Raw genomic sequence first — 51,962 nt, 5'->3', positions numbered from 1 at the left:
CACTTGCTGCCTTGGAATATCGAGCTCACACGCTAGCGTCAATTATCTCGGCCGGTCGAATGGCCAACAAAACTGATCCACCTTAGAATAAAACCACGGTCAACGTGTGCTACTAACGACGCTTACGCTCAACAGACCCTCGATGACGGATATATTGGTGTTGGTGTATATCGGTATGCCGGTTCCAGTGAGCCACTAGTCATCGCGAATGTCCGAGTAGGTGAAAAGTTCAGTCTTGAGGGGTCGGCGACGACGGCTTTTGATTACATTTTAAGGGCAAACGCTTTTTATCACGTAACACCAGCGATAAAGCTAGGTCTTGGGGTGATAGACTACAAAAGCGGAGATTTTAGCGAGACTGGGACACGTCTCTCCGCAGGGTATCAGATAGTCGGAACTGATCAATGGCGTGTTAACGTGTTGGCAGGGCGAGAATTCATTTTTGATGATAAGAACTTTGTTGAGGTCCAGGTGCGCTATGAGTTCACGGATCGGTTCAGTGTATTCTATCACTTGCAGAATAATTCAGGCTGGATGCGAAACGAAGGGTATTTAGGTCTTGGATATCGTTTCTGACGAAATGTTGATATCTCCCGAGAACAAAAAGCCCCGCTAGAATTAGCGGGGCTTTTCAAATAATGGTGCCCAGAGGCGGAATCGAACCACCGACACGGGGATTTTCAATCCCCTGCTCTACCAACTGAGCTATCTGGGCATGCCGAGCATCATGTGATGCGGGCGGTATTAGACTCGTTTTCGCAAGCTCTGTCAACCGCCAAGGGTTTAAGTGGTGAAAAAATCCACCACGTCCTTTCAATGCTCAACTCGCTTCAAGTTAAGGACGAACTTGCCCTGTCCCTGTGACTACAAACTTCTCGGTGGTCAATGACTGCAAACCCATTGGGCCATATGCATGGAGCTTTGATGTGGAGATTCCAATTTCAGCACCAAGACCGAGTTGACCGCCATCGGAGAACCGTGATGAGGTATTCCACATGGTCACCGCAGAATCGATGTCTGCGATAAAGCGACGCGCTGTCGCTTCATTTTCGGTACAAATGACGTCGGTGTGGCCACTTGAAAAGGTTTGCAAGTGCTCAATTGCCTGATCATAGTCACGAACGGTCCGCACGGCAATTTCAAGCGCAAGGTACTCTTCACCAAAAGCATCGTCTGCGATCGGATGGGCGCCATCAAAATGTTCGATCGAGCGCTGACACGCGTGCACCTTGACTTGCTTTTCAGCCAAAGCAGCGGCAGCTTTGGAGAGAAACTCGTTGGCAACGCTTTCGTGCACCAGTAACCCTTCAAGGGCATTACATACACCTGTCCGTTGGGTTTTGCCGTTCAGGAGCAGCTGCAACGCTTTTTCCAAATCAGCATCCTTATCTACATATAAATGACACACGCCTTTGTAGTGCTGGATAACGGGAATCTTACTGTTGTCACTGACATAGTGAATGAGGCCTTCACCACCCCGTGGAATGACGAGATCGATGGTGTCTCGTTGTTTAAGAAGTTCTGCCATTAAATCACGATCGGGTGTAGGAACCACGGTCACGACATCTTTTGGCAAGCCACTTGCGGCAATCGCTTCGTGCATTGCATCAGCGATGACTTTGCTAGTACCGATGGCTTCACGACCACAACGCAAAATGACGGCATTCCCAGATTTAAAGCAAAGTGCTCCGGCGTCGGCTGTCACGTTAGGACGCGCCTCGTAAATCATACAAATGACACCGAGCGGGATTCGCATTTTATCAACGCGCATGCCGTTCGGGCGCTCCTCAAGTAAGTAACTCTCACCGACTGGATCGGGCAGGGCAATAATCTCCTCAATTGCACTGGCCATATCTTCGACGCGTGTTGCATCGAGGGCAAGTCGATCCATCATGGCGTCATCAAGACCTTTTGCTTTGCCGGCTTCCAGATCTTTTTTGTTCGCTTCTAAAATAGCCGGGGTGTGCGTTCGAATGGCGTCTGCCATCTGCTGCAGGACTTTATTTTTTGCATCCGTTGATAAGGTTGCAATGGCGCGTGCAGCTTTGGCTGCGCGCTCACCAATGGTTTTGGCTAATTCAGTATTCGTTTGTGCTGAGTGATTCATTTTTTACTCCATAACATTAAATCGTCGCGGTGAATGACTTCGCTGATTGGGCTATAGCCGTATGCTTCAGCGATGGCGCTGCCGGATTGTCCTTTGATATGAATAAGCTCATGGGAGCTGTATCGGCAGATGCCTTTTGCGATCGTTTCCATGTTTTCTGCACTGCGGATGAGTACTGCATCGCCGCGATCGAAGTTTCCTTGTATATCGACGATACCCGAGCTCAACAACGACGCACCATCTGCACGCAATGCGCTGACGGCACCGGAGTCTACCAAGACCTCGCCTTGGGCGATGAGGGTATGGCGTAACCAATGCTTCTTGTTGCTCAACGGGTTTTCTTTGGCTTTAAACAGCGTTCCTGGGTTTTCGTTACGTAGCAAGACTTCAAACTTGCTGCCTTTCCGGCCGTTTAAAATATAGGTATCAATACCGTGTGCCGTGGCTTTCTCTGCGGCCTCGACTTTGGTGCGCATACCTCCGGTACCGACAGCACTTGCAGAACCACCTGCAAGTGCGTAAATGCTTTCGTCGATTTCCTCGACAACAGGCATCAGAGTTGCGTCTTTGTGCTTTTTTGGATCTTTATCGAACAATCCATCAATGTCGCTACAGATAAAGAGGGCGTCGGCATCGACGACGGTTGCAACCATGGCTGCTAGATTGTCGTTGTCACCCACTTTCAGGTCATCGGTCGCGAGTGCATCATTTTCATTGGCGATTGGCATGATGCCATGCTCAAGCAAAGTATTGACGGAATTCCGGATGCTAATGTAACGCTCACGATCTCGGAGATCATCGTGCGTCATCAATACCTGAGCACAGGGGAAATCAAAGAAGCGTTGCCAGCTCTCCATAACGTGAGTTTGACCCACCGCGGCCATTGCTTTTTTGAGAACGACGGGCACATTGTTGTGCTCGAATTCGAAATGATGTCGGCCTGCTGCAACGGATCCAGAAGACACCAGGACAATTTCTTGTCCGCGCTCACGGCATTCATTAATGAAGCGAGCGATGGCGAGAAGATATTTTGAACTGCACCCGTTTCCATCTGGCGCGATAAGAGCACTGCCGACCTTGATGACTGCTCTCCGCCAGGCTGGGATTTTCATAGAGACTCCCTGTTAGTCAATCGAGGCGCGCAGTCTAGCACAGGGAGTCTTTTTTAACCACCGAGCAGCGAGTTAAATGGCTGTAAATGGCATTTTCATTCTCTATACGTACAATTCATCACATTTTTATAAGTGATGTCGCTGTATCCCTTATTTTTCAGGAGGTACATACCCTTCTATTTCTACATCTTTGCCTTCGAATAAAAATGCAATCATTTCCTTTTCTAGAAACTTCCGAGCTTCCGGATCCATTAGATTCAAGCGCTTTTCGTTGATAAGCATGGTTTGCTTAGCTTGCCATTGAGCCCAGGCTTCTTTCGAAATATTTGCATAAATACGCGCTCCGAGCTCCCCGGGATACATTTGAAAATCTAAACCCTCAGATTCTTTCTTAAGTCTTTGACAATAAACAGTTCTTGTCATGTTTAACCTCTGTAGTTCATATGTTTTCTTCAAAGCGCGAAAAAACCGGCGATCACGTCACGTGTGATTTGGGATTTGACGTTGAGCCTGAATAAATTTTCGAATGGGCGCCGGCAATCCGAAAGCGCTCAGTTCATTGTAACTGACGTGTGTACCTTCCTGCGATTCATTTACTTGCTGCGTTTTTTCGCGCCACACCTTTGCAATGAGTTTATAGTGGCTAAATGTATGCTCAAACTCACCCACTAATGTCGCATCTGTGGGAGGGGATTGGACCTCAGGTAGGCACCATAGTGACGCCCAGATTCCGCGTTCAGGGCGTTTTTGTAAGAAAATGGAATGTTGATTGCCTGACCAGAGAAAATGCCCAGGACGCACGGGTGTCACTTGCTTTTGTTTGGGAGTCGGCAATTGATCGATCTGCTGTGTTTTCAGCGCATAACAGGATTCGTGCAGCGGACATTCTTTACAGTTAGGAGCGCGCGGGGTGCAGCATGTCGCACCCAAATCCAGAAGCCCTTGGGCAAAACGACGATTGTCCGTCGCAGGCGTATAATCTTCTGCAAGTTGCCAGAGCTGATTATTTACAGCGGCCGTTGATGGAATGCCTTCTATACCAAAAAAGCGGCAAAATAACCGTCGGACGTTACCATCAACAATGGGGCCATAAGCATCAAATGCGAAGGACCGAATGGCCCCTGCGGTATATCGTCCCACTCCCGGAATCTTCTGGATGTCGGCGAGCTCCGTTGGAAACTTTCCTTGATACTCGCCAATGATAAAACGAGCGGCTTTGTGCAAGTTGCGGGCTCTCGAGTAATATCCTAACCCCTGCCATAGCGCCATAACCTCATCTTCAGTAGCGTTTGCTAAGTGTTCAAGGGTCGGGAAACGCGCCATCCATCGTTCAAAGTAGGGGATAACCGTGCTTACTTGCGTTTGCTGGAGCATAATCTCGGAGACCAGCACCCGGTAGGGTGTCGGGGGATTTTGCCAAGGCAAATCGTGGCGGCCATGGTGTTTTTGCCAAGTGAGGACACGCGTGGCGAAGATTTTCGGGGCAATTTTGGACATTTGCTTGTTTTTCCGCCGCCAGATTGCATAATGGCGACCCTTAATTCCATCATTACTGAATTGCTAGTTTAGCCAGTGTAACAGGTTCACCGTCAATGACAGAGCACAAATCAGCACCTGACGCGCCACGCGCCGATGTATATATCCGAAAAATTCGTAGTTTTGTTCGCCGAGAGGGCCGTTTGACCAAAGGTCAGGCGGGGGCGCTGGAACGTCAATGGCCAACGATGGGCATCGATTTTGATGGGCAATCGATTCATTTCAATGAAATCTTTGGGAATGACCAACCTGTCGTGCTTGAGATTGGTTTTGGGATGGGGCACTCATTGGTTGCTATGGCGAAAGCCGCGCCGGAAGAAAACTATGTTGGGATTGAGGTTCACCGCCCGGGCGTGGGGGCGTGTTTGCTCGAGGCCGAATCTCAAAACGTGAAAAACTTGCGCGTCATGGAGCATGACGCGGTGGAAGTGCTCGAACAAAGTATCTTGGATGGAAGTTTAAGCCGCGTTCAAATTTTTTTCCCGGATCCCTGGCATAAAAAGCGTCACCACAAACGCCGTCTAATTCAACCAGAACTTGTGGCGTTACTGCGTCGCAAATTAAAATTGGGCGGAGTACTGCACCTCGCAACCGATTGGGAAAACTACGCAGAACATATGCTCGAGGTAATGCGAGAGGCTCCCGGGTATGAAAACCAATCAGTTGACGGAACCTTTATTCCGCGTCCCGAAGAGCGCCCATTAACCAAGTTTGAAAAACGCGGGCATCGGCTCGGACATGGTGTTTGGGATCTTAAATTCACCGCGATCTAATCGGTTTCAAGTAACTCCGTCAATACATGGTTCAGGTACAACCGCCCTTGGGCGGTTGTTTGCCACGTTGTGCCCTGATCGTCTAAGTAGCCTCCGACGATGGCTCGCTCAAGCGCTCGTTCAGCAACCCCAATTGATAAACCCGTCCGCTCTGAAAACTCGTGCTTTGGTACGGGCTCAAGCAACCGAAGTCGATTCATAAAATATTCAAAGGTCCGGTCACTCTCGGTTACCGTCCAACGTTTGAAGGTCATGTCACGGGTCAAATCCAAATAACCCCGAGGATGTTTTACCTTTTCAGTACGGATTATATCTTGCTCTTCAGGACGCGTAATCTTGCCGTGCGCTCCACAACCGATGCCTAAGTAATCGCCAAACTGCCAATAGTTGATATTGTGTCGACCGCGGTGCCCTGGTTTTCCGTAGGCGCTGACTTCATATTGCTCATAGCCTGCTGCGGCAAGGCGCTGATGGCCCTGCTCATAAATTGCCCACAGCGTATCGTCGTCAGGCAATACGGGGGGCTTGCTAGCAAACAATGTGTTCGGCTCAATGGTGAGCTGGTACCACGAAATATGAGGTGGGGAGAGTGCAATGATGCCATCAAGATCACCCATCGCAGAGGTTAGCGTTTGATCCGGCAATCCGTGCATAAGGTCGAGATTGAATGAGTGGAGTGGGATTTTTGCAGCGTGATGCGCCGCCGTCTTCGCTTGGATTGGGTCATGAATTCTTCCCAATCGCTGTAATTGATGCGCTTGCAAGGATTGCACCCCAATCGACAAACGATTGACACCCGCGTCCACAAATCCGGAAAAGCGTTCGGTTTCGAAGGTGCCAGGGTTTGCCTCAAGGGTTATCTCGATGTCCTCAGCAAAGGGAATACGCGCTTTTACTTGCGCAAGGAGCTTTGCAATGCCCTCTGCGGAAAATAAGCTTGGGGTGCCGCCTCCAATAAAGATCGAGGTGAGCGAGCGGTCTTGAACGTAGTGCAAGTCGGCTTCGAGATCGTCAATTAACCGTGCGATATAGGCCTGCTCCGGAATGACATCCGGTTGGGCGTGTGAGTTAAAGTCGCAATACGGACATTTCTGCACACACCAAGGAATATGAATATACAGACTGAGTGGTGGGAGTAAGAGAGGATGCGAGCCACTCATGCCGTACGCTCGCCCAACTGGTTTGCCAACAGTCGCAAAGCCTTTCCTCGATGAGACAGTTCGCGCTTCTGGGCTTTGCTTAATTCTGCGGCCGTGGTATTTGTCTCATTCGCGATAAAGATGGGATCGTAGCCGAAGCCACCAGTGCCAGATGCCGCATGTGCGATTTTTCCAGCCCAACGGCCATGACAAATCAGCGGTGTGGGATCATCGGCGCTTCGCATCCAGACTAATACACAATGGAATTCAGCCGTGCGCTCCCCATCAGGGACATCAGTCATCGCCGCAAGCAGTTTCTCAACATTATCGGCATCTGTGGCGTTCGGACCTGCATAACGCGCAGAATAAATCCCTGGAGCGCCTCCGAGGGCATGAACGGCCAAGCCTGAGTCATCAGCCAGCGCCGGGAGTCCAGTCACCATACAAGCATTTCGTGCCTTAATGATGGCGTTCTCAACAAAGGTTAACCCGGTTTCGTCCGCATCGGAAACACCAAGCTCCGTCTGCGGTGTGACGTGCCAGCCAAAGGGTGCGAGAAGATCGGACAGCTCGGTAACTTTTCCAGGATTGCCCGTGGCCAGGACGAGCGTGTGCTTTGGCGAACTCATAAGGTTTCCTGCTTAATATCAATAATTTGCCCTTGGGTGTATGGGAGCCAGAAACGGGCAATTAAAATCAGGACGCCATTATAGCGCAGTTGCGCGCCTGTGTTATTATCGAAACTCGATTCAGGACTCATCGCCCACACGATGACATCATGAGGATGCATATACCGTCATGGATGCCGTTAATCTAATGATCTTTATTGCTGGAGCCCTGCTATTTGTGAGTATTCTCGCAGTGCAGTTCTCCGTGCGTGTGGGCGCGCCTCTGCTTCTTGTGTTCCTCTCCTTTGGTATGTTAGCGGGTGAGGATGGGCTGCTCGGATTGCAATTCGACAATCCTGACCTTGCATTACTCATCGGTTCGGTCGCCCTCGTAATTATTTTGTTCGATGGGGGTTTACGAACGCATCCAGAACGCTTTCGCGTGGCACTGGCGCCCGCCGCCATGTTGTCGTCTGTTGGTGTGGTGATTACCTGTTTAATTACTGGGGTAGGAGCCGCCTACCTATTCGGCTTTTCCTGGGTTGAAGGGTTATTGCTTGGTGCAATCTTGGGATCGACCGATGCTGCCGCGGTATTCTCGATTTTTCAATCCCAACGATTACGCATTAAAGAACGGGTTGCTGCGACCTTAGAGATCGAATCGGGCAGTAACGATCCGATGGCGGTTATGTTGACCGTTACTTTGGTCAGCGTACTCGCCATGCCGGATACTCCCATGGATGCGTCGGTCGTACTGGTCTTTTTACAGCAAGCTTTGGTGGGCGCAGCAGTCGGTTTTGCTGCGGGTAAAGCCTTTGTCATGTTGTGTAAACGATTGTCGCTACACGTATCATTCTTTCCACTATTGGCGGTTGCCGGAAGCGTGCTGGCTTTTGGATTGACCGCGCAGCTTGGGGGAAGCGGTTTTTTAGCGGTCTACCTGATGGGCTATCTTGTTGGAAATGCGCGACTTCCCCAAGTTATGCATATCCTGCGGGTTCATGATGGTCTGGCATGGCTCTCGCAAATTGTCATGTTCTTGATGCTGGGTATCTTGATGACCCCATCATCTATTCTAGATATCGCCGTGCCAGCCTTGGCACTGGCTCTGATTCTTATTTTTGTTGCGCGACCACTTGCTGTCTTTATCAGTCTCGCTCCATTTCGCTTCCCTTGGCGCGATCAATTCTTTATTAGTTGGGTTGGGCTGCGCGGTGCTGTGCCGATTGTTTTGGCACTTTTCCCTTGGATTGCGGGGTTGGAAAACCAGCAACTGTATTTTGAAATCGCTTTTGTGGTCGTATTGGTTTCTCTCGTGGTCCAAGGTTGGAGCATCGCCTTTGTGGCGCGCAAAATGGGATTGGAGATTCCTGCTGAGCCGGAACCGGATTATCGAACACCGCTGGATGCAGTCCATGCGAGTGAAGTGCTGGAAGTTGCGGTTTTTAATATTACCGATGACAGTGCGGCGGCTGACCATCACTGGGATGAGATTAACTTACCTCGAGAGGCCGACTTTATTGGTCTGATTCGGGAAGACGCGTGGATCCGTAGCGCGGTCAATCCAATGCTCAAACCCGGAGACGCATTGATGATTCTTGCCCGCACACAGGATATGAGCAAGATTTCCGAAGTATTGGGTAGTACCGGTACTAATTCGCGCATTAATAAGAAGAGTTTCTTCGGTGACTTTGTTCTGAATGGGCAAATTACATTGGCGGATTTGGCAGGCTTTTATGTATTACCCGACGACGGAGGCGAAGACCTGAGTACGTCGATCAATGACATCTTCAAGAAGCGCTTCCACCGTCGTGTGGTCGTAGGTGATCATATCAAGCTTGGCAACCTGATGTTTACGGCCCGTGAAGTCGACGACGATGGGCGCATTCTAAAAGTCGGTGTGAAACCGGTTGAACTTTGATTAATTTCGGTAGAACGTCTGACTAAAACGTAACTCTTCCGTTCGATCTCCGTGCTGAATGGTAATAAAGAACCGCAAGCGATCCTCATTTCCATGAGACGTTTCCGCAATGTAGTAAATCGCAGCGTCTTCAATAAAACGACTGAACGTTAGGTTCTGTCTTTGCCCTAAGCTGTTTAGAGCGTATCCACTCAAGTTGACCCGTTGACCCGGCTTCCCTTCGGTTTCTGCATCAAGGACCGAGATATTGATCAACGCCCGAGAGTTGCTGCGTCGAATGTTGTAGAGCTGTGCGATCTCCGCCGAGAGCATAGTGCTTGGGAAGGCAATGTAGTGCACTTCCCAATTTCCAAATCGCTCAAACTGACCTCCTTGGGCGTCAGCTTGTGCTTTCCAAGAAAAGAGAGCGAGTGCAAGAAGGGTGACAACCCAAGCAATTCGAGTGAGTATACAGTGCCATGAGGTGCGCATAGTTCACCGCCTTAGCTGATAGAAATACGAACAAATTGCACAATAATTATGAGCACAAGCACCGATAAGTCCAGACCGCCGATCGGTGGAATGATTCGACGAATCGGCGCAAGCATCGGTTCGGTGAGCTGCGCAAAAACAAATTCGATCGGATTGCGCCCTTGGCTGAACCAACTCAGAATGGCCCGGATAATCAAGATCCAGAACATGAGCTGTAGCGTCAGCGTGAGGACATTGCGCACCGAGGCAATCAACAAATCAATGATCGAGTATGGGAACTGACCCAGCTGCATGTGCACGAGAATGAAGAACTTAAGAGCCATCAGTGCAAGCGCAAGGAAGGCGGCAGCGATATCGAAGCGCCCGATCGAAGGGAAAAGTCGACGCAAAGGGTTGAGCACTGGCCCGGTAATTTTCACGATAAATTGTGAAAACGGATTGTAGTAATCGACTCGTGCCAGTTGCATCCAAATACGCAAAATAACTGCCATGATGTATAAATCAAAGAGCGTTTGGATGAGAAAAGTTGCCCCATTATTCATGCCTGTAATCCTTAAAAAAGTTTTGCCATTTCTTGGTTTCGTGCCACGGCAGCTTCAACTGCCCGTTTCGAAATATCGGTGAGCTCCGCATTCTGATAGACTTCAATTCCCTTCGCTGTTGAACCACCTTTGCTCGTGACTTGCTTACGCAGTTCGATGAGTGATAAATCACTTTCACAGGCCATTTTGGCGGCCCCGAGTGCGGTTTGTTGCACCATGGCGCGGGCTTGTTCTGCGTCAAAGCCTAATTCTTCTGCGGCACGTTGCAAGCCATGCATAAACTCAAAAAAGTATGCAGGCCCGCTTCCAGCGACAGCGCCTAACACATCAATTGCGTCTTCCTCATCGAGCCAAATGGTGAGGCCAACATAGTCGAACACTTGGGTGACAAAGTCTTTATCCGCGGTTGTTGCTTTCCCATCCGCGACGAGACCCGAGACGCCGGCACCGACCAATGAAGGCGTATTCGGCATGCAGCGAATGAGCGTGATGTCATCCCCCAAGAATTCGTAGTAGCGAGCAAATCGAAGTCCTGCGGCAATGGAGACAATTAGTTTTTTGTCTAAATCGGGCACGTGTGCCGCGAGATCCTCACACACTTCTCGCATAAGCTGTGGCTTTACACTCAGTACAATGACGTCCGCTTTGCGCGCGATTTCATGATTATCTTGGCTGGTGTAAATACCATATTTTTCCTCGAGCAAATCAAGCTTTGGTCGGCTTGGATTGCTCGCGAGAACGTGTTTCGCAGGGTACCCACCTTTGATCATGCCGCCAAGAATACTCTGTGGCATGTTTCCTGCGCCGATAAATCCGATGGTTCGTACTTCTTTTGCGCTCATCGTCTTTCCTTTTAGTTTGTTGCTCTCGTGATTGTACTGAACTGTAGTTTAGTTCTGTTCAGTCCGTGCGCCAAAAATTGCGGTGCCAACGCGTACCAAGGTCGATCCATGCGCTATCGCTGCATCAAGATCGTTGCTCATTCCCATTGATAATGTGTCAACGTTTGGGTGCGTTGTCTTTAATTCTTGAAAGGCTTTATAAAGCGCAGCGAACGAACTTTTTTGCTGGCTCTCCGAAGCATCTGCCGCAGGTATTGCCATGATTCCGCGTAACCGAAGATTCGAGCATTTTGAAATGAACGTGGCCAAGGCCTTGAGTTCACTCAATGCGATACCCGCTTTGCTTTGCTCATCATCAATATTGATTTGAATTAAAACATTCAGTGGTCCGCTTTCGCGCGGACGCTGCTCATCTAGCCGCCGCGCAATTTTTTCTCGGTCAATGCTGTGTACCCAATGAAAGTGCTGGGCGATATCTTTGGTTTTGTTGGACTGAATAGGACCGATGAAGTGCCATTCAATATCACCCAAGTCCGTCGCCTCGTTGATCTTCTGCACGCCTTCTTGCACGTAATTTTCGCCAAAGCTCCGTTGGCCGCTCAAATAAGCCTCACGAATCATAGTCATCGGCTTTGTTTTGCTGACAGCGAGCAGTGTAATGTCCTTTGGATCTCGGTTAACTTGCTGAGCAGCATTGATAATTTGTTGTCTGACGGCCTGCAGTCTATAGTCAATGGAGCCTCTGTCAGTTGTCATATAGTAAAGACCTCTGGGCAAAAAAGAGCTAGATTACATGCAAGGGAATTTTTGCGTGTCCCACATTCACGCACCTGCCATTTACATTTGATAAAAGAAGAATCGAAATTATGGATATCAATGAACTTCTCAAGTACGCAGTAACGCACGATGCATCTGACGTTCACATCTCTTCCGGCTCACCCGCAGTTATCCGCGTTGATGGCGACCTCATCAAGCTTAACACAGCGCCCCTTGCTTCTCACACTGTCCAAGAGATGGTTTTTTCGATTATGAACGAACGCCAAATGCGCGAGTTCAAGGAGAAGTTAGAGGTTGATTTTTCATTTGAGATCACTGGGTTGGCGCGCTTTCGTGCGAACGTTTACATGCAGCAATATGGGCCCGCCGCTGCGTTCCGGACCATCCCTGACCATGTGATGAACTTGGAAGAACTGAAGGCTCCCTCAATTCTTCAAAAAATTGCTGAATTCCCACGGGGGTTAGTATTGGTCACAGGGCCGACGGGTTCGGGTAAGTCGACCACCTTAGCTGCAATGGTGGATTACATTAATGACAACTTTCCTTATCACATTTTAACCGTCGAAGATCCGATCGAATTTGTGCATAAAAATAAACGGTCATTGATTAACCAACGTGAGGTTCACCGGGATACTCACAGTTTTAATGCGGCTTTACGCGTGGCGCTCCGGGAGGATCCGGACGTTATTTTGGTGGGGGAGCTACGGGATTTGGAAACCATTCGGTTGGCACTGACAGCGGCTGAAACAGGCCACTTGGTGTTTGCAACCCTGCACACTACCTCGGCGCCAAAATCAATTGACCGGATTATTGATGTATTCCCGGGGGATGAGAAGGCCATGGTGCGTTCGATGTTGTCTGAGTCGCTCCGGGCGGTCATTGCGCAGTTACTCCTGAAGAAGCAAGGAGGAGGACGAATTGCATCTTATGAGATTATGCTGGCAACCCACGCGATAAAGAATTTGATTCGGGAAGACAAAGTTGCCCAGATGTATTCCGCGATTCAAACCGGTGGTGCGCTTGGAATGCAGACCATGGAGCAATCGCTTACAAAACTGCGCGATGCCGGCCATATTTCCGCTGCACAAGTCCGTTCAAAACTGGGCATGATTGGCGAGTAACGGAATTACTTCTTCCACTGCGGGGACTTTGATAAACTTGCGCGCTGCGGGTTTACCAAAGTCCCCGTATTTTTTGTCGGTTAAAATCTGAAGACGCCTTGGGAAGAGAAGTAAAGCGCATGCGTGTATTGGGAATTGAAACGAGTTGTGATGAAACGGGGATTGCGATCTATGACACTGAGCATGGACTTCTCGCCAATACATTGTACAGCCAAGTGAAATTGCATGCAGATTACGGGGGCGTGGTTCCAGAACTCGCTTCACGGGATCACGTTCGTAAAACGCTCCCTTTGATTGAACAGGCGTTGCAAGATGCTAATTTACTTGCCACCGATATTGATGGCGTGGCTTACACAGCCGGCCCAGGGTTGATTGGTGCTTTATTGGTGGGTGCGACCATTGGGCGCAGTCTCGCTTTTGGTTGGCAGGTGCCTGCTGTGGGAGTCCATCACATGGAAGGGCATCTTTTGGCCCCGATGCTGGAAGAAAAGCGCCCTGACTTCCCTTTTATTGCGCTGTTGGTATCCGGTGGGCATACCCAGTTGGTTCGTGTGGATGGGATTGGTCACTACGAATTGTTGGGCGAATCTGTTGATGATGCAGCGGGAGAAGCTTTCGACAAGACAGCAAAGTTGTTAGGGCTTGATTATCCAGGTGGTCCGCGCTTGGCTAAGTTGGCAACGACAGGAAACCCGGATCGCTTTCAATTTCCCCGTCCGATGACTGATAAACCGGGTTTGAATTTTTCGTTTAGCGGATTGAAAACGGCAGCAGCGCAAGCCATTGCAAAATATGGTAATGACCCGAGCTGTCATGCGGATATTGCTCGTGCATTCGAGGATGCGGTGGTTGATACCCTTCTGATTAAGTGCCGGCGCGCACTGGAACAGACTGGCCTAAAGCGGCTGGTCATGGCCGGTGGTGTCAGTGCAAACGTGCGTTTACGGGAAGCTTTGGCGCAATCCATGCAAGAGATAGGTGGAGAGGTGTTCTATCCGCGTCCCGAGTTTTGTACTGACAATGGAGCGATGATTGCCCTTGCTGGAGCGATCCGTTTGAAGGCTGGCGCCCAAGAGGGGCTGGGTGTCCGCGTCAGACCCCGGTGGCCCCTGGTTGAACTCCCACAGCTCTGATTATTTTTTTCGGTTTTTAGTCGATGTGCGAAAGCTCACTTCGGTGCCGAGCCAAAGGCGCTTGATGTTGGTTCGATGACGCCAAATAATCAGAGCCGCAAGCATAATTGCGGGAATCGTATATTGCGGTTTAATAAGCCATGCGTACAAGGGGGAGAGCGCGACGGTGACCAGCGCTGCGAGAGACGACACTCGACTCATCCAGAACACGAGCCCCCACGTCACAATAAGTAGTAGGGCCATCTCCGTGGCGACTGGGAACATGGCACCAAGCGCAGTCGCCACAGCCTTTCCGCCCTGAAACTTAAAAAACAGTGGATAGATATGCCCCAAGCACGCAGCAATCGCGACTAAACCCAAAATAATGGGGGGCAGACCAAGTAAGTAACCGCTCCAGACCGGTATCATCCCCTTCAATACGTCAAATAGCAGGGTCATCCCAGCTGGAATAGGTCCCCCGAGACGATAAACATTCGTTGCGCCCGGATTTCCAGAGCCACGTAAGCGAGGGTCGTCCAAACCGAAAATTTTGCACATGATCACAGCGCTGCTGATGGAACCTAGCAGATAGGCAAAAACGATCATGAGAATGGCCAATGCAGACATGGGGTAGGGCAAGTCCTAGTTGCGTTACTCTTGTTGCGCAAAAGGCTGCGCGTTAAGATGCGCCAACTAATGCGGATTTGCGGTCAAGGATACGAGGTTTATTGTACAAAAGCTATCCGACCTGTTGGATTGGCTTCGAACCTTGGCATAAAAACTGTAACATTTTGTGACACGTCACGTGCCTAGCGTGTGAGACGCTCCGAGACGATATTTTAATCCACCATCAGAAGCATGAGACAAACCATGGAATACAACGAAATGCCGGATAGCGCCAATGATTTCAATTGTCTATTGAATAGCGATCACATTGCAATTGAAGGATTGGAAGTGGCTGCGGTGATTGGTGTGTTTGATTGGGAAAAGGAGATCAAACAGCCCTTGTTTATTGATCTGATGATGGCTTGGCCCAATCGCGTCCCCGCGGCGTCTGGCGAACTGACAGATGCACTTGACTATGATCGTGTTAGTCGGGCCGTCACGCAATGGATTCAAGCAAGGCCCTATGGATTGATTGAAGAAGTGGCAGAAATGATCGCAGAGCAGGTCTGCCGGGAATTCGGGGTTGCGCTATTGCGGGTAAAGGTGGCTAAGCCCACGGCCATCGAGTCGGCTCGTAGCGTGTCGGTGACGATTACACGCAGGGCAGGAGACAGTGCGTCGTGATGAGCACGGGAAGTTCAGATGACGTTCTAGTTTTCTTTGGGATCGGAAGCAACCTTCAACGCGAGAAACATGTTCAAGCTGCGGTCCGAGAGCTTGCTGCGCTGTTCCATGAGACGCCGATGACCTGTTCGAGCGTCTATGAAAGTGAAGCCCTTGGCTTTGAAGGTCCGCCTTTTTACAATTTGGTCACACGGGTGAAAACGTCGATGTGCTTAGCTGACGTACAAGCTAAGATTCGAATGATTGAATCGCGCTATGGACGACCGCCGGATGCAGAGAAATTTAGCTCTCGTACTTTGGATATCGATATTCTGACCTACGGGGATTGCGTGCAATCGCATCGGGGCGATTTGGAGCCTGCCTTGCCCCGCGCAGAAATTCTCACAAGCCCGTTTGTTTTGAAGCCACTGAGCGAGTTAGCACCGCATGGGAAACATCCTGTGTGCGGTGACACGTACGCTGAACTATGGCGTCGTTTTGCAGCGCGCCATAGCGGAGTCAATATACAAAAAGTTACTCATGTGAGCCTTGTGCCGCTTCATGATCAATAAGAGCGGAAGCAAGGATCTGGGTGCGGCGGCGGTCCAACTCTTGGCCGATCGCTTGATGTTGATAGCCTTCGGCAATCACATCTTTGACCTTGAGTGAATTGAGAAGCACGAGGGCATTTGAGAACACAACGAGGTCTGCCCGATTTTCCCAGTCTCGTTGTGAGGAAATAAAGATCAATGCTTCACGAACGTACTCCCAACGCTCGGGGCGTCGAAAAGCATCCAATCCGTGCAGGGCGTTCAATAGTGCTTCGGCCGAGAGTGTGCTTTTGGCGAATGCATCACACAACTGACTTCCGGCGATTGCGAGTTCCTCATGAAGTTTTGGTGGCCGCATCTTCTGGGTAAGCGAAAAACGTTTTTGACTTGTTTCGTCCTGCCACTGATTCAGATCAGCTTGCGCAACGATAAACCGCACGACTGGAGCAGCACCTTGCTTATGGGTTGCACGCAATGCGGGCATAAACCGTGAGTGTTGGTGGGTTGTTCTTGTTCCGGAATGAAACTCGGGGAAAAGCGCATCGAATGCTTTGCATTCCTTAAGAACCTCAAAATAAACAGCCGGTGCATCGGTCGTGAGGGCCTTTTCGGTCTCCATCCAAACACGTTCTGGGGTTAGGCTCGTGAGTTCACCACTGCCCGCAAGCATTTTCATAAGAGCCAAGGTATCATCCGCAATGGTAAAGCCCAGATGGGCGAAGCGCGCGGCGAAGCGGGCTACCCGCAGGACCCGCAAAGGGTCTTCAACGAAGGCTTCAGATACGTGACGGAGCGTGCGCGTTTCAAGGTCCTTCAGACCGTTGAAGGGATCGATCAGCTGACCGTTCTTGTCTTGAGCGATAGCATTAATGGTGAGATCCCGCCGCAAGAGATCCTCTTCAAGTGTGACATCTTCAGATGCATCACAAACAAATCCTGTGTATCCACGCCCCGACTTTCGTTCGGTGCGAGCCAAGGCATATTCTTCTTTTGAAATAGGATGCAAAAAGACCGGAAAATCCTGCCCGACCGGGACGAAGCCACGCGTTAAGAGCGCATTCGGGGTGCTTCCAACGACGACATAGTCGCGCTCAATCACTGGGAGGTTGAGCAAAGCATCGCGCACTGCACCACCGACAAGATAATAGGTAATCCCGCGTAAGGGGTCTTGCTTATCCATATTTGAATCTTCCATCGGGTTCTAAACGCCTGTTAGGAAACGCTTCTTCAAGCCCCGCACAATGCTTATCGGAATGTTTTATCATAGGTTCTATTTGATGATCGGGGAACTTCTGCTGCAATGCAAGGGCCGTATTGCAAGGATTCACAAGGACTGTTACTTTGAAGTATTCGCGCCCATTGAGTTTCGGTATGTATCACGATTATTTCGGCTTTGAACAAGTCCCGTTTTCAATCGCCCCAGATCCCGACTTTTTATTTCTGGGCCCTCGCCACCAAGAGGGTCTCGAACATTTGCGCAATGGGCTGCTCGGTAGTGGTGGGTTTCTGTTACTCACGGGCGAAGTCGGAACCGGAAAGACAACGCTGTCTCGGGCGGTACTTGAAGAGCTCGGTGAACAAGTCGATGTGGCGTTCGTACTCAATCCCATGCTCAGTGAACGCGAGCTGCTCGCGACGATTTGTGACCAGTTTGGAATCCCTGGGCGGCATGAAAAAGCTTCGTTGAAGCGGCTGACAGACCATCTAAGTCGGTTTCTGCAAGAAGCCAGCGCGAAAGGCCGGAATCCGGTTGTGCTGATTGACGAAGCGCAACATCTACTCCCGTCGGTTCTGGAGCAACTTCGTTTGCTGACCAATCTCGAGACGAATTCGCGCAAGCTCCTGAGTGTTGTCTTGATTGGCCAGCCGGAGCTGCAGGAGCTTCTTCAGCGGCGCGAGCTTCGCCAAGTGGCTCAGCGGATTGTCGCGCGGTACCACCTTTTGCCACTCACCGAACGTGAAACCGAAGCCTACATCCAGCATCGCCTAAAATGTGTGGGCGGTCGTCCCGATATCTTTGAGTCTGCAGCGATTAAGCGAGCATTTCAATTTAGTCAGGGCACACCGCGACTGATCAATTTAGTGTGCGATCGTGCCTTACAGATGGCTGCGCGTCAGGAAACCCGAAAGGTCACTAAAGCGATCGTCTCTGCTGCTGCCGAGTCGTTAAGTTTTGTGCCTATGAGCCACACAACGACCAATCCATCGTCACGGACTCGCAAAAAATTCCTACTGCCTGCGGGCGGGGTGATAGCAGTTGCTCTTCTCGGGTTGTTTGTGTGGCTTCTGTGGCCGGCCTCGACGCCAGACGAAATACAACGTGCTCGTATAGCCGAACAACAAGCCCGGTTAGAAGCGCAGCAACAAGAGCTCGAGAAATCTGAAATCCGAGATTTCCGCCTGCGCGGCCTGCCTGCGGGCGCAATGCTCAAGATGTTAGCGGATCGTTGGCAAGTCGCTAGCTACATTTCAGGGCCGCGCGCCTGTGAAGAATTAGAATCCCTCAATCTTGCTTGTGTGCGGGCGAATTTTACTCTTGATCAACTTGTCCAGCTTGATTTCCCCGCGCTTCTCGAAACAGAATCTCCCGACCTGTGGCTCTTACTTAACGGCGTGGTCACTCAAGATAATGGGATGCAGTATTTTGAGGTGGTCGATATTCGTGGAACGCACCAGCTCACGGCGAGCGAGTTGCGCAGATTCTGGAGTGGTCGAGCTCTGGTATTTTGGCAACTTCCCGACGATCAAAACTTCCGGCAATGGCTCCGCGAGGGCGTCCAAGAGTATCTACCGTTTTCGCTTCGAAACGCATCTCTTGAACAACAGCTGAGTTGGCTGCGCGCCAGTCTTGGTCGCACGGTGACAGCAAGGATGCATGAGGAGGACGAGAGCTATTTGACGGATGTTGAGCTGGCCTACTTAAGTGCAGGTTTCTATGCGAGCCGACCGACTTTGGCTCGGCCAAGCCCGGTCTTTGTGCCCACCACACTGACTGAAGAAGGGGCGCTTACCGCCCGGATGGAAACCCTCGTTATTCCCCTTCAGCGACGCGCGATTCCGAGTGCGAGTGGTTCGACAACCTCCTCAACGACCACTTCAATGAACGCAGCGACCGCTCGAGAGGAACCGCACTCGAATCGTTTGGCTTCTAGTGAGTCAACGCAAACAACGCAGACCGAAGATGAGGTACCTGCGCATATACGAAATCTCTTTGATAACGCCGTAGCAGAAGTGGGAATTGATGATGTGTTGCGTCCGCCTCAACAGCAGGCGGTCACCCAAAGCTTGCCGTTCGCTAAGGACTTGCCACGGGACCAGTTGCGACAATTACCTCGTTTCAGTTACGACTCCCATATGTACAGTGGAAGAACCCGTGATCGGTGGATTCGTCTTAATGACCGGATGCTGCGTGAAGGTGAGCGAATGGGTGAGTTGCGTGTCATCGCAATTGAACCATCTCACACGGTGTTTGGCTTCCAAGATATCCTCTTTCGTCTCGAAGCCCTCGAGGATTTGAATCACTAAAGCGCTTGCGAACTGGTTCGACCTTTGCGATGATGAGAGCAAGTTAAACGCTTGTTTGAAATTCGTTTGTGCCGCCGTGCGGCAAAGAAAAGGTACCGGAGTGACGCATGACTGATTATCGCGCTGCAGTGCAGGACATGAACTTCCTGCTCCATGATGTTTTTCAAGTCAGCCAAGATTGGGCCACTATGCCTGAGCTGGCCGAGATGATGGATGCGGATACAGCCCGCGCTATTTTGGATGAAGCTGCGAAGCTCACGGAAACGTTGATTGCGCCGAATGCGCGTCAAGCAGATGAGCAGGGTATCTCTTTTAAAGATGGTGAAGTGACGACGCCAGATGGCTATAAAGAGCAATTCGCTCAATTAGCTCAAGGTGGATGGGTTGGGGTCACCGCAAATCCTGAGTTTGGAGGCATGGGTTTACCGAAAACTTTGTCCGCTCAGTATGAAGAAATGATGTGCGCAGCAGATATCTCTTTTAGTTTGTATTCGGGATTGACAGCTGGTGCCATCATGACCTTGGACTTGCACGCAAGCCAAGAGCTTAAAGAGACTTATTTACCACGGATGGCGGCCGGAGAATGGACCGGAACCATGTGTTTAACCGAGCCTCATTGCGGCACGGATTTGGGAATTTTGCGGACCAAGGCAGAACCGCAAGCCGATGGTTCATTTGCGCTGACCGGAACGAAGATATTCATTACCGGTGGTGAACATGACTTAGTTGATAACATTGTGCATCTTGTACTTGCAAAACTTCCCGATGCGCCGGCGGGCACAAAGGGGATCTCGTTGTTCTTGGTGCCAAAATTCTTGGTTAATGAAGATGGATCGCTCGGTGAGCGGAATCCAGTCGTTGCAGGTTCAGTCGAACACAAAATGGGGATTCACGCGTCCGCGACCTGTGTTTTAAATTTTGACGGTGCAAAGGGCTGGTTGGTGGGTGAACCAAACCGTGGTTTGGCCGCAATGTTCACCATGATGAATTACGAACGTCTTGGGGTCGGAATTCAAGGTCTCGGTGCGGCGGCCCGCTCCTATGGGACGGCCCTTGAATACGCATTGGATCGCCGTCAAGGGCGTGGCGCGAAAGCGACTCAAGAGCCTCAAGCTGAAGCGGATCCTTTGATTGTGCACGGTGATATTCGCCGTATGCTGTTGACCATGAAAGCGTTTGTCGAAGGTGGACGTGCATTCTCAACCTACGTTGGTCAGCAGCTTGACCGAGCGAAATATGCAGCAACTGAACAAGATCGCGCAGATGCAGAAGCGCTCGTCCAACTTCTTACCCCGGTGGCGAAAGCCTTTATGACCGATACTGGATTGGAAGCAACCATTGCTGGGCAACAGATTCTCGGTGGCCATGGTTATGTCCGCGAGTGGGGACAAGAACAGTGGGTACGTGATTGTCGAATTGCACAAATCTATGAGGGAACCAACGGTATTCAGGCGCTTGACTTGCTCGGCCGGAAAGTGGCTGGTTCGCGAGGTGAGCTGTTAAAACCGCTGTTGCGCGAAATGACGGAGTTTCTGCAAGCGGATGCCGGTCAGTGGTCAGCTGAATATCAACAACTCGCCGATGCGGTGAAGTCACTGACCGAGGTGACTGAAGCAGTTCTTGCGCAAGTCCCAAGTGATGAAAACATCATCAATAGCGTAGCGGTCGAGTATTTGAACCTTGTCGGATATGTGGTGTACGGCTATCTGTGGCTGAGAATTGCGCGCGTGGCCGAAGCGCAGGATGCGCTGGGCGAGTTTGCATCGTCCAAGGTGAAAACTGCGAAGTTCTACTTTGCAAAGTTACTTCCGCGGATTCACAGTCTTCGTCCGAGTATCGAAGCTGGTTCAAAAGAGCTATTCTCGCACGAACTCAATGAGTTTTAAGTGCAAAAAATCGCAAGAAAGCCCCGCTCTGAAGTGACCCCATAAAGTTGGACACATTTCTAAGCGGCTACCAAGGCCTGATTTCGATATTCAATCGGAGTCAGGCTTTTTTGTTTTATCAACGAACTGAGGGCTGTTTTTGTAATTCACACTTTTCAATGGTTCGGGCATCACGTATGTTTGTTTGAGAATAAGTGAGAACTAAAAAAATATGCAAACACTGGACGAACAGACTGAAGCGCATCCTGAAGAAGTAAACCTCGAAAGTATCGGCAATATGGGTTGGCTGCGGGCCGTGGGAATCTTCCTTGGCTTTATCCTGTTGTGGCGAGCCTCAGGCATACTCGAGTATGCACCCCACGCAAGCATCTGGTTTCCACCCGCAGGATGGAGCCTCGCGGCTTTCCTCGTGTTCGGCGTGCGCGCGTTGTTCCCGATTGCCGCCGCGATCCTCATCACAACGATGTGGTCAAACGCCATGTATGGCGTGCAGATGGGACTTCTTGAACTTCTTATCTACTGGTTGATATTTGTATTTTGTCATTGCCTTCCATACGGCCTTGGGGCGGCATTGTTGCGGCAATTTGTCCGGTTCGGCGTTGTTCGGCAGCTTCCTGCCATGATTATGGCATTTCTTGCGCTCGGGGTTTTAACGTCGCTACTTGCCTCGTTCTTGGGGACCCAGGTGGTGTTGCTGAGCAGTGCGGTCAACATTATGGATGTCTACACCATCTGGCTTGCTCGCTGGATCGGAGACATGACGGGTGTCATGGTACTCACGCCAATCTTTATGGCCCTAATGCTCTGGAAGCAGCCTGTGATCGGAAGCCTCCTGCGAACATTGCGCCTTGGCGCTGAACCCAGTCCGCTCTATCACTTTGGATTAAAAGTTACCATCCTCATTTCTTGTGCGTATTTCTGCATTCTCGCAAACTGGTGGTTTGAGCACCGGGACGTCGCCTTCGCTGTATTCTTTTTAATTATTCCGCAGATGTGGATTGCTTACACAGAAAACCCACTTCGCGCTGCGGCAAGCTTGGGACTATTCAGTTTTTCTCTGGCAATCGGTATTAGTGTTTTTGATCTTGGAGAATCGGCGATTATCTATCAGTTTGCCATCACTGTGATTGCAAGCAGTGTCTATTTTGGAGTTGCCGTCCCCGTGCTGCTGGCGCAGAACCAGCAGCTCCAATATCAAGCGCAAACGGATTATCTTACTGGGTTGAGTAACCGTCGCCACTTTATGGAATCGGCGGAAGAAGAAACACTCCGCGCACGCCAATATGGATATCCCTTAACGCTAGCAATGATGAATATTGAGCACTTTACACGGATTAATGACACCTATGGATACGAAATTGGTGACCGTGTGCTGTTGGCAGTCAGTCAATCCGTGGCTGAACAGCTGCGCCCAGCGGATTTGTTTGCACGCTTCGGGGGCGATGAATTTTTTGTATTAATGGCTGGCGTATCTAGGCTGAGTGCCCACCGCATACTGGATCGCGCTCGCGAGTCAATGCGGTACATTGTCGTGGAAGGTGTCGATGAGCCGATAGCTGCGCGGTTTGTTATCGTCCAGTTGGAGCCGGAACAGTCAATTGATGAGGCAATCCAAATCGCATCAAGGGAGATGCTTAATGCTCCTCGCAGTGGGCTGAACGGCAAGGATTAAGCGAGGGGTTATCCCTTGAGTGAAACGTTGTGGCGTGAGCCTTGTACCACGAGTGCTTCGAAATCGCGCCGTGCAACGGGTTTTGAGAACAGATAGCCTTGGAATCGCTCACAACCCAGTTCACGCAGAAAATCATACTGGCTCACTTCCGAAACTCCCTCCGCGATGACTTCAAGCTTCAGAACTTTTGCAAGACTGAAAACAAGCTCTGCGATTGCCGCATCCTCCTTGCTTTGCAACATATCTTGGACAAATCGCATATCGAGTTTAATTTCGTGAATTGGAAAGAGCTTCAAATAGGAAAGTGAGGAGTAGCCGGTTCCGAAATCGTCAAGTGAAAACCGGAAGCCCATGGAAATCAGAGCACGCATGCGTTGAACGACGGTTTCGGTGTCTTGAATCATTGCGCTTTCGGTGATTTCGAGTTTCAACATATGAGGTTCAATTGCCATGCTTTTTGTTAAGTTGGCGACGGAATCGACAAAGTCTTCTTGCAGGATATGATTTGCACTGATATTCACGGCGACTGGAAGGGAATAACCAAGCTTCTCTAGCTTTTTAATCTCCAAACATGCTTTTTCTAAGACGAGCATGCCGATTTGTCCAATCAGGCCTGTTTCTTCTGCAAATTGAATAAAGTACGCAGGCGAAAGCAGGCCACGTTGGGGGTGGTTCCAACGAACCAGCGCTTCGGCTCCGATCACTTCTTTGGCGGCATTGACCTGGGCTTGGTAATACACTTCAAACTGCCGATCTGCGATAGCAGCTCGGAGATCCGTATAAAGTTGTGCACGATCCAGTGCTTGTTTTTGCATTTCAGGGTCGTAGAACTGAAAGCTATTGCGCCCTTGTGCCTTGGCACGGTACATCGCAAGTTCGGCCTTCTTAAGTAGAGAGCTCGGCGTCTCTTCCGGATTCAGATGTACAATTCCTAGACTTGCCGAACCATGAAATGTCTGACCCTTTAATCGGAACGGGCGGACCATTTCCATCCGGACGGTTTCGGCGATGTTGCGAATGCGAAGCAAGGATTCATCACCCCAGATACCGTCACTTTCGACTAAAATCGCGAATTGATCGCCCCCGACGCGAGCAAGAACATCCCCCTCGGAAATAACCTTTCGTAAACGCTTACTAATCTCGAGAAGCAGCAGATCGCCGGCTTCGCGACCGACACTGTCATTGATTCGCTTGAAGTGATCGAAGTCCAAGAAAAGCAAGGCACAACAGTTCGGTTGGTCTGCTGAAAGTTGCACCGCTCGCTCGATTCTGGAACTCAATAAACTCCGATTTGGTAGTTCCGTGAGTTCATCATAATACGCCAAGAACTCCACTTTCTGTTCCGTGGTTTTACGCACAAAAGTGCCCGCAATGAGATCGGTGACTAGTTGGAGTGAGTCACGAATATCGGCTTGCTCAAAGCTCCTTCGTGATTCATGCGTGGCAATGAGAACGCCGAGTTCCTGATTCGAGTGACGGAGTAATATCACGAGGGCGGGTTGATCTGATGGCGTCTCCATCCCTAGCTCATGAGTAGTTGATAACAGATGATTGTGTCGTCTTAATCTAGCTAACAAAGCCCGCCGTTCGGCTTTGAGGGAACGAGGGACCGGGCGGATAACGTCGATTGATGTTAATCGGAGAAACTGTCGGATTTGTGTTAGGGCTGAGCGGACCGTGTCATCAACCTGTGACGTTGGTAGGTTGATGAAGTTTACTGCAATGCGTGAGATTAATTGGCGTAAACGGAAAAATTCATCCGCACGTTTGCGTTGAATGGCACTAGCAATAATTTCGCCAATGACTTGCAATAATGCAATATGTTCCTCCTTCCAATCAAATGGAGCGTCCATAATATCAAAGCCAAATATACCTTGGAGGTCCTCTTCACCTGGAAGGGGGACCATAATCACTGAACGCATTCCTTGCGGCTCTAATAGGGCACGCTCAGGCGAATCAGCGGGTAATTCCAGCACATCGCGCACCGGAATTGAAATGCCTTTGCGCCATTGGTGGATCCACTCTCCGTACATGGCCATCGGTAAGTTTTTGAGGTTTTCGATTTCGGCAGGAACATTTGGAGCACACCATTCGAAGGTGTTGTCGGCGATTTGATGATTGTCACTGAATTCAAAAATGTAACTGCGGTCAGCACCAAAGAATGCGCCAATATCGGCGAGCGCTTGTTGTATTGTTGCATCGATGTTTTCTACCCGTGCGGCGACGAATCGCGCTGATATTGTCGCGATCATTTGATAGAAAGACAGGCGCTTATTGCCGGTGATGCTTTGCAAACATAACCCCAATTAAAAATGACAATGATTATGATCTTAAGTCTAGAAGATAAACCATTGTTTGCGAGATAACACTAAGGTTTTGTTTGATTTAACAACCGTTAAACGCTTAATTGCCATCTATCAGTTTAAGATATCCGATATGCCCGTGCCGTGGCATGAAAATCAGTCCCCTAGCGCCGCTCGAATAGAACCATACATTCTGCATGTGCAGTCTGTGGGAACATGTCGAGCATTCCCCATTTCGAGAGCGCGTAACCTTGCCGTTCAAGAATCTGCGTGTCCCGGGCTAAGGTGGCGGGATTGCACGACACGTATAAAATGCGTTTAGGGTTGATTAGAGATATTTGTTCACAGACTTTCTCTGCACCGGTTCTTGGTGGATCGAGCAAGACTACGTCCATTGGATGGGGCGGAAGAGCGACTTTCGCGAGGGGTTCTTCGAGGTTTGCGGTCATGAACGTGAGGTTGTTTATCCCGTTGTGAGCGGCATTTTCAGTGCCTCGATTTACTTGCTGTTGACTCACCTCGATTGCGGTGACCGACCCTGCATGCAAGGCAAGTGGGAGAGAAAAATTTCCAAATCCGCAGAATAGTTCCAATACATGTTCGTGTTTCTCAAGCTGGAGCCACGCCAAGGCTTGTTCCACCATCTTCTGGTTTATATCTGCATTCACCTGCAAGAAATCATTGGGGCCAAACGCCAGGTGAATTGGATGGCCGGCGATATCTAAGGAGTAGGTTAACTCAGGGCAGGGCTCGTTGTGGAGCGTTTTAAATTCCAAACCGTATTCCGACGCGCGGTCCATTCCCGTAGCAATGATCACTGAGGTTTCTTGCTGAGTCTCAAAATCAGTCCAAAGCGCTCTGTCTGCCTCGCTCATGGCGGTGACCATGCGAACGACCACAAGATTTCTGTCCTCCCCTTGAATCAATTCAATGTGCCCGATGTTGCCAGCGCCTTTCAGTTTTTTCAGTACTATTTGAAGTGGCTCAAGTAAGGCGGAAAGTGTGGGAACGAGGATGGGACAAGCATAAATTGGCGTGAGTCGCTTGGATTGATATTCACGAAACCCAAGGACTAAACCTTGCGATTTGGTTTTGGTTACCCCGAGACGAGCCTTACGCCGATAACTATAGCTATCGCCAACCAAGGGCTTATTTCTTGCGGTTTCAATTGCGTCATCGCTTATATTTGCAAAGTGAGCAAGCTGCTCTCGGATGACGGACTCTTTGTGTTGAACCTGAAGTGACGTGGTTGCATGTTGCATGGAACAGCCACCACAGGTGCCGTAATGGGTGCAACGCGGATCTTGGCGCGTGGGCGCAGCTTTCAGAATGGATACCGCATGGGCTTCATTAAAACGGCTGTGGGTTTGTGTGACTTGGAAGGTAACATGTTCAGATGGTAATGCGCCGCGCACAAAAATAGTCTTCCCATGTGCATCATTGGCGATGCCTCGCCCCTCATGACTCAAACGTTCAATGAGCACGCCTTGCTCGACGCTTTGCATGGGTATACTGGTTTCGGTCGACCGGGCCTTCCGTTGGGATTCAGCCTTCTTCTTTTGGCGTTTTTCTTTTTGGTATCGGTCGAAAAGTGAAGCCATGGGCAGTTACTCAATTAATTAATTCTTTTCCCTATTCTATCACGCACGGCGAGAGTTTCTTGGAGTTTGTGCTAGCTTTAGTTGTGCAAGACCAGATAAATCAATAAGAAATCACAACAAGCGTGTAAAGGAGAGACTTTATGGGTGGTGGTCTATTAGGAATTATTCATTTAATTTTAATTGTTTGGGCACTGGTTAAAATTATGCAGAGCACCGCAACCACAGGCACTAAGGTGCTTTGGATTGTGTTGGTGATTCTATTGCCGGTAATCGGTTTTATTATTTGGCTGCTGATGGGCCCCAAAGGTTAGGGATTGAAGAAAAAAAGAGCCGTCGTGTAGACGGCTCTTTTGCTAAGGTTTTGACGTTGAGACAGTTAGTCGCCAAGCGACAGCAGGGTGGCGTTTCCACCAACCGCGGTAATATTGTCGGTAAAGGTCTTCTCGGTCATGAACGCGTACAGGTAGTGCGGCCCACCTGCTTTTGGACCTGTGCCAGACAAGCCGCGGCCACCAAATGGCTGCACACCAACGACCGCACCTACTTGGTTGCGGTTGATATAAACGTTACCAACTTGAATTCGCTTCGCAACATCGTATGCAAAGGTTTCATTGCGACTGTGAATACCAAAGGTCAGACCGAAGCCTGTGTTATTGATGTCATCAATAACCTGGTCCAAGTTTTCACGCTTGAAGCGAATGACATGCAGAATCGGACCGAAGTTTTCCCGGTGCAATTGATTGATGCTGTCAATTTCAATTGCGGTTGGGGTGACAAAGGTTCCGCCCCGAGTGTACTCAGGCATGGGTGATTCGGAAATCAATTTACCCACATGCTGGATATCAATAATATGTTGCTCTAGGTTGGTCTTTGCGATTCCGTCGATCACAGGACCCACGTCGGTTTTGTGATCAATCGGGTCACCAACCAGCAGCTCTTGCATTGCGCCTTTGAGCAATTCAATGATGCGATCCGCAACATCGTCTTGTACAAACAGGACGCGGAGCGCTGAGCAGCGCTGTCCAGCGCTCTTAAACGCACTGGCCACGATATCTGTCACCGCTTGCTCTGGCAACGCAGTGGAATCGATCAGCATGGCATTTTGGCCGCCGGTTTCAGCGATCAAAGGCACGAGTGCGCCAGTTCGCGCAGCGAGCGCACGATTAATAGCTTGTGCGGTATTGGTCGAACCCGTGAAACATACTCCAGCGATGTTTTCTTGGCTGACCAAATACGAACCAACTTCTGCGCCTTTCCCAGGAAGGAATTGAAGCACATCGCCTGGAATGCCCGCTTCTATTGCTAGCTGGACCGCACGATAGGCAACTAAACCGGTTTGCTCAGCTGGTTTTGCGATGACACAGTTCCCGGTCGCTAGCGCAGCGGTAACTTGGCCAAGGAAAATCGCCAGTGGGAAGTTCCAAGGGCTGATACAAATAAAAGTACCACGTCCCTGCACGAACAGTTCATTGGTTTCACCCGTTGGCCCTGGTAATTTCTCACCCGCACCCATGAGCTTGCGTGCTTGAATTGCATAGTAACGGCAGAAATCAACCGCTTCACGAACTTCATCGATACCGTCTTGGAGGGTTTTACCTGCTTCCAATGTACACAACGCGATTAGCTCATGGAGGTGCTCTTCGAGTAAATCGGCGAGCTTTTCGAGCGCTTCAGCACGTACATTTACATCGGTGTTGGTCCACCGTGGATAGGCTTTATTCGCTAGCTCTAGCGCTTTTTCAGCGAGCTCTGCGTCGGCCCAGCCGATCGTACCTATTTGATGGGTGCTTTGTTGTGGCGAAGTGACGCCAACGCGCTGACCTGTTTCGACCAGTTTGCCGTTAACGATTGGACCGCCTTGCCATTGGTTGTTTTGGAAGCTGCGCACTTTTTCAAAGAAAGGCGCACCCTGAGATTCAATATTCATGTTTAACCCCAGTGAATTCGTGCGTTGCCCGAAAATTTGAGTCGGGAGAGGAATTTTGTCGTTAGCCAAAGATGGCTTTTTGCGCAAATTGAGCAGTGGGTGCTCTACCAGCGTTTCGATCGGCACTTTTGGATCCAAAAGTTTGTGAACAAACGAACTGTTAGCACCATTCTCAAGGAGACGGCGAACCAAATAGGGCAGTAACTCTTTGTGTGCCCCGACGGGTGCATAGATCCGGACTGTTTTTCCAGGATTCTTTTCCAAGAACGCGTCGTACAGATCTTTACCCATCCCATGCAGGCGTTGGAACTCGTACTTCCGTTCACCGGCAAGTTGCTGCACCGTGACAATAGTTTGTGCATTGTGGGTCGCAAATTGCGGATAAATATTTCCTTCCGTTGCGCTGCTCAGCAAGTATCGTGCGCATGCCATATAGGATACATCAGTGCTCGCCTTGCGCGTGAACACAGGATAGCCCGGCAAACCTAATTGCTGACAGTGTTTAATCTCGGTATCCCAATAGGCACCTTTTACCAAGCGAACTGGAATTTCATCGCCACATTCCTGGGCGAGCGCATTAATCCACAAAAGAACGGGGAGTGCACGCTTCGAATACGCTTGCACAACGAGCCCAAAGTAGGGCCAGCCTTTACATACACCGCTGCGATAAACTTTCTCAAACAGGTCGAGGGATAGCTCAAGACGATCCATCTCTTCAGCATCAATGCTCACACCCACGTTCGCATCTTTGGCGAGCTTAATGAGGTCGGTCAGGGTCTTGGCGAGCTCTTCAAGGACTCGGTCCTTATTGGCCATCTCGTACCGAGGATGTAGCGCTGACAATTTGATTGAAATTGTCGGGCGTGGAACGTCAGGGTTGTTGAAGTTCTCAGCTGCAACTCGTTGAATTGAATTTACGTATGCTTGTTTGTAACGTGCGGCATCGACTGAAGTAAGTGCCGCTTCGCCTAACATATCGTAGCTGTGAGTGTACCCACCGTCGCGATTCTTACGGCTATTCTTCAGGGCCTCATCAATGGTGCGGCCGAGAACGAACTGTTTACCCATCAACTTCATGGCTTGGTAGGTTGCCTTACGCACAACAGGTTCACCGAGGCGTTTTACCAATCGGCGGAAGCGATTGACAGGTTCATCGCGTTTGCGGCCATGGGGATTGACGACCTTGGTCGCAAGATTCAGTCCCCAGGTTCCGGTATTGACGAGAATCGATTCGCTTTTGCTTAAGTAGTCGTTCCACGCGCCTTTACCCAACTTATCTTGGATCAGGGCGTCAGCCGTGAAGCTGTCAGGAATCCGCAACAGGGCTTCGGCCAAGCACATCAGAATGATCCCTTCCTCTGTGTCTAGGCTGTACTGTTGTAAGAATGCGTCGACCCCATCGCCACCTTGGGTTTTTTCCCGTACTTCATGCACTAAGTCATGGGCAGCTCGGGTTAGGTGGTCGACCGTCTCCTGATCTTCTGGAACCAGCTTAATCAGCTCTTCCAAATACGCGTTTTCATCAACCGAGTAATTATCGGTGATTACCTTACGCAACTCCTTAAGTTGCGTGGGCTGATCGTGTTGAGACAACACCTGACTGGCTCTAAACATCACGTCTCCTGTAAGCAAAAACCGACCAACGATCGGTACCACAGATCCGCACGGGAACATGGCCGCCATTGTATGTTTATTTTGCGCCGCGTAAAGTCTTGTCGAAAGGATTTTTCACTGAGACCGACGAGTACGGCAAGAACTGCGATTAGCAACAGGTCGTACGAGGTTGACCCATGCTCTGGTTGAAGCGCAGAATAGGGCTTCAACTGCTGTTGCTGGAGGCGACGAATGCGCGCTGAAGATTCCCAAGAAGTAGAGCTTAAGTTTCTGATTAACAAAGAAGAGATATCGGCCCTCCGAAAGTTTCTCGATGCACATGGACGCGCAATTCAAGCGCTAAAGCTTCGCAATTTGTATTTTGACACGCCAGATGAAACATTAAGTCAGGAGCGAATTGGGTTGCGAATTCGCTGCTGGAATGACCAGTGTGAGCAAACCATAAAGCTCGCAGGTTTACAACAAGGTGCCATGAGTCAGCGGCCTGAGTATACCGTTCCGTACCAAGGAACCGTGCCAGATCTTACCTTATTCCCACGTTCGATCTTCGGGCGTCATCTGGATCCTATATCGCTTACGCAGAGTTTAGTGCAAATGTTCACAATTGAATTCAACCGGGAACGTTGGCGCTTCTATGATGGTGACGCTGAAATTGAAGTCGCTGTGGATCAAGGTGAGATTATTAGCGATGGAGCGCGGGAGCCGATATGTGAGCTTGAACTCGAGTTAGTGCAAGGGGATATGAGCCTGCTTGAGCGTGTCGTGTCGGAAATTGAACAAATTATTGTGCTGCGTCCGGGGACCAGTAGCAAAGCGCAACGAGGATTTGCCCTTCGTCATAAACGTGCGGCACAGGATCATAATGGGCAATGAGAATGCTCTCACTTCCTGAGCCCGGCTTATATCCCCGTGATGCACAACTGCCTTCCTCGCTCGAAAATGAAGGAGCATCTCAGTGGGATCGGCTTGCTTCTCTCAAAGATTATTTTCACTCCGACTCTGAATGGACCGAAGTGCGCTGGCTTGTGCATGTAAGCCCGTTTGTTGGCCGCGTTATCGAACGATATGGTGAAGCAGCGTGCAACCGGCTATTCAATCCATTGTCCTATGCTCGATCATCTGCCTCTGAAGGCCACAGCACACAAATGGATGAGCGCGCGTTAATGCGTCATTACCGAGCGTTGCGTGATATTGAAATGGCCCGGATTGCTGCGCTCGACCTCCTTGGCCGGATGCCCTTGAATCAAATGCTCGAGGAAACGAGCTACCTTGCGGATGCATTATTGATGCAAGCCATCGAGGATGCACAGCGTCTTCTGGAAGCGCGTTACGGTCGGCCTACCGATGCGCAGGGTGAAGTCCCGTTGATCGTCTTAGGCATGGGAAAGCTTGGCGGGCGTGAATTGAACTTTTCTTCAGATATTGATTTGATCTTTGCCTTTTTGCGGCATGGGGAAACCTCCGGTGGACGGCAGTCGGTTCCGTTCGAGCTGTATTTCGGCAAAGTGGTGCAGCTGCTCACACGTTTGCTCGGTGAACACACGGCGGACGGACAACCGTTTCGTATCGACCTTCGACTGCGGCCTTTTGGGCAATCTGGGCCGTTGGTCTCTAGCGTTCAAGCGTTGATTGATTACTACCATGAGCAAGGCCGGATGTGGGAGCGTTACGCATTAGTCAAAGCGCGCGTGATTGGTGCCGATCAGACCGTCCGGGATGAAGTTGAGGCGATTTTCCGTCCATTTATCTATCGTCGCTACCTTGATTACAGTGCGATTGACGCATTGCGAAAAATGAAGTTGATGATCAACCAAGAAGCGCGTCGTAAGGGTGTTTCCCACAATATAAAGCTTGGCTTGGGTGGCATTCGAGAAATTGAGTTTATTGCGCAGGTTTTTCAGTTGATCCGAGGGGGGCGGGAGTTCGAGTTTCAAACCCGCTCGTTAATTGAAGCGCTGAGCGTATGTGAAAAGCATCGAACCCTCGATGCTGCAGCCGTTGATGATTTGCTGCAGAGCTATGCCTTTCTTCGAAAAGTCGAGCACGTGCTACAAGAAGTTAATGATAGGCAAACACAGACGTTGCCGTCGGATTTTGAATCACAGCAACGAGTCCTATTGGCCTGTGGTTATGAAGCGACACCTGAGGCATGGGAGGCCTTTCTGGGACGAGTCAGTGAAGTGATGGCGACAGTTCATCAGCACTTTTTAGATGTAATTGGGGGCGAAGCGGATCTGCTCGACAGTGAAGACAGTGAGTATGCCGTGTTGTGGCAGGACATGTTGGCAGATGAAACTGCGCTTGATGTCCTAAGCGAAGGGGGAGCTGAGGATCCAAATACTGCGTGGGAAGCCATTCAATCGTTTCGGGATGTTGCTCGAAAACGACCCTCCGGTCCACGGGGACGTGAATTGCAGGCTCAGCTGGTGCCGATTATTATTGAGCATGCACTGAGTCAGAAGGATACGACGACCGTCCTGCAACGGACCTTTGGTGTGCTGGCGCAAATCATGTCGAGAACCACCTATCTCGAGCTCTTAGCAGAAAACCAGTCGGCACGTAAGCAGCTAATCTTTTTATGCGGTTCGAGTCCGTGGATTGCCCATTTACTCGCTAAATTCCCATGGCTCCTCGATGAGCTCATCGATCCGGTGCAGTTGTATCAACTGCCTGCGGTGACCGACTACCATCAGCATGTTGGCGAATACATGATGCGCCTTGCACAAGACGATATCGAAGGGCAAATGGATACCCTGCGACATGTAAAGCAAATTTTTCAATTGAAAGTCGCGGCCGCGGATCTTAACGAAGGGGTGCACCTCATGCGCGTGAGTGATCACCTGACGTTTCTCGCAGAAGCAATTTTAGAGCATGTCGTGTTGATTGCGTGGCGCGAGCTTGTTCATAAGCATGGAACACCGCCTGGTCGTTCGGAAGATGACACTGGGTTTGCTGTCATTGCGTATGGCAAGTTGGGCGGATATGAATTGGGCTATGGTTCTGACTTAGATCTTGTATTTCTGTGTGAGGATGACATTAGCGGTCAAACGGACGGAGCGCGGCCGATTGATGTGCAGCAATTCTATTTGCGGCTCGCGCAAAAGGTGCTGCACTTGTGCACCACGAGAACCAGCGGCGGTGTGTTGTATGAGGTGGATATGCGGCTGCGTCCTTCGGGGCAGAGTGGTCTCTTAGTGGTGCGCATTGGAACCTACAAAGAATATCTTCAAAAAGATGCTTGGACTTGGGAATTACAAGCGTTAGTGCGTGCTCGGATGATTTTCGGAACAACATCTATGTATGAGAAGTTTGCCGCGATTCGAAAGAACGTCATTTGCCGTGCGCGGGGAGAGGAAGAGTTGCGAGAGGATGTTCTTAACATGCGCTGGAAGATGCGCAATCACTTATGGCAAAAGAATCCTGACTTTACCGATGTGAAGCATGTGCCGGGTGGAATGACTGACATTGAGTTTCTGGCGCAATACCTGGTTCTTCGTTGGAGTCATGAGGTTCCGGACTTTGCAGTCTGGACGGATAATATCCGGATTTTGGAGACCGCAGACACCCACAAGGTTCTGCCTGCTGGGGTGGCTAGCGGACTCATCGCTGCCTATCAAGAATATCGAATCGAAACCCATCGGTTAGCACTCGCCGAGCGAGGCGCCTTGAGTGAGCGAGACTTTTCTGAACATCAACACGTTGTTTCAAACGCGTGGGAAGCTCTGTTTGGTGAGCCCCCTCAGGCAAGTTAATTCTCTTTACGTCTCTGTTCGGCGGAATAATAGCTCGGCATATCGTCGTTGGGGCGCGTTTTAAAGCGTCGATGAACCCACATATACATAGAGGGCATTGACTGAACTGCACGCTCGACCTCTTTGTTTACATGCACGGCATCGGTGGTCTCGTCACCTGTTGGGATTGGATTCTCCGGTGGATAGATCCTTAATACATAGCCTTTTGCACCGGGTAATCGCTCACAGGTACTCACGAGGGTTTCGCAATTTGCGCCTGCCGCAAATATGGTGGTTCCAGTTGTGGTGCATGCATCGGGGACCGAAAAAAGCGGCACAAAAACGCTGCGATGGCGACCATAATCTTGGTCAGGAAGATATCCTGCGACTTCGCCGTTATCCAGTGAGTTAAGCATGCTACGCAAGTCTTTGCGTTTGATCATGAATTTATTGCTTCGGCTGCGGCCTTTGGTTTGTAAGTATTCCATAACCGCGTTGTTATGCGGTCGATAGAGGCCAACGGACGGTCGGACGATACCAAATACGCGGGCATGCATTTCGAGGCAGAGGAAATGGAAGAGTAACAAGAAGACGCCTTTCCCCTCTCGCTCGCAGCGCTCAATATGTTCCCAGCCCTCCACTTGGAGTTTACGTCGCACCCGCCAATCAGGCCACCACCACGCCATTCCCGTTTCAAATAGGGCGATCCCGGTATTTGCAAAATTGGTTTTTAATAACGATTCACGTTCGCGGGGCTCCATGTCAGGAAAGGCGAGTTCCAAATTCCGGCGTGCCACAGCGACACGTTTTGGCATGGCTTTGTAGAATAAACCACCTAAACCTCGCCCAAGTGCGAGTTGAACACGAAAAGGAAGCCAGGAAATGGTGTAAAGCAATGCCACCAACAACCACGTGGGCCAGAATTTGGGATGCAGGAAATACATTCTGAAACGAGGGAGTTGGACGGAATGAATAGTTTTTTGTGTCGCCACGTTGGAGAACCTTTTTGAATTATCTTGGCGGATTGTAGCGAAATGAATGCCAAAGAAAAACAAAGCCGACGCGAAGTCGGCTTTGTTTCAATGCGCGAAACCGTTTTTTATTGCGGTGCGCTTAACCCTTCATTCAACGAAATGATATCCGATTCAGAGATGATACCCGCTGCTTGATATAGGGTGAACATGCGGTTCACATAGTTGTACCGCGCCTCTGATAGGTTCCGGCGGGCGTTGAATAGGTTCCGCGTGCTGTCGAGAACATCGACAATCGTCCGGGTGCCGACTTCAAAACCGACCTGAGTTGCGTTGAGGGCACTTTCTGCCGATACGACCGCTTGCTCAAATGCGCGAATACTCGAGATGCTCGCGACCACGTCGAAGTAGGCGCTCCGCACGGTCCGCTCTACTGCACGACGGTTTTCCTCAAGGGTTTGACTCACCGCGACATATTCATTTCGCGCTTGCTCTGTGGTGGCAATGGTCCGCCCCCCAGAATACAGCGGCAGGGTCAATTCGAGCCCAATATTTCGGGTATTCAAGCCACTGAGGTTACGCGAAGTTCCCATGGATGAGGTGTCTTGATCGCGGTTTTGATAACTCGCATTTAGGTTTACTCGTGGGTAGTGACCAGTACGCGCAAGTTCAATGCGTTGATCAGCGATCTCGAGCCCAGTGCGGCTGACGAGCAGCTGTAGATTTCGATCGTGCGCCAGACGAATCCAACGGTCCACGCCGTCAGGATCTGGACGAACAGGTTCGAAACGCTCTGTATTCAAACGATAAATGTCGTAATGCTGGCGACCGGTAATTTCCCGCAATCCTTCCAAGGCAATTTCCACTTGGTTTTGCGCTTGGATTTCACGGGCAACTGCGTTATCGAACTGGGCCTGTGCTTCATGGACATCCGTAATTGCGGTGAGCCCTACCGAGAAACGATGTTTGGTTTGCTCAAGCTGGCGCTCGATGGCACGTTTTTCAGCTTGCACAAATTCAAGGTTATCTTGTTGCTGAAGGACATTGAAATACGCATCTGTCACGCGCAGCATGAGTTGCTGGCGGGCGAGTAGGTAATTGACCTCAGCTTGATAGGCTTGTTTCTCGACAATGCCTGTTGAACGCCAAGTGGCAAGGTTAAACACGCTTTGGCTCAAACGAACGGTTTGGCTAAAGGTCCGGGTATTTGCTGTTGCCAAGAAAAACCCGTCTTCCGTGTTTTGCACGTTGTCGGCACGCGAGTCAGAATATCCAACATCAAGACTGACTTGTGGGAACCAGTCGGCTCGTGAAACATCAATCCCTGACTTTGCTGCGTCTCGTTCAGCGGCCGCACGCAAGAGACGTGGGTCGTTTTCAAGGGCTAAACGGTATACATCAGCAAGGTTGGTCGCATTTGCCTGAAACCCGGTGAGTCCCAGTCCCATTGCCAGTGCGACTGACAAAATTCTTATCTTCATGGGTTATATTTTCCTTTGCATAAAAGGTACGGCGAAAGTTTTGCAGCAAAAAACTGGCGCTATTCTAGCCCGACTCGCGAAGCAAAGTAAGCCCGTTGGTCAAGTAATAGCTCGCAAAAGTGTAACAGATTCTTACGTATGCACCGTGTAAAGGCGCCGATTCGTGAAGATCCTGCGATGCCTTGCATTCGTAAAACCCCCGACAAGCTTGCATTTACGTGATGAACGCCCGTATCGTTCAGCAGAAATGTGTAAAAATAATGAATTTTCATGTAAAGGAGCGTTTCGTGCAGCAGTTTGGGCCAGATGATGTTGAAATTCAGGCGGTAAAGCCAATCTATGACGGCTTTTTTAAAGTGAGTCAGCTGACATTGCGACATCGTCTTTTTGAAGGTGGATGGAGCGAACTGATGCAGCGCGAGGTGATGGACCGCGGGCACGCCGTGGTTGTTATTCCGTATGATCCACAGCGTGACGCCATTGTCATGCTGGAGCAGTTCCGTGTCGGTGCGATTGCCACGAGTGAAACACCGTGGCTTCTAGAGCTTGTTGCAGGAATGGTTGATCCGGGTGAGACCAAAGAGGAGGTTGCTCACCGCGAGTTGCAAGAAGAAGCTGGACTGACTGCGCATTCGATTGATTACGCGTTAAGCTATCTATCAAGCCCTGGCGGGATGACGGAACGAATTTACATATACCTTGCCCAAGTGAACAGCGAGGCAGCCGCATCGTTCGGAGGGCTTGCTGAGGAACATGAAGATATCCGTGTTCAGCCTTTACCTCGCGGTAAGGTGATGCAACTTTTGGAAGATGGTAAGATTGACAACGCCGCGACCGTGATTGGTTTGCAATGGCTTGGATTGCACTTAAACCGCTACCGTCAACAATGGGGATATGACCCAATTCATGAATAGACGTTATGTACCGGATTTGAAAGATTTGCACAGTCTCGCGGAGCGAAATTATACCGCGTTGAATCGTCTCTTGCCGGAAGGTAATCAAGGGGTCACGATCCAGATCGGAGAGCAAATGCAGTTTGAACTCAGCCGAATTCAAGATGCGCGCTATACTTCGGACTTTCAAATCACGCAGACAGCGCCTGATGTTGCGGATTATCTTCAGGCTCGCTTTCTTGTGCGTCTCTATCATGATGCGCGAATGGCCGAAATTATTGATTGCCAAGGGCAAGATCGGTTGACCGCGATCGCTCCGGGATTGACTTCGGGGCGTCACCAAAAAGATGAGAAATTGCAATTAAGTCGACACTTAGCCGAGTGGCTGAAGCTTTGTTTCCGGCAAGGCAGAGCAAATATAGAGTGGCAGTGCGCGCCAATCTGATACCCCGGCGGTAGCGCACTTAGTTACAAATTTCCAAAAGTTCAACACACTGCATTCATGAGCTATTTTCGGGCTTGCCTTTTGGCGCCGAACCTTTCAGGATAGCTCGAATATAAGAATAATTAGGTACGTCTCTCTCATGACTCAAAATAAAGATTATCGTGCTGATTCGATTGAGGTTCTGAATGGTTTAGAACCAGTCAAACGCCGTCCGGGAATGTACACCGATACAACTCGCCCGAACCACTTGGGTCAGGAAGTCATTGATAACTCCGTGGATGAAGCGTTGGCGGGCCATGCGCGCAGCATCGAAGTGGTCTTGCATGCCGACCAATCGCTAGAAGTAATCGACGATGGGCGTGGAATGCCCGTGGACATCCACCCAGAAGAGGGGATGCCTGGCGTTGAATTGATCATGACGAAACTCCACGCGGGCGGGAAGTTTTCCAACAAGAACTACCAGTTCTCTGGTGGTTTGCACGGTGTTGGAATTAGCGTCGTAAATGCTTTGTCGACTCGTGTTGATGTGACCGTGCGTCGCGATGGTCAAGTATATGAAATGGCGTTTGAGAACGGCGACAAAGTGTCTGATTTAAGTGTGACGGGTACGGTCGGTAAACGGAATACCGGAACACGCGTACGATTCTGGCCGGATGGTAAATACTTCGATTCGCCAAAATTCTCGGTAACCCGCCTGCGCTATCAGTTGCGCGCGAAAGCGGTGCTCTGTCCGGGCCTTAAGATCACGTTTAAAGATCATGTGAATAGTGAAGAAACCACTTGGTTGTACGAGGACGGACTACGCGACTATCTGACCGAAGCACTTGGTGACCTTCCACGCTTACCGGAGGAACCATTTATTGGCCAGTTTAGCGCAACGGAAGAAGGGGCTGAATGGGCGGTAACCTGGTTGCCTGAAGGGGGAGAGGGCCTCGGTGAGTCGTACGTAAACTTAATTCCAACCGCGCAGGGCGGAACTCATGTGAATGGATTACGCCAAGGGATGTTGGAAGCCTTGCGTGAGTTTTGCGAATTTCGAAATCTCCTCCCCCGTGGGGTTCGCCTAACACCTGAAGATATTTGGGAGCGCTGCAGTTATATTCTTTCCGTCAAAATGCAGGACCCACAGTTCTCAGGACAAACGAAAGAGCGCTTGAGCTCACGTCAAATGGCAGCGTTCGTGTCTGGTGTCGTCAAAGATGCCTTTAGTCTCTGGTTGAACGAACACACCGACCTTGCAGAGCAGATCGCGGAGTTGTGTATTTCGAGTGCACAGCGGCGTATGAAAGCGGCGAAAAAAGTCGTCCGCAAACGTGTTACTCAAGGCCCAGCATTGCCCGGCAAGCTTGCAGATTGTGCATCACAAGATCCTGATCGAAGTGAGTTGTTTTTGGTGGAAGGGGACTCAGCGGGAGGCTCAGCGAAGCAAGCCCGCGATCGGCAGTTTCAAGCCGTGATGCCATTACGCGGTAAGATTCTCAATACATGGGAAGTGGATCCCGATCAGATCCTCGCATCGCAAGAGATTCACGATATCTCAGTTGCTCTTGGCGTCGACCCCGGTGCGCTCGATTTGAGTAATTTGCGCTACAGCAAAATCTGTATTCTTGCGGATGCGGATTCCGATGGACTGCACATCGCAACCCTCCTATGCGCCTTATTTGTTCGGCATTTCCGTCCCCTTGTTGCCGCAGGTCACGTGTACGTTGCAATGCCACCACTGTACCGGATTGATGTCGGGAAAGATGTCTATTACGCCTTGGATGAAAGCGAGAAGCAGGGTGTGTTGGATCGAATTGAAGCAGAGAAGAAAAAAGGGAAAATCAATGTGCAGCGCTTCAAAGGACTTGGTGAAATGAACCCTTTGCAGCTGCGGGAAACAACCATGGACCCCAACACCCGCCGTTTGGTGCAGCTAACCGTTGACGATCCGGCTCAGACCGATTTGTTAATGGACATGCTACTCGCGAAAAAACGTTCCGGTGATCGGAAGGAATGGTTGGAAACCAAAGGAAACCTCGTTGAGCTCGCATAAATCGGTGACGGTTATGCCAAGATTGCGCTCGCAGACAGAAGATTAGGATGAAGCATGAGTACAGCGCTCGAGAATATAGAACAATTACCGCTGCATAAATTTACCGAAGATGCCTATTTGAATTATTCCATGTACGTCATTATGGACCGGGCACTTCCTCATATTGGCGATGGGCTCAAACCTGTTCAGCGTCGCATCATTTATGCGATGTCGGAACTTGGTCTTTCGTCAATTGCGAAATATAAGAAATCGGCACGAACTGTGGGTGACGTGTTGGGTAAGTTTCATCCACATGGTGACTCGGCATGCTATGAAGCCATGGTCCTCATGGCTCAGCCGTTTTCTTATCGTTATCCTTTGGTTGATGGGCAAGGGAACTGGGGTTCGCCTGATGATCCAAAATCGTTCGCCGCGATGCGGTATACCGAAGCGAAATTGTCACGCTTTGCTGAAGTTCTGCTGAGTGAGCTTGCCCAGGGGACTTCCGACTGGGTGCCGAACTTCGATGGCACCATGCAAGAGCCGAAGATCCTTCCCGCTCGTCTGCCACACATTCTGTTAAATGGGGTTACCGGTATTGCGGTTGGGATGGCGACCGATATACCGCCACACAATGTGCGTGAAGTAACCCAAGCCTGTGCCTTGCTTCTCGACTCGCCGAATGCGTCTCTGGCCGAGGTGATGGAGCATGTTCGGGGGCCGGATTATCCGACCGATGCGGAAATTATCACGCCAAGCGAAGACATCGAAAAGATTTACGAGACGGGTCGGGGAAGCATCAAGATGCGCGCCCGCTATTTCCTTGATGATGGCGAGATTGTGATCGATGCGCTCCCTCATCAAGCATCCGGCGCGCGAATTCTCGAGCAAATTGCCGCTCAGATGCAGGCCAAAAAACTTCCCATGGTCTCCGATTTACGTGATGAATCGGATCATGAAAACCCGACTCGATTAGTGATCGTTCCGCGTTCGAATCGCATCGATACGGATCAGTTGATGGCGCACCTCTTCGCGACGACGGACCTCGAAAAGAATTACCGGGTCAATTTGAACATGCTTGGGCTCGATGGACGCCCACAAGTTAAGCCACTAACAGAGATTTTGAAAGAGTGGTTGCAGTACCGATTGCAAACGGTTACCCGCCGTTTGCAGTTCCGCCTCGATAAAGTAGAGAAGCGTCTGCACATCCTTGACGGGCTTTTGATTGCATTTCTGAATATTGATGAAGTAATTGAAATTATTCGTCACGAGGACGAACCCAAACAAGAGCTGATGAAGCGCTTTGGATTGTCTGATACGCAAGCCGAAGCAATCCTTGAATTAAAACTTCGTCATTTAGCCAAACTTGAAGAGATCAAGCTCAAATCCGAACAAGATGAACTCGCGAAAGAACGCGATGCACTCCAGTTAATTCTTGGGTCTGAACGTCGATTGAAGACGTTAGTTAAGAAGGAACTGCTCGCTGACTCGGAGAAATATGGTGATGAGCGCCGCTCGCCGCTCGTCGCTCGTAAAGAAGCCAAGGCATTGAGTGAACGTGAATTGACCCCGTCCGAGGCCGTCACTGTGGTCTTATCTCAGAAAGGTTGGGCGCGCTGTGCAAAAGGCAATGATGTGGATGGCTCCACGTTAAGCTACAAAGCAGGGGACAGTTTCCTGGCGCAAGCCTCAGGTCGATCGAATCAGCCGGTGGTATTCATTGATACCTCAGGTCGAAGCTTTAGTTGTGAGGCGCATACCCTCCCATCGGCGCGGACTCAAGGCGAACCACTGACGGGTCGATTTAGTCTGGTCTCTGGTGAAAGTATAGCGCAAGTGTTAATGGGTAAAGATGAGAGTCTTTGGTTGATGGGATCCGATGCTGGTTATGGATTTGTCACCAAGTTCGCCGATATGCAAAGTCGTGTGAAAAATGGGAAGGCATTGCTCTCGTTGCCAAGCTCTGCACGTGTGTTACCGCCGCAAGCGATTCGTGACGTAGAAACAGATTTGATTGCCGCCGTTTCGAATGAGGGGCGTTTATTAGTATTCCCCGTAAGAGATTTACCACAGCTGGCGAAAGGCAAAGGAAACAAGATGATTAGCATTCCTTCGAGCCGAGCGAAGATGCGCGAAGAATATGTGCAAGCGATCGCAGTTCTTCCTGCAGACGCAACGCTAACGGTTGTTGCAGGGAAACGAAAGCTTTCGCTTAAAGCATCTGATCTCGAGCATTACACCGGCGAGCGAGGCCGTCGTGGGAACAAACTTCCTCGAGGACTCCAGCGTGTTGATGCGCTTCTTGTTGAGGCATCGCACACTGCTCCCACCAACGGAGAAGAGACGCTCGACGTACCGCAGAGCGAATAATTAAGAACACGTGTACGCAAAATAAGGGCGCGCTGGTTTGACCATCGCGCCCTTTATTTTTGAGCATTTGTCATAATTAGTCGGTATACTAACGCTTCGTTTTTCAATTTAAGTGTACACATGTTAGCTGTAATTCGATTGATCATTTTGGGTGTTTTTATTGTATTTGCGGGAGTTTTCGGCTCGCTGTTCTGCTTGTTCCGGCCATTTCATCGGAACAATACAGCCCTGTTTGCCCATCTATTTGGGCGTATGCATCGCATTCTCGGCGTTAAGCTTGAAATACGGGTACCAGAGCAAGTCCAGAATGGGGGGCCATTTGTCTATGTGGCCAATCACCAAAACACCTATGATATCTTTACCATGAGTCGCTCCCTATTACCTGGGACCGTCACTATCGGTAAGAAAAGCCTGAAATGGATTCCATTTTTCGGGCAGCTTTACTGGCTGGCTGGAAATATTCTGATTGATCGCAAGAACAGTTCCAGAGCGTATGGCACGATAGGTACAGCGGTAGGCGCTATCAAGGAGAAAAACCTGTCTATTTGGATGTTCCCAGAAGGAACACGAAGTTATGGGAAGGGATTGCTGCCCTTTAAGACAGGTGCATTTCACACGGCACTTCAAGCCAAAGTCCCCCTCATTCCGGTCTGTATGTCAACGACCACGAAAAAGATTAAGCTGAATCGGTGGAACAATGGTACAGTGATTCTCGAAATGCTACCGCCTGTTGATACCAAACATTATGGTCGCGATGGGATTCGCCAGTTGATGGCGGATGTGTATGCGCAGATGAATGAGAAGATTGCGCAGCTTGACCATGAAGTGGCTGCATTGGCGAATGATTCGAATCAGGGTGAAGGGGCCCGATCCGCATGAATGATTTAGAAGCGTTATTAGCGCAAAGTAAAGAAACCGTAGAGGCGTTGCTTGAAGCCGGCATTGAGGAAGATTTTGAGCTTGAAATTGAACATCACCTCGTGAGTACTGACTTTAGCAAGTTGGAGAAAGCGGCGGTCGAATTGGTCAAATTGGGATATCACGTTGAAGACGCTGAAGAATTCCATTTGGATGATGGCAAGACGTGCTTCTATTTTGCTGCTATTACAGAGTGTCTTCCAGATGTTGCGGTGCTTGAACAACAAACTCGTGAGATATGTGCTGTTGCGGATGCATGCCACGTCGAATATGACGGCTGGGGAACCTTCCTTGGCGATGAAGAGGAAGAGTAACTCGGTTACTCAGAATCTTTACCCAGCTGCAATAGAGCGCTCGGTTCATCTCCTAACAGATAAAAAACGGTGGCATAAGCCACCGTTTTGCGTTTCATCGTCCCGAAAATTAAAGCTCGAGAATGCGTGCGTGCTGCTGCTGAAGTTGCCTCAGTGTTTCTTCCGCTTCCGCTTGTTTTTCTCGTTCTTTGGCAATGACCTCCGCCGGCGCTCGGCTTACAAAATTCTCATTTTGCAGTTTGCCCGATACGCGTTGAAGGTCCCCCTGTGCTTTTTCGATTGCTTTGGCGAGTCGCGAAAGCTCAGCATCTTTATCAATGAGTCCGGCCATTGGGATGTGAATTTCCATGCGACCCACCAACGCTGTGGCACTTGCGGGCGCGTCGTCGGTTGATGTCAGGAAGGTAATCGACTCAAGCTTCGCAAGAGCTGCCAAGAATGATTCATTTTGCTCCAAGCGTCGCTGGGCCGTATCATCGGCATTCGCAATCAGAACCGGCAATGATTTGTTCGGTGATAAATCCATCTCTCCGCGAATATTCCGAATTCCCACGATCACTTGTTTCAGCCACTCCATGTCATCCTGAGCTTGTGCAAACCGTGTTGGTTGCTCCTGCGGGTAGGCTTGATTCATGATGGTATCTGCATGAGTTCCTGCTACTTCTGCAACACGCTGCCAAATCTCCTCGGTGATGAAAGGCAGCAGTGGATGGAGCAAGCGGAGTAATTGCTCAAGTACCGTGACCAAGGTTCTGCGAGTGCCACGCTGCTGAGCTGGGGTGCCGGACAGCAAGACAGGCTTGGTCAACTCAAGGTACCAGTCACAGAATTGGTTCCAAGTAAACTCGTAAGCAATGCTCGCCGCATGGTCGAACCGATAGGTGTCGAGGGCATGGCGGAATTGCTTTACGGTCATATTGAATCGCTCAATGATCCACTGGTCCGCGAGGGAGAGTTCGAGGGCATCCTCGCTCACCTCTAATCCACAATCATGGGACTCGGTGTTCATCAAGACATAGCGGCTGGCATTCCACAACTTGTTGCAGAAGTTTCGGTAGCCTTCTAGGCGCTTCATGTCCCAGTTGATGTCGCGCCCGGTTGAGGCCAATGCAGCGAGCGTGAAGCGCAGGGCATCGGTACCATGCGCCGAGATACCTTGTGGGAATTCGTTTTGGGTTCGCTTGGCAATTTGTTGAGCCAGCTTTTCTTGCATTAGATTGCTGGTACGTTTTTCAACAAGCTGATCAAGTTCAATGCCATCAATCATATCCAAAGGATCAATTACGTTGCCTTTGGACTTCGACATCTTGTTCCCTTGTTCATCACGAATTAGTCCTGTCACATAGACGGTCTTGAACGGGACTTGCGGTTTACCATGCTCGTCTTTAAGGAAGTGCATGGTCATCATAATCATCCGAGCGACCCAGAAGAAAATAATGTCAAAACCTGTAACCAACACGTCGGTCGGGTGGAATGTCTTTAAGTCATCCGTCTCTTCCGGCCAACCGAGGGTGGAGAAGGTCCACAGCGCAGATGAGAACCACGTATCAAGGACGTCATTGTCTTGGGTTAGGGTGACATGCTCCGCGATATCATGCTTGGCTCGTACCTCGGCCTCACTGCGTCCGACGTAGACATTGCCATCCGCATCGTACCAAGCCGGGATTCGATGCCCCCACCAGAGCTGACGCGAAATACACCAATCTTGGATATCGCGCATCCAGCTGAAATACATGTTTTCGTACTGTTTTGGAACAAACTGAATTTCGCCATCTTCAACCGCTTTGGTTGCGGTCTCAGCTAAAGGTGCAACACGCACATACCATTGGTCTGTGAGGAATGGTTCGATGACGACACCCGAACGATCACCATAGGGTACTTTGTTGTCATGCTTTTCGATTTTTTCGAGTAAATCTGCATCATCAAGTGCTTGCACAACCGCTTTTCGGGCTGCAAAGCGCTCGAGGCCCGCGAAGGCTTGTGGCAATGCCGTAGCGACATCAGTGCGAGGCTGGCCTTTCAGATCGAATACTTCAGCGTTTGCAAGGATATGAGCATCGTCGCTCAGGATATTAATGAGTGGAAGGTTATGACGCTTGCCAATGTCATAGTCATTAAAATCGTGAGCGGGCGTGATCTTAACGCAACCGGATCCGAATTCTTGATCAACATAATCGTCGACGATGATTGGAATACGGCGTCCGGTGAGAGGAAGCTCAATGAACTTCCCATGCAGTGCCTGATAGCGCTCATCTTCTGGATGCACGGCAACCGCCGCGTCACCGAGCATCGTTTCTGGACGCGTTGTAGCTACAACGAGGTATGATTTTCCATCAGCAGTCGTCGCTCCATCGGCCAGGGGGTAGCGTAAGTGCCAGAGGCTGCCTTGGCTTTCTTTATTCTCAACTTCCAGATCGGAGATAGCAGTTTTGAGCTTCGGGTCCCAATTGACCAAACGTTTACCGCGGTAGATCAGATCGTCTTCAAATAAGCGCACAAAGACTTCTTGAACGGCTTTCGATAGCCCATCATCCATGGTGAAACGCTCGCGATCCCAATCCACGGAATCGCCGAGACGTCGCATTTGTTGAGTAATGGTGCCGCCGGACTCTGCCTTCCAGTCCCATACCCGTTCAATAAAGCGTTCACGACCGAGTGTGTGACGGTCCAAACCTTGGGCCGCAAGCTTGCGCTCAACAACCATTTGCGTGGCGATACCGGCATGGTCCGTTCCGACTTGCCACAAGGCGTTATAACCATCCATTCGCTTATAGCGAACGAGGGTGTCCATCAACGTATGTTGAAATGCATGCCCCATATGCAGTGATCCCGTCACATTCGGTGGCGGGATCATGATGCAGTAGGACGGGCCTTGCTGCGACGGACGGAAATAACCAGCTTGTTCCCAGTGTTCGTACAAGCGCTGTTCAATATTCTGGGGCGAATACGTTTTATCCATGCTGTCCTTCAATACAAATCTTAAGTAGGTTCGTTGAGCTGCTGCGTTGTCAGTGTGAGACCCTGACGGCGGTACTGACGATAACGCTCGCGAGCCTGCTCTTTGCCAGCCGTATCGGCGGGCACAAAATCAATTACCGATCGAAACTGGTGTGCGACATCGGGTGCGTGAGCTTGCAGATTGACCAGCAGATGTTTTTGATAGCCATAGTCAGAGAGCGGTTGATCCCAACCGATCACCACCGGCGCTCCGCCTGCACCTCCCTCGCCAACCAGGCTATGGGGAACGAAGCGTTCTGCAGGAAGTGACCATAGTAGTTCATCAAACGCCTCTGCTGCTTGCTTGTCGTTCGCCATCACAGCGATTCGCTGTCGCCGTTGGAGTCGCTCAATGAGGAGCGTGCACGCAACTTCCTCTGCCGCTTGTCCTTCGCTAAGGACGTAGAACGTCACTTCGGTGGCCACTTACTCACCCTGTGCTGCGTTTGCGCGCGCGAGCAAAAATTGGGTCAGCATCGGAACCGGGCGCCCGGTACTGCCTTTTTCTTTGCCACCTTTCCATGCGGTGCCTGCGATGTCTAAGTGCGCCCAGTGATATTTCTTCGCAAAGCGAGACAAGAAACATGCTGCGGTGATGGTTCCTGCTGCGCGTCCACCAAGGTTTGTCATATCAGCAAAGGGGCTTTCAAGCATTTCCTGATATTCATCCCATAGGGGCAATTGCCAAGCGCGATCACCGCTTTGCTTGCCTACGTTAAGGAGTTCGTGTGCCAGCGGGTTGTGATTACTCATTAACCCGGTTGCATGTGGCCCAAGGGCAACTACGCAGGCGCCAGTGAGCGTTGCGATATCAATTACTGACTCTGGATTGAAACGCTCCACATAGGTCAGCGCATCACACAATACAAGGCGACCTTCTGCATCCGTGTTAAGGACTTCTACGGTTTGACCCGACATGGTTTTGATGATGTCACCGGGGCGATACGCTCGCCCATCGGGCATGTTCTCGCAGCCTGCAAGAATACCAATGACATTGATCGGGAGCTTCAACTCTGCAAGTGCTTGCATGGTGCCGAGTACGCCTGCGGCACCACCCATGTCGTATTTCATTTCGTCCATGGCTTCTGACGGCTTGATCGAAATCCCGCCCGAGTCAAAGGTAAGCCCTTTGCCAATCAATACAATGGGGGCTTTATCGTCAGCGGCGCCGCGATAATGCATTATCGTCATGACGGCTGGGTTTTCTGAACCGCGACTGACTGCAAGGTATGCGTTCATTCCCGCCTCAGCCATATCGGTTTCATTCACGCGCTCAACGTGCAGCGCTTCATAATGCTCTGCAACGGCTTCAGCTTGCTCTGCGAGCCATACCGGTGTGCAGATATTCGGTGGCATGTTGGCGGCATCACGACACAGCTTTACCCCTTTTGCAACGGCCAAACCGTGTGCAACCGCTCGCTCGCCAATGGGAAGCTCACGACGGGTCGGGACGTTGAAAACGAGCTTCCGCAGTGGACGGCGCGGCTCTTCTTTGTGTGTTTTCAGTTGGTCAAATGCGTATAGGCTCCCTTGCGCGGCTTCCACCGCGTGGCGCACTTTCCAATAGGTGTCACGGCTCTTGACGTGCAGTTCGCTGAGAAAACAGACTGCTTCCATCGCTCCTGTTTCATTCAGTGTCGCAATGGTTTTGCTAATAATTTGCCGATATTGTCGTTCATCGAGCTCGCGTTCTTTACCACACCCAACCAATAAAATGCGTTCACTCAGAACGTTTGGTACATTATGCAGCAGGAGCGTTTGGCCAGCTTTGCCTTCAATGTCACCACGGCGTAGTAGATTGCTCAAGTAACCATCGCTAATTTTGTCGAGTTGCTCGGCAGCTGCGGATAAGCGGCGCGGCTCAAATACCCCGACCACGATACACGCGGACCGTTGTTTTTCTGGGCTACCGCTTTTTACATTGAATTCCATAAACTCTCCCATTTCTGGTGTATTAGCACGAAGCGTGGCATCATGTTAACGCTTCTATTTTATCGGGTTCTGCGGGTCAGAATAACGCACTTCAGGGCTTGGTGTAGCGCATTCGTGCGGTTGGGCTCTCGATGTCCGAATAGGCCTTCGTACCTGCGGCTCAGTTCGCTCTATCAGTTTGCTAAAAAAGAGCGCAAAAAGGCTTTAAAAACCCAGAGTAAACTTTGAAAATGAACCGCGGCAGAACCGATTAAACTTACTTTTCACGGATTAAACTTGCCAAAACACAAAGTTTACTGAAAAATTTGACGATTTCCAGTGAAAAACGAAGTTAAGGACTGAGCACGTGCTCATTTTTCGTTACATTATTAAAGAGACATTCAAAGCACAAATTGCTGTTTTCGTTGTGTTGTTGACCATTTTTGTGAGTCAGCAGTTCGTGCAGATTTTGACGCAGGCGTCTGACGGGCAGCTACCTGCCCAATTGATATTGACCGTTCTAGGCTTACAACTTCCGGGATTGGCTTCCCTTATTCTTCCGATCAGTCTTTTCCTTGGGGTCTTGATGGCTCACGGTCGGATGTATACTGATCATGAGATGTCAGTTCTTCATGCCTGTGGCGTAAGCGAATGGTATGTCACACGGGTCACGTTAGTTTTTGCTCTCATTCTCTCCGTAGCGACCGCATTGTTAACACTCTGGTTAAGTCCGTGGGCGCTCTCACAAGAGCATTCTCTTGCGGAACGAGCGCGAGCCGAAGCCGGTGTTTCGGTGATTCAACCCGGACGTTTCCAGCAAGCGGCGCAACAACGCGCGGTCATTTTTGTTGAGAACCAGGGGCGGGATGGGGAACTGGAAGAAATCTTTGTGGCGCAATTACCCGCCCGCGGAGAGCTCGGCGAAGACCAACGTGCGAGTGTGGTAATGTCCGCGAGAGGGCGGGTTGAAACGCTTTCCAATGGCGCGCAATTATTGATTCTTGATGATGGACGTCGCTATTCCCAATCACTCGTGAACCTCGACCATCATGTGATGCGCTTTGATGAGTACCAAATTCAAATTCGTGAACAAGAAATGGACGAAGAACGACGTCGCCTCGAAGCGATTACTACACAAGAACTGATGCAAACACCGGGAACCGAAGCCCGCGCTGAGATGCAATGGCGGATTGCTATTCCTCTTGCGATGCCCTTGTTGACCTTGATCGCCGTTCCACTCAGCCGGGTCAATCCGCGGCAGGGTAAGTTTGCCAAGATGGGGCCCGCAATTTTGATTTATATGGCCTACTTCATGATTTTGATGGCCGCTAAACGCGCACTCGCCGATGGCTCATTGCCTGAATCCCTCGGGTTGTGGTGGATTCACATCGGCTTGTTATTGGTGGGGATTTCATTGCTGGTGCGGGAACGCCCGGTTGGGTACCGAATGCGGGCCGCTATTCGAGGGCAGCGATGATGTTTAGTATTCTCGATCGTTACATCGGCAAAACGGTCTTGATGACCTCGTTGCTTAGCCTTGTGGTGTTAACGGGCTTGAGCGCACTGATCCGTTTTGTTGAGCAGATTCGCGCGATTGGGCGGGGTACCTACGATATGACGGATGTCCTCGTTTTTGTGGTGCTAAGTTTTCCGCGCGATGTCGAAATGTTCTTCCCGATTGCAGCGCTGCTTGGAGGTCTGATTGGCATGGGACTCCTTGCCAGTAATAGCGAGCTGACCGTAATGATGGCGGCAGGGCGGTCGCGTTTAAATCTGATTGGCTCGGTAATGAAGTCTGCTGTGGTGATGATGCTTGCCGTGCTGGTTATTGGCGAGTGGATAGCGCCGCAGCTTGAGTCCCAGGCTCGTCAGTTGCGTGCTCAAGCAGTGAGCGGAGGCAGTCTGATTAGTGGGGACCATGGCATTTGGGCAAAAGATGGCAACCATTTTATCCATATCGGTGAGGTTGAGGATGTTGGACGTTTGAAGAACGTTACCATCTATCAATTCAACGGTCGTGAGCTCGATAAAGTCATTCATGGCGGCCGTGCGACCTACATTGGACCAGAGTGGCGCGTCCATGATGCTCAGTATACCGAATTGAGTGATACCGAAGTTCAAAACTACCAGCTCGCAAGTTGGAGTTGGCGTTCAACACTGACGCCTGAGAAATTGGGCATTTTTACTGTTCGGCCCGAGTCGCTCTCGATTTCTGGCTTAAACAGCTATGTGTCGTATTTGCGTGCCAACCGGCAGGATGCGAGTCGATACGAACTCGCTTTCTGGCGCAAGGTGATGGTTCCGTTTACGGTTGCGGTGATGTTGCTGGTCGCGCTGTCGTTTATCTTTGGACCATTGCGGTCGGTCACTATGGGGGCAAGGGTGCTATTGGGGGTGATCACCGGCTTCACCTTCCATGTGTTTAACGAAGTGTTTGGACCTATTTCTCAGGTCTATCAAATCCCGCCATTTTTAGGGGCTATTTTGCCGGGGCTGATTTTTGCCTCTGCCGCCATTTATATTTTGTCCCGCAACCGCATTTAATTCCCGTGGTTTGTACTGGGTTGGGAGCACCGTTTACTTACGTTTCCAGTTCTTAAATTGGTTCGCTTCTACCGACAAAACCACCACTTCACACCCTGCAACCTTATCCTGTAACGCAAGTTTTTCACGGCTGAAAAGAACCCAAAAGTTCCCGAGGCCAAGCAATGCAGTGAGGGTTCGAATCAAGGCTTGTTTCCAGCTCACGCGACTGCCATCGGTATTTTGCACACGCATCCGCCACGCACGCATGCCAAGTGTTTGACCACCGCGGCGCCAAAATCCGGCATAAAATAGAATGATCACCCCGATAATATAGAGAGTGAAAAGTGGGTTTCCTTGGACCACGCCTGCATGATCCTGTCCTTCAGCCAATGTAATCAGCCCTGCCACTTCGAGCCCCACCACGACCGCTAACCCAGCACCTGCGGCAAACATAATGACCGCAGTGATGACAAGAAGGTCATAGATAATCGCGCCAATGCGTCGCCAAAATCCGGCGCGCGGAAATGTGCCTATTTGGGGGGTAAAGTCATCTGATTGAGGGTGTGAAGTCATGAGTTGGTGAAATCCTGAACATTTGAGAGTTCAAGATGATACATGAGGCGTTATTTTTTTGCAGCACCCCTTGCACAGGCCTCGATCATGGGTATAATGCGCAGCGTTCTCTTCGCGAGAACGTCACCTCAAGAAAATGCCTGGGTGGCGAAATTGGTAGACGCAGCGGATTCAAAATCCGCCGGGCTAATCCCCCGTGTCGGTTCGAGTCCGACCCCAGGCACCACTTGTACGGCCAGATTCAAAAAGCCCAGCTCAACCGAATGGTGAGCTGGGCTTTTAGTTGTGCGCCGGGCACGGCGCGTTGCGCCCTGACGGGTGCTATTCCTGTACAGGTGGTACTGACAGGATGACTTGGAGGTGAGAGTCCTCTGTGAGCCCGGTAAGGGGAATCACTAGCTGAACCGCA

43 protein-coding genes and 2 tRNA genes are annotated in these 51,962 nt (G+C 50.4%); 22 read left to right on the top strand and 23 right to left on the bottom strand.

The window, feature by feature from the left end; translation table 11 throughout:
* The first annotated feature begins 324 nt into the window (after nt 1–324).
* The gene (locus CWE11_RS10015) at nt 325–576 is read left to right on the top strand and encodes a hypothetical protein (protein ID WP_126777483.1); all 252 of its coding nucleotides are present in this window, start codon (nt 325–327) and stop codon (nt 574–576) included.
* 63 nt (nt 577–639) lie between these two features.
* On the opposite strand, the gene CWE11_RS10010 is transcribed toward CWE11_RS10015, so the two are convergent.
* From CWE11_RS10010 to mutY, 5 genes are all read right to left on the bottom strand, one after another.
* Nucleotides 640–715, bottom strand: a tRNA-Phe gene (locus tag CWE11_RS10010).
* Between the two features lie 120 nt (nt 716–835).
* Nucleotides 836–2,107, bottom strand: a complete 1,272-nt coding sequence (locus tag CWE11_RS10005; protein WP_126777482.1) for a glutamate-5-semialdehyde dehydrogenase — start codon at nt 2,105–2,107, stop codon at nt 836–838.
* Nucleotides 2,104–3,219 carry a glutamate 5-kinase gene (gene proB, locus CWE11_RS10000; RefSeq protein WP_126777481.1) on the bottom strand — a complete coding sequence of 372 codons (1,116 nt, stop codon included), beginning with the start codon at nt 3,217–3,219 and terminating at the stop codon, nt 2,104–2,106. The genes CWE11_RS10005 and proB overlap by 4 nt, the downstream gene beginning before the upstream one ends.
* Nucleotides 3,220–3,369: 150 nt before the next feature.
* Nucleotides 3,370–3,642, bottom strand: coding sequence for an oxidative damage protection protein (locus CWE11_RS09995; RefSeq protein WP_126777480.1), 273 nt, complete (start codon nt 3,640–3,642; stop codon nt 3,370–3,372).
* Nucleotides 3,643–3,699: 57 nt separating this feature from the next.
* Nucleotides 3,700–4,716: an A/G-specific adenine glycosylase gene (gene mutY, locus CWE11_RS09990; RefSeq protein WP_126777479.1), complete on the bottom strand. Its 1,017-nt coding sequence runs from the start codon at nt 4,714–4,716 to the stop codon at nt 3,700–3,702.
* A gap of 95 nt (nt 4,717–4,811) precedes the next feature.
* On the opposite strand from mutY, the gene trmB reads away from it, so the two are divergent.
* Complete coding sequence (gene trmB, locus CWE11_RS09985) at nt 4,812–5,528, top strand: tRNA (guanosine(46)-N7)-methyltransferase TrmB (RefSeq protein ID WP_126777478.1); 717 nt, start codon at nt 4,812–4,814, stop codon at nt 5,526–5,528.
* On the opposite strand, the gene hemW is transcribed toward trmB, so the two are convergent.
* From hemW to CWE11_RS12065, 3 genes are read right to left on the bottom strand one after another with little or no spacing between them, the layout of a single operon-like run.
* Nucleotides 5,525–6,688, bottom strand: coding sequence for a radical SAM family heme chaperone HemW (gene hemW / locus CWE11_RS09980; protein WP_126777477.1), 1,164 nt, complete (start codon nt 6,686–6,688; stop codon nt 5,525–5,527). The genes trmB and hemW overlap by 4 nt on opposite strands.
* The gene (gene rdgB, locus CWE11_RS09975; RefSeq protein WP_126777476.1) at nt 6,685–7,296 is read right to left on the bottom strand and encodes an RdgB/HAM1 family non-canonical purine NTP pyrophosphatase; all 612 of its coding nucleotides are present in this window, start codon (nt 7,294–7,296) and stop codon (nt 6,685–6,687) included. Before rdgB ends, hemW begins: the two co-directional genes overlap by 4 nt.
* Complete coding sequence (locus CWE11_RS12065) at nt 7,293–7,457, bottom strand: hypothetical protein (RefSeq protein ID WP_157981343.1); 165 nt, start codon at nt 7,455–7,457, stop codon at nt 7,293–7,295. Before CWE11_RS12065 ends, rdgB begins: the two co-directional genes overlap by 4 nt.
* An 8-nt stretch (nt 7,458–7,465) precedes the next feature.
* Here CWE11_RS12065 and CWE11_RS09970 point away from each other — a divergent pair, with 8 nt between their 5' ends.
* Complete coding sequence (locus CWE11_RS09970; protein ID WP_126777475.1) at nt 7,466–9,196, top strand: potassium/proton antiporter; 1,731 nt, start codon at nt 7,466–7,468, stop codon at nt 9,194–9,196.
* On the opposite strand, the gene CWE11_RS09965 is transcribed toward CWE11_RS09970, so the two are convergent.
* The 4 genes from CWE11_RS09965 to CWE11_RS09950 are packed head-to-tail and all read right to left on the bottom strand — an operon-like array spanning nt 9,197 to nt 11,807.
* Nucleotides 9,197–9,667: a DUF4426 domain-containing protein gene (locus tag CWE11_RS09965; protein WP_126777474.1), complete on the bottom strand. Its 471-nt coding sequence runs from the start codon at nt 9,665–9,667 to the stop codon at nt 9,197–9,199. It abuts the gene before it with no gap.
* A gap of 11 nt (nt 9,668–9,678) precedes the next feature.
* Nucleotides 9,679–10,209 carry a YggT family protein gene (locus tag CWE11_RS09960; protein WP_126777473.1) on the bottom strand — a complete coding sequence of 177 codons (531 nt, stop codon included), beginning with the start codon at nt 10,207–10,209 and terminating at the stop codon, nt 9,679–9,681.
* A gap of 11 nt (nt 10,210–10,220) precedes the next feature.
* On the bottom strand, nt 10,221–11,051 hold the full coding sequence (gene proC / locus CWE11_RS09955) for a pyrroline-5-carboxylate reductase (RefSeq protein ID WP_126777472.1): 831 nt from the start codon (nt 11,049–11,051) through the stop codon (nt 10,221–10,223).
* Nucleotides 11,052–11,099: 48 nt separating this feature from the next.
* Nucleotides 11,100–11,807: a YggS family pyridoxal phosphate-dependent enzyme gene (locus CWE11_RS09950; protein WP_126777471.1), complete on the bottom strand. Its 708-nt coding sequence runs from the start codon at nt 11,805–11,807 to the stop codon at nt 11,100–11,102.
* 110 nt (nt 11,808–11,917) lie between these two features.
* Here CWE11_RS09950 and CWE11_RS09945 point away from each other — a divergent pair, with 110 nt between their 5' ends.
* Both CWE11_RS09945 and tsaD read left to right on the top strand, forming a co-directional pair.
* Nucleotides 11,918–12,949: a type IV pilus twitching motility protein PilT gene (locus tag CWE11_RS09945; RefSeq protein WP_126777470.1), complete on the top strand. Its 1,032-nt coding sequence runs from the start codon at nt 11,918–11,920 to the stop codon at nt 12,947–12,949.
* 119 nt (nt 12,950–13,068) lie between these two features.
* The gene (gene tsaD / locus CWE11_RS09940) at nt 13,069–14,082 is read left to right on the top strand and encodes a tRNA (adenosine(37)-N6)-threonylcarbamoyltransferase complex transferase subunit TsaD (protein WP_126777469.1); all 1,014 of its coding nucleotides are present in this window, start codon (nt 13,069–13,071) and stop codon (nt 14,080–14,082) included.
* Here the strand turns inward: tsaD and plsY are convergent, their stop codons facing one another.
* On the bottom strand, nt 14,083–14,688 hold the full coding sequence (gene plsY / locus CWE11_RS09935; RefSeq protein ID WP_126777468.1) for a glycerol-3-phosphate 1-O-acyltransferase PlsY: 606 nt from the start codon (nt 14,686–14,688) through the stop codon (nt 14,083–14,085).
* Between the two features lie 243 nt (nt 14,689–14,931).
* On the opposite strand from plsY, the gene folB reads away from it, so the two are divergent.
* Both folB and folK read left to right on the top strand, forming a co-directional pair.
* The gene (gene folB, locus CWE11_RS09930) at nt 14,932–15,351 is read left to right on the top strand and encodes a dihydroneopterin aldolase (protein ID WP_241971777.1); all 420 of its coding nucleotides are present in this window, start codon (nt 14,932–14,934) and stop codon (nt 15,349–15,351) included.
* The gene (folK, locus tag CWE11_RS09925; protein WP_126777467.1) at nt 15,351–15,902 is read left to right on the top strand and encodes a 2-amino-4-hydroxy-6-hydroxymethyldihydropteridine diphosphokinase; all 552 of its coding nucleotides are present in this window, start codon (nt 15,351–15,353) and stop codon (nt 15,900–15,902) included. Before folB ends, folK begins: the two co-directional genes overlap by 1 nt.
* Here the strand turns inward: folK and CWE11_RS12225 are convergent.
* Entirely contained in the window at nt 15,865–17,061 is a 1,197-nt protein-coding gene (locus CWE11_RS12225; RefSeq protein ID WP_275540964.1) for a tRNA nucleotidyltransferase/poly(A) polymerase-related protein, read from the bottom strand. The two genes, folK and CWE11_RS12225, sit on opposite strands and share 38 nt — an antisense overlap.
* Nucleotides 17,062–17,252: 191 nt before the next feature.
* Between CWE11_RS12225 and CWE11_RS09915 the strand changes: the two genes are divergently transcribed.
* The 3 genes from CWE11_RS09915 to CWE11_RS09905 all read left to right on the top strand — a co-directional run bounded on the left by CWE11_RS09915 (nt 17,253) and on the right by CWE11_RS09905 (nt 22,964).
* Nucleotides 17,253–19,406: an AAA family ATPase gene (locus CWE11_RS09915; protein WP_126777466.1), complete on the top strand. Its 2,154-nt coding sequence runs from the start codon at nt 17,253–17,255 to the stop codon at nt 19,404–19,406.
* 107 nt (nt 19,407–19,513) lie between these two features.
* Nucleotides 19,514–21,292, top strand: coding sequence for an acyl-CoA dehydrogenase C-terminal domain-containing protein (locus CWE11_RS09910; protein ID WP_126777465.1), 1,779 nt, complete (start codon nt 19,514–19,516; stop codon nt 21,290–21,292).
* A 211-nt stretch (nt 21,293–21,503) separates the two neighbouring features.
* Nucleotides 21,504–22,964: a GGDEF domain-containing protein gene (locus tag CWE11_RS09905; RefSeq protein WP_126777464.1), complete on the top strand. Its 1,461-nt coding sequence runs from the start codon at nt 21,504–21,506 to the stop codon at nt 22,962–22,964.
* Nucleotides 22,965–22,972: 8 nt separating this feature from the next.
* On the opposite strand, the gene CWE11_RS09900 is transcribed toward CWE11_RS09905, so the two are convergent.
* Together CWE11_RS09900 and rlmD are read right to left on the bottom strand one after the other, a co-directional pair.
* The gene (locus tag CWE11_RS09900; RefSeq protein WP_126777463.1) at nt 22,973–25,258 is read right to left on the bottom strand and encodes a putative bifunctional diguanylate cyclase/phosphodiesterase; all 2,286 of its coding nucleotides are present in this window, start codon (nt 25,256–25,258) and stop codon (nt 22,973–22,975) included.
* Between the two features lie 173 nt (nt 25,259–25,431).
* Nucleotides 25,432–26,868, bottom strand: coding sequence for a 23S rRNA (uracil(1939)-C(5))-methyltransferase RlmD (gene rlmD, locus CWE11_RS09895; RefSeq protein ID WP_126777462.1), 1,437 nt, complete (start codon nt 26,866–26,868; stop codon nt 25,432–25,434).
* 140 nt (nt 26,869–27,008) lie between these two features.
* Here rlmD and CWE11_RS09890 point away from each other — a divergent pair, with 140 nt between their 5' ends.
* Complete coding sequence (locus tag CWE11_RS09890) at nt 27,009–27,179, top strand: PLD nuclease N-terminal domain-containing protein (protein ID WP_126777461.1); 171 nt, start codon at nt 27,009–27,011, stop codon at nt 27,177–27,179.
* 65 nt (nt 27,180–27,244) lie between these two features.
* Here CWE11_RS09890 and putA read toward each other — a convergent pair whose 3' ends face one another.
* The gene (gene putA, locus CWE11_RS09885; RefSeq protein ID WP_126777460.1) at nt 27,245–30,409 is read right to left on the bottom strand and encodes a bifunctional proline dehydrogenase/L-glutamate gamma-semialdehyde dehydrogenase PutA; all 3,165 of its coding nucleotides are present in this window, start codon (nt 30,407–30,409) and stop codon (nt 27,245–27,247) included.
* 231 nt (nt 30,410–30,640) lie between these two features.
* Between putA and CWE11_RS09880 the strand changes: the two genes are divergently transcribed.
* Together CWE11_RS09880 and glnE are read left to right on the top strand one after the other, a co-directional pair.
* Entirely contained in the window at nt 30,641–31,282 is a 642-nt protein-coding gene (locus CWE11_RS09880) for a CYTH domain-containing protein (protein WP_126777459.1), read from the top strand.
* Nucleotides 31,283–31,284: 2 nt separating this feature from the next.
* Nucleotides 31,285–34,161 (top strand): bifunctional [glutamate--ammonia ligase]-adenylyl-L-tyrosine phosphorylase/[glutamate--ammonia-ligase] adenylyltransferase, encoded by a 2,877-nt coding sequence (glnE, locus tag CWE11_RS09875; protein WP_126777486.1) that lies wholly within the window; start codon nt 31,285–31,287, stop codon nt 34,159–34,161.
* On the opposite strand, the gene lpxL is transcribed toward glnE, so the two are convergent.
* Both lpxL and tolC read right to left on the bottom strand, forming a co-directional pair.
* Nucleotides 34,158–35,132 carry an LpxL/LpxP family Kdo(2)-lipid IV(A) lauroyl/palmitoleoyl acyltransferase gene (gene lpxL / locus CWE11_RS09870; RefSeq protein ID WP_338022189.1) on the bottom strand — a complete coding sequence of 325 codons (975 nt, stop codon included), beginning with the start codon at nt 35,130–35,132 and terminating at the stop codon, nt 34,158–34,160. The two genes, glnE and lpxL, sit on opposite strands and share 4 nt — an antisense overlap.
* A gap of 107 nt (nt 35,133–35,239) precedes the next feature.
* Nucleotides 35,240–36,592 carry an outer membrane channel protein TolC gene (gene tolC, locus CWE11_RS09865; protein ID WP_126777458.1) on the bottom strand — a complete coding sequence of 451 codons (1,353 nt, stop codon included), beginning with the start codon at nt 36,590–36,592 and terminating at the stop codon, nt 35,240–35,242.
* Between the two features lie 260 nt (nt 36,593–36,852).
* Here tolC and nudF point away from each other — a divergent pair, with 260 nt between their 5' ends.
* The 6 genes from nudF to rraB all read left to right on the top strand — a co-directional run bounded on the left by nudF (nt 36,853) and on the right by rraB (nt 43,546).
* Nucleotides 36,853–37,506, top strand: a complete 654-nt coding sequence (gene nudF / locus CWE11_RS09860; RefSeq protein WP_126777457.1) for an ADP-ribose diphosphatase — start codon at nt 36,853–36,855, stop codon at nt 37,504–37,506.
* Entirely contained in the window at nt 37,499–37,930 is a 432-nt protein-coding gene (locus CWE11_RS09855) for a DUF1249 domain-containing protein (RefSeq protein WP_157981342.1), read from the top strand. Before nudF ends, CWE11_RS09855 begins: the two co-directional genes overlap by 8 nt.
* A 139-nt stretch (nt 37,931–38,069) precedes the next feature.
* Nucleotides 38,070–39,965 (top strand): DNA topoisomerase IV subunit B, encoded by a 1,896-nt coding sequence (gene parE, locus CWE11_RS09850; RefSeq protein ID WP_126777455.1) that lies wholly within the window; start codon nt 38,070–38,072, stop codon nt 39,963–39,965.
* A gap of 54 nt (nt 39,966–40,019) precedes the next feature.
* The gene (gene parC / locus CWE11_RS09845) at nt 40,020–42,314 is read left to right on the top strand and encodes a DNA topoisomerase IV subunit A (protein WP_126777454.1); all 2,295 of its coding nucleotides are present in this window, start codon (nt 40,020–40,022) and stop codon (nt 42,312–42,314) included.
* 120 nt (nt 42,315–42,434) lie between these two features.
* The gene (locus CWE11_RS09840) at nt 42,435–43,193 is read left to right on the top strand and encodes a 1-acylglycerol-3-phosphate O-acyltransferase (RefSeq protein ID WP_126777453.1); all 759 of its coding nucleotides are present in this window, start codon (nt 42,435–42,437) and stop codon (nt 43,191–43,193) included.
* Nucleotides 43,190–43,546 (top strand): ribonuclease E inhibitor RraB, encoded by a 357-nt coding sequence (rraB, locus tag CWE11_RS09835; protein ID WP_126777452.1) that lies wholly within the window; start codon nt 43,190–43,192, stop codon nt 43,544–43,546. The genes CWE11_RS09840 and rraB overlap by 4 nt, the downstream gene beginning before the upstream one ends.
* A gap of 109 nt (nt 43,547–43,655) precedes the next feature.
* On the opposite strand, the gene CWE11_RS09830 is transcribed toward rraB, so the two are convergent.
* Genes CWE11_RS09830 through pepA form a run of 3 tightly spaced genes read right to left on the bottom strand, consistent with a single transcriptional unit; the run spans nt 43,656 to nt 48,475 of the window.
* A complete protein-coding gene (locus tag CWE11_RS09830) occupies nt 43,656–46,505 on the bottom strand; it encodes a valine--tRNA ligase (protein ID WP_126777451.1) in 2,850 nt (949 codons plus the stop codon).
* 20 nt (nt 46,506–46,525) lie between these two features.
* Nucleotides 46,526–46,969 (bottom strand): DNA polymerase III subunit chi, encoded by a 444-nt coding sequence (locus CWE11_RS09825; RefSeq protein WP_126777450.1) that lies wholly within the window; start codon nt 46,967–46,969, stop codon nt 46,526–46,528.
* Nucleotides 46,970–48,475, bottom strand: a complete 1,506-nt coding sequence (gene pepA / locus CWE11_RS09820) for a leucyl aminopeptidase (RefSeq protein WP_126777449.1) — start codon at nt 48,473–48,475, stop codon at nt 46,970–46,972.
* 346 nt (nt 48,476–48,821) lie between these two features.
* On the opposite strand from pepA, the gene lptF reads away from it, so the two are divergent.
* Together lptF and lptG are read left to right on the top strand one after the other, a co-directional pair.
* The gene (gene lptF, locus CWE11_RS09815) at nt 48,822–49,931 is read left to right on the top strand and encodes an LPS export ABC transporter permease LptF (protein ID WP_126777448.1); all 1,110 of its coding nucleotides are present in this window, start codon (nt 48,822–48,824) and stop codon (nt 49,929–49,931) included.
* Nucleotides 49,931–50,998 carry an LPS export ABC transporter permease LptG gene (gene lptG / locus CWE11_RS09810; protein WP_126777484.1) on the top strand — a complete coding sequence of 356 codons (1,068 nt, stop codon included), beginning with the start codon at nt 49,931–49,933 and terminating at the stop codon, nt 50,996–50,998. Before lptF ends, lptG begins: the two co-directional genes overlap by 1 nt.
* Nucleotides 50,999–51,031: 33 nt before the next feature.
* Here lptG and CWE11_RS09805 read toward each other — a convergent pair whose 3' ends face one another.
* The gene (locus tag CWE11_RS09805; protein WP_126777447.1) at nt 51,032–51,553 is read right to left on the bottom strand and encodes an RDD family protein; all 522 of its coding nucleotides are present in this window, start codon (nt 51,551–51,553) and stop codon (nt 51,032–51,034) included.
* A gap of 138 nt (nt 51,554–51,691) precedes the next feature.
* On the opposite strand from CWE11_RS09805, the gene CWE11_RS09800 reads away from it, so the two are divergent.
* A tRNA-Leu gene (locus CWE11_RS09800) sits at nt 51,692–51,779 on the top strand.
* Nucleotides 51,780–51,962: the final 183 nt, after the last annotated feature.

Source organism: Aliidiomarina sanyensis, from assembly GCF_003987175.1.
GTDB lineage: Bacteria > Pseudomonadota > Gammaproteobacteria > Enterobacterales > Alteromonadaceae > Aliidiomarina > Aliidiomarina sanyensis.
This window is presented reverse-complemented; position numbering and strand designations above follow the sequence as displayed.

Excerpts from the sequence above, each read along its gene's own strand:
- parE (WP_126777455.1), top strand. The coding sequence starts at position 38,070 with ATGACTCAAAATAAAGATTATCGTGCTGATTCGATTGAGGTTCTGAAT.
- CWE11_RS09830 (WP_126777451.1), bottom strand. The coding sequence starts at position 46,505 with ATGGATAAAACGTATTCGCCCCAGAATATTGAACAGCGCTTGTACGAA.
- proC (WP_126777472.1), bottom strand. The coding sequence starts at position 11,051 with ATGAGCGCAAAAGAAGTACGAACCATCGGATTTATCGGCGCAGGAAAC.
- CWE11_RS09855 (WP_157981342.1), top strand. The coding sequence starts at position 37,499 with ATGAATAGACGTTATGTACCGGATTTGAAAGATTTGCACAGTCTCGCG.
- CWE11_RS10005 (WP_126777482.1), bottom strand. The coding sequence starts at position 2,107 with ATGAATCACTCAGCACAAACGAATACTGAATTAGCCAAAACCATTGGT.
- putA (WP_126777460.1), bottom strand. The coding sequence starts at position 30,409 with ATGTTTAGAGCCAGTCAGGTGTTGTCTCAACACGATCAGCCCACGCAA.
- folK (WP_126777467.1), top strand. The coding sequence starts at position 15,351 with ATGAGCACGGGAAGTTCAGATGACGTTCTAGTTTTCTTTGGGATCGGA.
- tsaD (WP_126777469.1), top strand. The coding sequence starts at position 13,069 with ATGCGTGTATTGGGAATTGAAACGAGTTGTGATGAAACGGGGATTGCG.
- folB (WP_241971777.1), top strand. The coding sequence starts at position 14,932 with ATGGAATACAACGAAATGCCGGATAGCGCCAATGATTTCAATTGTCTA.
- CWE11_RS09915 (WP_126777466.1), top strand. The coding sequence starts at position 17,253 with ATGTATCACGATTATTTCGGCTTTGAACAAGTCCCGTTTTCAATCGCC.
- CWE11_RS12065 (WP_157981343.1), bottom strand. The coding sequence starts at position 7,457 with ATGCATCCTCATGATGTCATCGTGTGGGCGATGAGTCCTGAATCGAGT.
- CWE11_RS09890 (WP_126777461.1), top strand. The coding sequence starts at position 27,009 with ATGGGTGGTGGTCTATTAGGAATTATTCATTTAATTTTAATTGTTTGG.
- CWE11_RS09840 (WP_126777453.1), top strand. The coding sequence starts at position 42,435 with ATGTTAGCTGTAATTCGATTGATCATTTTGGGTGTTTTTATTGTATTT.
- CWE11_RS09950 (WP_126777471.1), bottom strand. The coding sequence starts at position 11,807 with ATGACAACTGACAGAGGCTCCATTGACTATAGACTGCAGGCCGTCAGA.
- glnE (WP_126777486.1), top strand. The coding sequence starts at position 31,285 with ATGCTCTCACTTCCTGAGCCCGGCTTATATCCCCGTGATGCACAACTG.
- proB (WP_126777481.1), bottom strand. The coding sequence starts at position 3,219 with ATGAAAATCCCAGCCTGGCGGAGAGCAGTCATCAAGGTCGGCAGTGCT.
- CWE11_RS09945 (WP_126777470.1), top strand. The coding sequence starts at position 11,918 with ATGGATATCAATGAACTTCTCAAGTACGCAGTAACGCACGATGCATCT.
- rdgB (WP_126777476.1), bottom strand. The coding sequence starts at position 7,296 with ATGAGTTCGCCAAAGCACACGCTCGTCCTGGCCACGGGCAATCCTGGA.
- CWE11_RS09995 (WP_126777480.1), bottom strand. The coding sequence starts at position 3,642 with ATGACAAGAACTGTTTATTGTCAAAGACTTAAGAAAGAATCTGAGGGT.
- pepA (WP_126777449.1), bottom strand. The coding sequence starts at position 48,475 with ATGGAATTCAATGTAAAAAGCGGTAGCCCAGAAAAACAACGGTCCGCG.
- plsY (WP_126777468.1), bottom strand. The coding sequence starts at position 14,688 with ATGTCTGCATTGGCCATTCTCATGATCGTTTTTGCCTATCTGCTAGGT.
- hemW (WP_126777477.1), bottom strand. The coding sequence starts at position 6,688 with ATGAGTGGCTCGCATCCTCTCTTACTCCCACCACTCAGTCTGTATATT.
- CWE11_RS09960 (WP_126777473.1), bottom strand. The coding sequence starts at position 10,209 with ATGAATAATGGGGCAACTTTTCTCATCCAAACGCTCTTTGATTTATAC.
- tolC (WP_126777458.1), bottom strand. The coding sequence starts at position 36,592 with ATGAAGATAAGAATTTTGTCAGTCGCACTGGCAATGGGACTGGGACTC.
- parC (WP_126777454.1), top strand. The coding sequence starts at position 40,020 with ATGAGTACAGCGCTCGAGAATATAGAACAATTACCGCTGCATAAATTT.
- rlmD (WP_126777462.1), bottom strand. The coding sequence starts at position 26,868 with ATGGCTTCACTTTTCGACCGATACCAAAAAGAAAAACGCCAAAAGAAG.
- CWE11_RS12225 (WP_275540964.1), bottom strand. The coding sequence starts at position 17,061 with ATGGATAAGCAAGACCCCTTACGCGGGATTACCTATTATCTTGTCGGT.
- mutY (WP_126777479.1), bottom strand. The coding sequence starts at position 4,716 with ATGTCCAAAATTGCCCCGAAAATCTTCGCCACGCGTGTCCTCACTTGG.
- lptG (WP_126777484.1), top strand. The coding sequence starts at position 49,931 with ATGTTTAGTATTCTCGATCGTTACATCGGCAAAACGGTCTTGATGACC.
- CWE11_RS09805 (WP_126777447.1), bottom strand. The coding sequence starts at position 51,553 with ATGACTTCACACCCTCAATCAGATGACTTTACCCCCCAAATAGGCACA.
- CWE11_RS09905 (WP_126777464.1), top strand. The coding sequence starts at position 21,504 with ATGCAAACACTGGACGAACAGACTGAAGCGCATCCTGAAGAAGTAAAC.
- CWE11_RS09965 (WP_126777474.1), bottom strand. The coding sequence starts at position 9,667 with ATGCGCACCTCATGGCACTGTATACTCACTCGAATTGCTTGGGTTGTC.
- CWE11_RS09880 (WP_126777459.1), top strand. The coding sequence starts at position 30,641 with ATGCGCGCTGAAGATTCCCAAGAAGTAGAGCTTAAGTTTCTGATTAAC.
- trmB (WP_126777478.1), top strand. The coding sequence starts at position 4,812 with ATGACAGAGCACAAATCAGCACCTGACGCGCCACGCGCCGATGTATAT.
- rraB (WP_126777452.1), top strand. The coding sequence starts at position 43,190 with ATGAATGATTTAGAAGCGTTATTAGCGCAAAGTAAAGAAACCGTAGAG.
- CWE11_RS09970 (WP_126777475.1), top strand. The coding sequence starts at position 7,466 with ATGGATGCCGTTAATCTAATGATCTTTATTGCTGGAGCCCTGCTATTT.
- CWE11_RS09910 (WP_126777465.1), top strand. The coding sequence starts at position 19,514 with ATGACTGATTATCGCGCTGCAGTGCAGGACATGAACTTCCTGCTCCAT.
- nudF (WP_126777457.1), top strand. The coding sequence starts at position 36,853 with ATGAATTTTCATGTAAAGGAGCGTTTCGTGCAGCAGTTTGGGCCAGAT.